Annotated in this window: 56 protein-coding genes; 31 read left to right on the forward strand and 25 right to left on the reverse strand. The window is 70.9% G+C overall.

All coding sequences use genetic code 11. The annotated features are described in order from the left end of the window. Positions 1 to 499: 499 nt before the first annotated feature. The 3 genes from VGN45_RS03865 to VGN45_RS03875 form a co-directional block, all read right to left on the reverse strand. Positions 500 to 1684: a hypothetical protein gene (locus VGN45_RS03865; protein ID WP_327459533.1), complete on the reverse strand. Its 1185-nt coding sequence runs from the start codon at positions 1682 to 1684 to the stop codon at positions 500 to 502. A 138-nt stretch (positions 1685 to 1822) separates the two neighbouring features. Next, a complete protein-coding gene (locus VGN45_RS03870; protein ID WP_327459536.1) occupies positions 1823 to 2266 on the reverse strand; it encodes a DUF2214 family protein in 444 nt (147 codons plus the stop codon). Between the two features lie 5 nt (positions 2267 to 2271). Beyond that, positions 2272 to 2700, reverse strand: a complete 429-nt coding sequence (locus tag VGN45_RS03875) for a hypothetical protein (protein WP_327459538.1) — start codon at positions 2698 to 2700, stop codon at positions 2272 to 2274. Positions 2701 to 2797: 97 nt separating this feature from the next. Here VGN45_RS03875 and crcB point away from each other — a divergent pair, with 97 nt between their 5' ends. Genes crcB through VGN45_RS03900 form a run of 5 tightly spaced genes read left to right on the forward strand, consistent with a single transcriptional unit; the run spans position 2798 to position 6227 of the window. Then, on the forward strand, positions 2798 to 3181 hold the full coding sequence (gene crcB, locus VGN45_RS03880; protein ID WP_327459540.1) for a fluoride efflux transporter CrcB: 384 nt from the start codon (positions 2798 to 2800) through the stop codon (positions 3179 to 3181). Further along, positions 3178 to 4173 (forward strand): RluA family pseudouridine synthase, encoded by a 996-nt coding sequence (locus VGN45_RS03885; protein WP_327459542.1) that lies wholly within the window; start codon positions 3178 to 3180, stop codon positions 4171 to 4173. The genes crcB and VGN45_RS03885 overlap by 4 nt, the downstream gene beginning before the upstream one ends. Continuing rightward, a complete protein-coding gene (locus tag VGN45_RS03890) occupies positions 4170 to 4853 on the forward strand; it encodes an HAD-IA family hydrolase (protein WP_327459544.1) in 684 nt (227 codons plus the stop codon). The genes VGN45_RS03885 and VGN45_RS03890 overlap by 4 nt, the downstream gene beginning before the upstream one ends. Before the next feature lie 44 nt (positions 4854 to 4897). Further along, on the forward strand, positions 4898 to 5416 hold the full coding sequence (locus VGN45_RS03895; protein WP_327459546.1) for a hypothetical protein: 519 nt from the start codon (positions 4898 to 4900) through the stop codon (positions 5414 to 5416). 52 nt (positions 5417 to 5468) lie between these two features. Further along, a complete protein-coding gene (locus VGN45_RS03900) occupies positions 5469 to 6227 on the forward strand; it encodes an ATP12 family chaperone protein (protein ID WP_327459548.1) in 759 nt (252 codons plus the stop codon). Between the two features lie 122 nt (positions 6228 to 6349). Here the strand turns inward: VGN45_RS03900 and VGN45_RS03905 are convergent, their stop codons facing one another. Further along, positions 6350 to 7297 carry an alpha/beta hydrolase gene (locus tag VGN45_RS03905; protein ID WP_327459550.1) on the reverse strand — a complete coding sequence of 316 codons (948 nt, stop codon included), beginning with the start codon at positions 7295 to 7297 and terminating at the stop codon, positions 6350 to 6352. 109 nt (positions 7298 to 7406) lie between these two features. Here VGN45_RS03905 and VGN45_RS03910 point away from each other — a divergent pair, with 109 nt between their 5' ends. Then, positions 7407 to 8495, forward strand: coding sequence for an aromatic ring-hydroxylating dioxygenase subunit alpha (locus tag VGN45_RS03910; protein ID WP_327459552.1), 1089 nt, complete (start codon positions 7407 to 7409; stop codon positions 8493 to 8495). Positions 8496 to 8538: 43 nt separating this feature from the next. Here VGN45_RS03910 and VGN45_RS03915 read toward each other — a convergent pair whose 3' ends face one another. Together VGN45_RS03915 and VGN45_RS03920 are read right to left on the reverse strand one after the other, a co-directional pair. Continuing rightward, positions 8539 to 9201, reverse strand: coding sequence for a TetR/AcrR family transcriptional regulator (locus tag VGN45_RS03915; protein ID WP_327459555.1), 663 nt, complete (start codon positions 9199 to 9201; stop codon positions 8539 to 8541). A 204-nt stretch (positions 9202 to 9405) separates the two neighbouring features. After that, positions 9406 to 11247, reverse strand: coding sequence for a cation:proton antiporter (locus VGN45_RS03920; protein WP_327459557.1), 1842 nt, complete (start codon positions 11245 to 11247; stop codon positions 9406 to 9408). A gap of 224 nt (positions 11248 to 11471) precedes the next feature. Here VGN45_RS03920 and VGN45_RS03925 point away from each other — a divergent pair, with 224 nt between their 5' ends. Further along, positions 11472 to 13619: a M13 family metallopeptidase gene (locus VGN45_RS03925; RefSeq protein WP_327459559.1), complete on the forward strand. Its 2148-nt coding sequence runs from the start codon at positions 11472 to 11474 to the stop codon at positions 13617 to 13619. Positions 13620 to 13891: 272 nt separating this feature from the next. On the opposite strand, the gene hisS is transcribed toward VGN45_RS03925, so the two are convergent. The 6 genes from hisS to fsa form a co-directional block, all read right to left on the reverse strand. Then, positions 13892 to 15385, reverse strand: a complete 1494-nt coding sequence (gene hisS / locus VGN45_RS03930; protein ID WP_327459562.1) for a histidine--tRNA ligase — start codon at positions 15383 to 15385, stop codon at positions 13892 to 13894. Positions 15386 to 15420: 35 nt separating this feature from the next. Further along, positions 15421 to 16653 (reverse strand): DUF418 domain-containing protein, encoded by a 1233-nt coding sequence (locus tag VGN45_RS03935; RefSeq protein WP_327459564.1) that lies wholly within the window; start codon positions 16651 to 16653, stop codon positions 15421 to 15423. Positions 16654 to 16732: 79 nt separating this feature from the next. Then, positions 16733 to 17656 carry an aspartyl protease family protein gene (locus tag VGN45_RS03940; RefSeq protein WP_327459566.1) on the reverse strand — a complete coding sequence of 308 codons (924 nt, stop codon included), beginning with the start codon at positions 17654 to 17656 and terminating at the stop codon, positions 16733 to 16735. Between the two features lie 54 nt (positions 17657 to 17710). After that, positions 17711 to 18625 carry a tyrosine recombinase XerC gene (locus tag VGN45_RS03945; RefSeq protein ID WP_327459568.1) on the reverse strand — a complete coding sequence of 305 codons (915 nt, stop codon included), beginning with the start codon at positions 18623 to 18625 and terminating at the stop codon, positions 17711 to 17713. Continuing rightward, complete coding sequence (locus VGN45_RS03950; RefSeq protein ID WP_327459570.1) at positions 18622 to 19326, reverse strand: DUF484 family protein; 705 nt, start codon at positions 19324 to 19326, stop codon at positions 18622 to 18624. Before VGN45_RS03950 ends, VGN45_RS03945 begins: the two co-directional genes overlap by 4 nt. Before the next feature lie 33 nt (positions 19327 to 19359). After that, positions 19360 to 20013: a fructose-6-phosphate aldolase gene (gene fsa, locus VGN45_RS03955; protein WP_327459572.1), complete on the reverse strand. Its 654-nt coding sequence runs from the start codon at positions 20011 to 20013 to the stop codon at positions 19360 to 19362. 30 nt (positions 20014 to 20043) lie between these two features. Here fsa and VGN45_RS03960 point away from each other — a divergent pair, with 30 nt between their 5' ends. Next, positions 20044 to 22203, forward strand: a complete 2160-nt coding sequence (locus VGN45_RS03960; protein WP_327459574.1) for a primosomal protein N' — start codon at positions 20044 to 20046, stop codon at positions 22201 to 22203. Here the strand turns inward: VGN45_RS03960 and VGN45_RS03965 are convergent. The 3 genes from VGN45_RS03965 to VGN45_RS03975 are packed head-to-tail and all read right to left on the reverse strand — an operon-like array spanning position 22200 to position 23936. Then, on the reverse strand, positions 22200 to 22679 hold the full coding sequence (locus VGN45_RS03965) for a CC0125/CC1285 family lipoprotein (protein ID WP_327459576.1): 480 nt from the start codon (positions 22677 to 22679) through the stop codon (positions 22200 to 22202). The genes VGN45_RS03960 and VGN45_RS03965 overlap by 4 nt on opposite strands. Before the next feature lie 26 nt (positions 22680 to 22705). After that, positions 22706 to 23452 (reverse strand): RluA family pseudouridine synthase, encoded by a 747-nt coding sequence (locus VGN45_RS03970; protein WP_327459578.1) that lies wholly within the window; start codon positions 23450 to 23452, stop codon positions 22706 to 22708. A gap of 10 nt (positions 23453 to 23462) precedes the next feature. After that, entirely contained in the window at positions 23463 to 23936 is a 474-nt protein-coding gene (locus VGN45_RS03975; protein ID WP_327459580.1) for a hypothetical protein, read from the reverse strand. A 97-nt stretch (positions 23937 to 24033) separates the two neighbouring features. Here VGN45_RS03975 and VGN45_RS03980 point away from each other — a divergent pair, with 97 nt between their 5' ends. Beyond that, positions 24034 to 24498, forward strand: coding sequence for a YaiI/YqxD family protein (locus VGN45_RS03980; protein ID WP_327459582.1), 465 nt, complete (start codon positions 24034 to 24036; stop codon positions 24496 to 24498). A gap of 255 nt (positions 24499 to 24753) precedes the next feature. Next, positions 24754 to 26841, forward strand: coding sequence for a PBP1A family penicillin-binding protein (locus tag VGN45_RS03985; RefSeq protein WP_327459584.1), 2088 nt, complete (start codon positions 24754 to 24756; stop codon positions 26839 to 26841). 37 nt (positions 26842 to 26878) lie between these two features. Here the strand turns inward: VGN45_RS03985 and VGN45_RS03990 are convergent, their stop codons facing one another. The 3 genes from VGN45_RS03990 to VGN45_RS04000 all read right to left on the reverse strand — a co-directional run bounded on the left by VGN45_RS03990 (position 26879) and on the right by VGN45_RS04000 (position 29762). After that, positions 26879 to 27607: a SprT family zinc-dependent metalloprotease gene (locus VGN45_RS03990; RefSeq protein ID WP_327459587.1), complete on the reverse strand. Its 729-nt coding sequence runs from the start codon at positions 27605 to 27607 to the stop codon at positions 26879 to 26881. Continuing rightward, a complete protein-coding gene (locus VGN45_RS03995; protein ID WP_327459589.1) occupies positions 27570 to 28853 on the reverse strand; it encodes a polyhydroxyalkanoate depolymerase in 1284 nt (427 codons plus the stop codon). The genes VGN45_RS03990 and VGN45_RS03995 overlap by 38 nt, the downstream gene beginning before the upstream one ends. Before the next feature lie 66 nt (positions 28854 to 28919). Beyond that, positions 28920 to 29762 carry a hypothetical protein gene (locus tag VGN45_RS04000; RefSeq protein WP_327459591.1) on the reverse strand — a complete coding sequence of 281 codons (843 nt, stop codon included), beginning with the start codon at positions 29760 to 29762 and terminating at the stop codon, positions 28920 to 28922. A 126-nt stretch (positions 29763 to 29888) separates the two neighbouring features. Here VGN45_RS04000 and VGN45_RS04005 point away from each other — a divergent pair, with 126 nt between their 5' ends. Beyond that, positions 29889 to 30320, forward strand: coding sequence for an HIT domain-containing protein (locus tag VGN45_RS04005; protein WP_327459593.1), 432 nt, complete (start codon positions 29889 to 29891; stop codon positions 30318 to 30320). Here VGN45_RS04005 and VGN45_RS04010 read toward each other — a convergent pair. Continuing rightward, positions 30317 to 30898: a hypothetical protein gene (locus VGN45_RS04010; protein ID WP_327459595.1), complete on the reverse strand. Its 582-nt coding sequence runs from the start codon at positions 30896 to 30898 to the stop codon at positions 30317 to 30319. The genes VGN45_RS04005 and VGN45_RS04010 overlap by 4 nt on opposite strands. 161 nt (positions 30899 to 31059) lie before the next feature. Here VGN45_RS04010 and sdhC point away from each other — a divergent pair, with 161 nt between their 5' ends. The 11 genes from sdhC (at position 31060) to VGN45_RS04065 (ending at position 39948) form a co-directional block, all read left to right on the forward strand. Further along, positions 31060 to 31521 carry a succinate dehydrogenase, cytochrome b556 subunit gene (gene sdhC / locus VGN45_RS04015; RefSeq protein WP_327459597.1) on the forward strand — a complete coding sequence of 154 codons (462 nt, stop codon included), beginning with the start codon at positions 31060 to 31062 and terminating at the stop codon, positions 31519 to 31521. Beyond that, the gene (sdhD, locus tag VGN45_RS04020; RefSeq protein ID WP_327459599.1) at positions 31518 to 31925 is read left to right on the forward strand and encodes a succinate dehydrogenase, hydrophobic membrane anchor protein; all 408 of its coding nucleotides are present in this window, start codon (positions 31518 to 31520) and stop codon (positions 31923 to 31925) included. The genes sdhC and sdhD overlap by 4 nt, the downstream gene beginning before the upstream one ends. A 7-nt stretch (positions 31926 to 31932) precedes the next feature. After that, positions 31933 to 33717: a succinate dehydrogenase flavoprotein subunit gene (sdhA, locus tag VGN45_RS04025; RefSeq protein ID WP_327459602.1), complete on the forward strand. Its 1785-nt coding sequence runs from the start codon at positions 31933 to 31935 to the stop codon at positions 33715 to 33717. After that, positions 33717 to 34520, forward strand: coding sequence for a succinate dehydrogenase iron-sulfur subunit (locus tag VGN45_RS04030; protein WP_327459604.1), 804 nt, complete (start codon positions 33717 to 33719; stop codon positions 34518 to 34520). Before sdhA ends, VGN45_RS04030 begins: the two co-directional genes overlap by 1 nt. A 1-nt stretch (position 34521) precedes the next feature. After that, the gene (locus VGN45_RS04035; protein ID WP_327459606.1) at positions 34522 to 34842 is read left to right on the forward strand and encodes a 2Fe-2S iron-sulfur cluster-binding protein; all 321 of its coding nucleotides are present in this window, start codon (positions 34522 to 34524) and stop codon (positions 34840 to 34842) included. 14 nt (positions 34843 to 34856) lie between these two features. Further along, positions 34857 to 35636, forward strand: coding sequence for a kinase (locus tag VGN45_RS04040; protein WP_327459608.1), 780 nt, complete (start codon positions 34857 to 34859; stop codon positions 35634 to 35636). Then, entirely contained in the window at positions 35633 to 35956 is a 324-nt protein-coding gene (locus tag VGN45_RS04045) for a PilZ domain-containing protein (RefSeq protein WP_327459610.1), read from the forward strand. Before VGN45_RS04040 ends, VGN45_RS04045 begins: the two co-directional genes overlap by 4 nt. A gap of 63 nt (positions 35957 to 36019) precedes the next feature. Then, the gene (locus VGN45_RS04050) at positions 36020 to 37489 is read left to right on the forward strand and encodes a DUF1800 domain-containing protein (protein ID WP_327459612.1); all 1470 of its coding nucleotides are present in this window, start codon (positions 36020 to 36022) and stop codon (positions 37487 to 37489) included. Next, positions 37486 to 38646, forward strand: a complete 1161-nt coding sequence (locus VGN45_RS04055) for a DUF1501 domain-containing protein (RefSeq protein WP_327459614.1) — start codon at positions 37486 to 37488, stop codon at positions 38644 to 38646. The genes VGN45_RS04050 and VGN45_RS04055 overlap by 4 nt, the downstream gene beginning before the upstream one ends. A gap of 41 nt (positions 38647 to 38687) precedes the next feature. Continuing rightward, positions 38688 to 39332 carry a LysE family translocator gene (locus VGN45_RS04060; RefSeq protein ID WP_327459616.1) on the forward strand — a complete coding sequence of 215 codons (645 nt, stop codon included), beginning with the start codon at positions 38688 to 38690 and terminating at the stop codon, positions 39330 to 39332. Positions 39333 to 39402: 70 nt separating this feature from the next. Beyond that, positions 39403 to 39948, forward strand: coding sequence for a CC0125/CC1285 family lipoprotein (locus tag VGN45_RS04065; protein WP_327459618.1), 546 nt, complete (start codon positions 39403 to 39405; stop codon positions 39946 to 39948). 35 nt (positions 39949 to 39983) lie between these two features. Here VGN45_RS04065 and VGN45_RS04070 read toward each other — a convergent pair whose 3' ends face one another. Beyond that, on the reverse strand, positions 39984 to 40724 hold the full coding sequence (locus VGN45_RS04070) for a DUF6065 family protein (protein ID WP_327459620.1): 741 nt from the start codon (positions 40722 to 40724) through the stop codon (positions 39984 to 39986). A 71-nt stretch (positions 40725 to 40795) separates the two neighbouring features. Between VGN45_RS04070 and VGN45_RS04075 the strand changes: the two genes are divergently transcribed. From VGN45_RS04075 to VGN45_RS04090, 4 genes are all read left to right on the forward strand, one after another. Then, on the forward strand, positions 40796 to 41323 hold the full coding sequence (locus VGN45_RS04075) for a prolyl-tRNA synthetase associated domain-containing protein (RefSeq protein WP_327459621.1): 528 nt from the start codon (positions 40796 to 40798) through the stop codon (positions 41321 to 41323). A 71-nt stretch (positions 41324 to 41394) separates the two neighbouring features. After that, complete coding sequence (gene trxA / locus VGN45_RS04080; RefSeq protein ID WP_327459622.1) at positions 41395 to 42300, forward strand: thioredoxin; 906 nt, start codon at positions 41395 to 41397, stop codon at positions 42298 to 42300. Positions 42301 to 42352: 52 nt separating this feature from the next. After that, positions 42353 to 43009 carry an LON peptidase substrate-binding domain-containing protein gene (locus tag VGN45_RS04085; RefSeq protein ID WP_327459624.1) on the forward strand — a complete coding sequence of 219 codons (657 nt, stop codon included), beginning with the start codon at positions 42353 to 42355 and terminating at the stop codon, positions 43007 to 43009. 8 nt (positions 43010 to 43017) lie between these two features. Beyond that, on the forward strand, positions 43018 to 43212 hold the full coding sequence (locus VGN45_RS04090) for a Trm112 family protein (RefSeq protein ID WP_327459626.1): 195 nt from the start codon (positions 43018 to 43020) through the stop codon (positions 43210 to 43212). A 149-nt stretch (positions 43213 to 43361) separates the two neighbouring features. Here the strand turns inward: VGN45_RS04090 and VGN45_RS04095 are convergent, their stop codons facing one another. Further along, positions 43362 to 44639, reverse strand: a complete 1278-nt coding sequence (locus VGN45_RS04095; protein ID WP_327459628.1) for a UbiH/UbiF/VisC/COQ6 family ubiquinone biosynthesis hydroxylase — start codon at positions 44637 to 44639, stop codon at positions 43362 to 43364. A gap of 131 nt (positions 44640 to 44770) precedes the next feature. On the opposite strand from VGN45_RS04095, the gene VGN45_RS04100 reads away from it, so the two are divergent. From VGN45_RS04100 to VGN45_RS04110, 3 genes are all read left to right on the forward strand, one after another. Beyond that, a complete protein-coding gene (locus VGN45_RS04100; RefSeq protein WP_327459630.1) occupies positions 44771 to 47149 on the forward strand; it encodes an FtsK/SpoIIIE family DNA translocase in 2379 nt (792 codons plus the stop codon). A gap of 222 nt (positions 47150 to 47371) precedes the next feature. Beyond that, positions 47372 to 48016: an outer membrane lipoprotein carrier protein LolA gene (locus VGN45_RS04105; RefSeq protein WP_327459632.1), complete on the forward strand. Its 645-nt coding sequence runs from the start codon at positions 47372 to 47374 to the stop codon at positions 48014 to 48016. 315 nt (positions 48017 to 48331) lie between these two features. Continuing rightward, positions 48332 to 49126 carry an exodeoxyribonuclease III gene (locus VGN45_RS04110; RefSeq protein ID WP_327459634.1) on the forward strand — a complete coding sequence of 265 codons (795 nt, stop codon included), beginning with the start codon at positions 48332 to 48334 and terminating at the stop codon, positions 49124 to 49126. Here VGN45_RS04110 and VGN45_RS04115 read toward each other — a convergent pair. Next, positions 49123 to 50532: an SLC13 family permease gene (locus tag VGN45_RS04115; protein WP_327459636.1), complete on the reverse strand. Its 1410-nt coding sequence runs from the start codon at positions 50530 to 50532 to the stop codon at positions 49123 to 49125. The two genes, VGN45_RS04110 and VGN45_RS04115, sit on opposite strands and share 4 nt — an antisense overlap. 88 nt (positions 50533 to 50620) lie before the next feature. Between VGN45_RS04115 and VGN45_RS04120 the strand changes: the two genes are divergently transcribed. Then, a complete protein-coding gene (locus VGN45_RS04120) occupies positions 50621 to 51436 on the forward strand; it encodes a hypothetical protein (protein WP_327459638.1) in 816 nt (271 codons plus the stop codon). 1 nt (position 51437) lies between these two features. On the opposite strand, the gene VGN45_RS04125 is transcribed toward VGN45_RS04120, so the two are convergent. Together VGN45_RS04125 and VGN45_RS04130 are read right to left on the reverse strand one after the other, a co-directional pair. Then, entirely contained in the window at positions 51438 to 52124 is a 687-nt protein-coding gene (locus tag VGN45_RS04125) for a response regulator transcription factor (RefSeq protein WP_327459640.1), read from the reverse strand. A 64-nt stretch (positions 52125 to 52188) separates the two neighbouring features. Beyond that, positions 52189 to 52878 carry a YggS family pyridoxal phosphate-dependent enzyme gene (locus VGN45_RS04130; protein WP_327459642.1) on the reverse strand — a complete coding sequence of 230 codons (690 nt, stop codon included), beginning with the start codon at positions 52876 to 52878 and terminating at the stop codon, positions 52189 to 52191. Here VGN45_RS04130 and VGN45_RS04135 point away from each other — a divergent pair. Further along, positions 52877 to 53512, forward strand: a complete 636-nt coding sequence (locus VGN45_RS04135) for a thiamine phosphate synthase (protein WP_327459644.1) — start codon at positions 52877 to 52879, stop codon at positions 53510 to 53512. The genes VGN45_RS04130 and VGN45_RS04135 overlap by 2 nt on opposite strands. On the opposite strand, the gene VGN45_RS04140 is transcribed toward VGN45_RS04135, so the two are convergent. After that, positions 53509 to 53907, reverse strand: a complete 399-nt coding sequence (locus VGN45_RS04140; protein ID WP_327459646.1) for an NtrZ family periplasmic regulatory protein — start codon at positions 53905 to 53907, stop codon at positions 53509 to 53511. The genes VGN45_RS04135 and VGN45_RS04140 overlap by 4 nt on opposite strands. Positions 53908 to 54033 lie beyond the last annotated feature (126 nt).

A 54033-nucleotide genomic window follows, 5' to 3' on the forward strand; every position in this document is an offset into this window, starting at 1 on the left:
TGGCCCTATCGCTCGGCCCGCGGGGCCTCGCTGCTTGAGGGCAGGAGGACCGCGGAACGCCCGTCAGGGCCGAAGCACCGGCCGCTCAGGAACATAGGAGTTCCCGACGCAGCCCCCGCTCGAACCGCTCCCGCCGCGACAAGCTCGCAAGGCCTTGCGCCCTTCCCCGCGACGGAACCCCCAAATGCTGCCGCAGCCCCGAACCGACGTCGGAAAGTCGCGGATGGAAAAGCGCACGGCGTTGTAAGGGCGGGGAAACCGCCGAGAAGTCGTCACGACTTCCCGACCCAAGTCGCCGCACCCTCTCCCGGCGGGAGAGGGCTTGAGCGTCCAAGAGCGAAGCGATTGGAAACGCGAAAGGGTGAGGGGTCACGGCCAGACAGTAGCCCCTCACCCTTTCGGCTGGCGCATCGCTGACGCTCTGCGAGCCTCAAGCCCTCTCCCGCAGGGAGAGGGAGCGCGGGGGCGGGATCGGATCGCCTTCCCCGCAAAATAGAAGCTACCGACCCCGCGTCAGGGCGCGGTATTCGACCAGGCGTTCCTTGTCGCGGCGGACCTGGTCGGCGACGGCGTTGTCGACGTCCAGTGAGGCGTAGCGGACCCAGCCTTCGACCCCCAGCTTGTCCTGCACCGCCGCCACGGGCGTGCGCCAGCGGAAGTAGGACAGCCAGCTGACGGCCAGCCCCAGAACGGCGGCCAGGATCTGAAGCCCGCGGAAGCCCGCCTCGCCCGTCTCGGGCGCCGGCTCCACCGCCAGGACGGCCAGGCCGACGATCATCACCAGCGGCGTCATGATCCGCTGGGCCCAGCGCATCCAGTAGCGTTCGCGGCGCACGCGCCACAGCTCCATCTGGACGAACTTCTCCAGGTACTCCATGCGCGCGCCGATCCACATGGTCAGGCGGGTCAGATACATGGCGCGGCGGCCCCAGCCCTTGCCGTCCATCTGGAACTGGGTCTCGGCCTGGTCGGCCATGGCGCGGGCGGAGGTGAACAGGTTCTGGAGCTCGCGCGTGCGCTGAACCACCTCGCGCGACAGCTCGTAGGAATCGTTCTCCAGCTGGAAGCGGTACTGGATGAACAGGATGGCCTGCAGCAGCCAGAAGACGCCGAAGGCCGCGACCATGGCGCCGGCGGCCAGCGCCAGACCCATGGTCTCCGTCCCCGTCCACTGCGAGAACCAGCCCGGGCCAAGGATGGCGAGCGCCGCGAAGGCGGCCATGGCCCCGGCCTGGCTGAGCCGCTTGACCGTGACGTGGACGATCAGGGCGCGGAAGACGCGGCGGCCGTAGTCGTGGATGCGGCCCCGGATGTCCTTGTCGACGGGGAAACGCTCCTCGATCTGGCGGCCGAACAGGACGTGGAAGCGGTCGGGCTTGGACTCCGTCTCCCAGAACGGAAAGATGTCCAGCGGCTGGTTGAAATACTCGTCGATGTGCGACGAGACGATGGCCTCGGCCTCCGGCGTCTGGGCGAAATACTCGCTGTCGGAGATGGGGCGCAGGATGCCGTCGCCGCCGCGCAGGGGCTCACGCCCGCCGGTCGGCGTCGGGGGCACGGCGCGGTTCGGCGCGTCCTGGGCGCCGGGCGGCGGCGGGTTTTCCGCGGCCTCCAGCCGGCGGTCGTGGCCCTGTCCGCCGTGGCCGCCGTCGAGCGGCGCGGGAGTGTGATCGTCGTGCGACATGGCGATCCGGACGTCCTGACTTCAGCCTGACGGCATTATGGCGGGTTCCGCCGTCCGCCGGACGACGTTCTCCCGTCACGGGAAGCCTTCGCCGTCAATCCGCGCCCGCGCAAGTGAAGTTTCCGCCAGATTCCGGCGTCAGACCAGCGGCCAGCGCGCCATGGCCGCCGCGGCGACGGCGAGAAGAAGCAGCAGGCCGATCTCCAGCCGCACCCAGCGGATCGCGCCCGCCCTCTGGGCCGCGTCGGGCTGGAAGGCAGGATCTGCCTTCGCCGCCCGGGCCCATTTCACGAACGCCAGGGTCGGCAGGATGGAGATCAGGCCGATCGCGGCGAACAGGCCCATCTTGGTCCAGAAGGCGGGGTTGTCGCGATAGAACTCCCAGCCGCGTACGCCCCAGATCACCCGCGCCGCGCCGACCGCGACCACCAGGACCGCGGTCAGGCCATAGCCCCCGTCCAGCCGCGCCAACCGCCGCACGTCGATCCGCTCGCCGCGCAGGATGGCCAGCTCCATCGCCAGCATGACGGCCAGGCCGAACACCAGCACGTGGTGCAGCGCCGCCAGTCCGAAATCGTGCATCTCAGTCAATTCCCTCGGCGGCGCTCGATCTCGGCCGCGTCATCGCAGTCACCGCGGAAACCTTGGACGCAACCGCGGTAGTCGTCGGCGAGTTGGCAAGCCTCGGCGTCACCCTGTTGGCACTGGTTCGCGGCGCGGGCGCGCAAGGCCCCGACGTCATCGAATTTCTGTGCGTTCAAAAGCGCCGGCGCGGCGAATGTCAGGAGCAAGCCGGACAGCGTCAGGATGATCGCGAGGTTCTTCAGAAGGCCATTTCGCCGCTTTCTGCCGACCGCCCGCTCGTGGTCCTTGAATGTCTCATAGCTCAGGGTCCCGCCGTCCGTGCGCCGTTCAAATTCGTCCTTGGCGATCTGACGACTGGTGAGCGCCGTCATCACGACCAACCCGATTCCGACCAGCAAAATCACTGGTCCGAGACCCGCCAGAACACCCATGGCCCCACCTCCCCTGCCTTCTCCATTGGGCTGGGCGCTCCCGGTGGAGTCAAGACGCCCCTTAGCGGACCCGGCTGAACCGTGTATTCGCCCGCCGATGACCCGTCTTCTTCTCGTGGCGGCCGGCGGCGCCTTGGGCTCCGTGGCGCGGTATGGCGCGGGAGCGCTGGCCCAGCGGCTGGCGCCCGGCGCGGCCTGGCCTTGGGCGACGTTCGGCGTGAACCTGGTCGGAGGCCTGCTGATGGGGCTGATGGTCGGCTGGCTGAGCGCGCGGGCCGAGGGCGGGGAGGATCTGCGCCTGTTCGCGGCGGTCGGCGTGCTGGGCGGCTTCACCACCTTCTCGGCCTTCTCGCTGGAGACGGCGCTGATGATCGAGCGCCGCGAGATCGGGCTGGCCGTGGGCTATGCGGCGGCGTCGGTGGTCCTGTCGGTGGCGGCGCTGTTCCTGGGGCTGATGATCGCGCGGCGAGCCTTCGCATGAGCCGGGAGGTCAAGACCCTGTACGTGGCGGAGGCCGAGGACGGCATCCGGCTGGATCGCTGGTTCAAGCGGCGCTGGCCGCACCTGTCGCACATCCAGATCGAGAAACTGGCGCGCAGCGGCCAGATCCGCGTCGACGGCGGGCGCATCAAGCCGCAGGACCGGCTGACGGCCGGAGCCGCCGTGCGCGTGCCGCCCATTCCCGATCCGGTCGAAAAGACGCCGGGCGACCGGCCGAAGCTGACCGACCGCGACGCCGCCTATGCCCGGTCGCTGGTGCTGTACGAGGACGAGCTGGTCATCGCCCTGAACAAGCCGCACGGGCTGGCCGTGCAGGGCGGCACCAAGACGACGAAGCACGTCGACCGCCTGCTGAGCGCTTGGGGCGAGGGGCTGGAACGGCCGCGGCTGGTGCACCGGCTGGACCGCGACACCTCGGGCGTGCTGCTGCTCGGCAAGGGCCCCGAGGCGGCCAAGCGTCTGGCCGGGGCCTTCGCCCGGCGGCAGGCGAAGAAGACCTATTGGGCTATCGTCATCGGCAATCCGAAGCCGACGGCCGGCCAGATCGACATGGCGCTGAAGAAGTCGGGCATCAACGACTTCGAGATGATGCGCCCGGCCGATCCGAAGGAGCACGGCGCCGAACCGGCCGAGACCGCCTATGCCACCCTGTCGCGCGCCGCCCACCGCGCCGCCTGGATGGCGCTGCGCCCCTTCACCGGCCGCACGCACCAGCTGCGGGCCCACATGAGCGCTGTCGGCCATCCGATCCTGGGCGACCCCAAATACGGAACGCCGGAGTCGACCGAACTGTCGGGCCCGCTGAAGCTGCAGCTGCACGCGCGCCGGATCGAGCTGGATCACCCCGGCGGCGGCAAGCTGATCGTCGAGGCGCCGCTGTCGCCCGAGATGAAGGCCGGCTTCGCGCACTTCGGCTTCTCCGAGGACGAGGCGGACGAGGATCCCTTCCACGGCGTGAAGAGGATGCGGTGAGGCCTCTCGCCGTGTTCGACGTCGACGGGACGCTGGTGGACAGCCGGGCGTCGATCCACGCCGCCTGCGGCGCGGCCGCGCGGCGGCTGGGCCTGCCGGAGCCGTCCTACGACCGCGTGCGCCAGATCGTGGGGCTGGAGCTGACGAAGGCGCTGCACGTGCTGGAGCCGCAGCTGACGCAGGCCGAACTGGCGGACTACGTCGCCGGGTTCCGGCAATGGTTCATGGACCACTATGAGGCCGGGCACGAGGAGCCTCTGTTCGACGGCGCCGTCGATCACCTGCGCCGGCTGAAACGCGACGGCTGGCGCCTCGCCATCGCGACCGGCCAGAACCGGCGCGGCGTGGCGCGCAATCTGGCGCGCGACGGCTGGGCCGACCTGTTCCTGTCGACCCACTGCGCCGAGGACGGGCCGGGCAAGCCCGACCCCGCCATGCTGGTCGCCGCCATGCGCGCCTGCGACGCCTGTCCGGCCGCCACCGTCATGATCGGCGACACGGCGCATGACCATGCCATGGCGGCGAACGCCGGCGTGCCGGCCTACGGCGTCGGCTGGGGCTTCCACACGGCGGAGGAGCAGCTGGCGGCGGGGGCCGTGCTGGTGGCGGAAAGCTTCCCGGACCTGGACGCGGCGCTGGACCGCTTTGCCGGCGCCTTCCGTCAGCCCGCGCTGGATTGACTTCGGGCCTTCCGGCCGCGCCAATCCGCGGACAGGAGAGCTCCATGATCGCCGCCATGACCCTCGCCGCCGCCCTGGCGTCCCCCGCGCCCCCACAGGCGCCCGACCCGGTTCTGGTGGCCGTCGTCCGGGGCGTGGAAGCCTGCTTCGCGCGTCAGTTCCCGGTCTTCATGCCCGACGGCTACGACGAGGCGGCGTTCCTGACCGAACACGGCTTCAGACCCGTCGACCTCGAGACCGGATCGCGCTTCTGGTACTGGGGCGACGCGAGCCGGGGCGTCGGCTTCGAGACCTTCGACGGGTGCGCCGTCCTCGTCTCCCGGTCGACGCTGACGGAGGCGCAGCTGGTCGCCAGCCTCGACGACTGGGGCCGTCAGGTGGGCTTCGCCAAGGTCGAGCAGGAGCCGGGGTATGCCCTGTTCGAGTTGAGGACGACCGGACCGACCCCATCCGCCTGTTCGGACGACGGCAAGGCGCGGGGTGGAAGCCGGCACGAGATCGAACTGACCACCGAGCAGGGCATCTGGGCCCTGGACTTCTACAAGGGCGTCTGGTGCGAATGACGCGGTCCCGGCCCCGCTCGCGATGACGTCGGACCCGGCCTATATGGCCGCCATGCAGATCCCGTCGCTCGATCCCAACGTCGCCGCCCGCAAGGGATTCCGCGAGTCCGAGGAACGGGTGAAGCGTTTCTGGAAGGCGGTGCACGTCGCGCCCGCCGAGGGCGGTTGGGCGGTCCTGCTGGACGGCCGCATGCCGAAGACGCCGTCCCATGCGCCCCTGATCGTGCCCACCGGGGCCGCGGCGCGAATGCTGTCCTATGAATGGGCCGATCAGGGCGAGTTTCTCGAGCCTGCCACCATGCCGGCCACCCGCCTGGCCTCGACCGCCATCGACCGCGTGTCCCAGGCGCGCGAGGCGGTGGCGGACGAGATCGCCGCCTACGCCGGGTCGGACCTGCTCTGCTATCTGGCCGAGGACCCCTCGTCGCTGGTCGAGCGGCAGGCGCGCGAGTGGGCGCCGTGGCGGGCCTGGGCCGCGGCCGAGCTGGGCGTGCATCTGGAGCCGGCCGAGGGGATCGTGCACCGGCCGCAGGATCCGGCGGCCGTCGCCCGCGTGCGCGAGCTGGCGCTGCGTCTGGACGACTTCGCCCTGACTGGACTGGCCATGGCCGTGCCGCTGCTGGGCAGCGCGGTCCTGGGGTTCGCCCTGCAGCGGGCCGCCGACGGCGCGGACGCCCTGTTCGACGCCTCGCGGCTGGACGAGGCCTTTCAGGAGGAGCGCTGGGGCGTCGACGCCGAGAACGCGGAGCGCACCGCCGCCCGCCGGGAGGAGGCGCGCCTGCTGGCGCGCTGGTTCGCGGCGTTGGGGTGACTTTCCCTCCCCTTCAGGGGAGGGACGGCGGCGCAGCCGCCAGGGTGGGGTCCGAACGAACATGCCCCACCCGGATCGCTGCGCGATCCTCCCTCCCCTGAAGGGGAGGGAAAGGCCTCGGCTCAGTCGATGAAGGCGTTGACGCGGGCGGCGAAGACGTCCGGCTGATCCAGCATGATGAAGTGGGCCGCCTCGTCCACGCGGGTGAAGGTCGCGCCGTTCAGGCCGGCATAGGCGCCGCGATAGATCTGGTCCGTCAACTCGGGCGTCATGCCGGGCCAGGCGAAGGTGACGTAGACCACCTCGGTGGGGGCGGTGATGTTCGCCAGCTCCGGTCGCAGGTCGGTCAGGACCAGTTCGTGATAGGCGTTGCCGGCCACGGTCTTGTCGCTGGTCACGCCGTGTTCGATCGGCCCGGCGCGCAGGCTTTCGGTGCGGACCATGGTGGCGATGGTGGCCGTCAGGTCGGCGCGCCACTTCTCGTCGCTGGACGAGATGAAGCCGGCGCGGATCATGTCGGCCATGGGGCGCAGCTGCTCCGGCGTCGCGTTCGGATTGCCGAAGGCCTGGCCCATGAACGGGATCTGGTCGACCACCATCAGCTTGCCGACCAGGTCCGGATGCCGCGCCGCCAGCATCAGGGCGATGGTGCCGCCCATGGAGTGGCCGATGACGATCGGATCCTCGATGCCCTGCTCGCGGATGTAGCGGGCCAGCTCCTCGGCCACCGGCGCGGCGACCAGCCCGGTGGCGTTGTCCTCGGCCGGGGCTCCGGCGAAGCCCTGGACGTGGATCAGGTGCAGCCGGTGCGGCCCCTCCAGCCGGTCGACCAGCGGCTGCCAGACGTCCGGATGCGAGCTGAGGCCGGGGATCAGGATGACGTTCGGCCCTTCGGTCCCCTCGACGCGGACGTGGAAGCGGCCCGACTGGAAGTCGGCGTGTCGGTGGCCCTCGTGGCTTCCCGCTTCGGTGCCCGCCGGGTGATGGGCGGCATGGCCGGCGTGTTCCTGCGCCTGCGCCGACAGGGGCAGGGCGACGAGGGCGAGGGACAGGATCAGGGCGCGGGACATGGGTCGATCTCCAGAGACGTGCGGACTTCCTAGCCCCGATACTTTGTAATGTAAAGTGCTTTTTCAAAGAGGCTGGCGAGGGCGCCCTCGCCACGGCTAGAACCCCCGCATGACCGCCGCCATCACGACCGAGACCACCAAGTTCGGCAAGGGCTTCCTGCGAGACGCCTGGTATTTCGTGGACCTGTCGCGCGAGATCCGGCCGGGCACGCAGGCGCGTCGGATGATCCTGGGCGAGCCCGTCCTGGTCGGCCGCACCCGTGCGGGCCAGGTCTTCGCCATGAGGGACGTCTGTCCCCACCGCGCCGCGCCGCTGTCGGCCGGGCGGATCGTCGATCGCGGCGAGGACGGCGGCGAGACGGTGGAGTGCCCCTATCACGGCTGGCGCTTCCGGCCCGACGGCGTCTGCGCCGCCATTCCCAGCCTGGTCGAGGGCGACGCGACCGACCCGGCGCGCATCCGCGTGCGCTCCTATCCCGTCCGTGAGAGTCAAGGGATCGTCTTCGTCTGGATGTCGGCGGACCTGCGCGGCGGGGGCGAGCCGGATCACGAACCGCCCGTCTTTCCGGGCGCCGAGGGCGAGGCGAAACTGGTCGAGGCCATGACCTTCGACAGCCACGTCGACCACGCCGTCGTCGGCCTGATGGACCCCGCGCACGGTCCCTATGTGCATCAGCAGTGGTGGTGGCGCTCAGAGCATTCGATGCACGAGAAGAAGAAGGCCTTCGCCCCCGTCGAGCACGGCTGGGCCATGGTCCGCCATGCCCCGTCGTCGAACAGCCGGGCCTACAGGATCCTGGGCGGGGCGCCGGCGACGGAAATCACCTTCCGCCTGCCGGGATACCGCTGGGAGCACATCCAGGTGGGCGAGAAACAGGTGCTGGCCCTGACCTGCCTGACGCCGCTGGACGACGACCACACGCGCATCACCCAGATCTTCTGGTCCGACCACTGGGTGTTCGGCATCGCCAAGCCGTTCCTGCGGATGGGGGTGCGCGCCTTCCTGAAGCAGGACGGCGGCATGGTGAACCTGCAGAACATGGGGCTGGCCTTCGACCCGACCCTGATCTGGATCGACGACGCGGACAGACAGGCCAAGTGGTACCAGCAGCTGAAGCGCGAATGGCAGAAAAGCCGCGCGGAGGGGCGCGGCTTTTCCAATCCCATCGAACCCGTCACGCTGAGGTGGCGGAGCTAGGAGTTCCTTCCCCGCTCGCCGGGGAAGGAAGCATGGAGCGAAATCACGCGGCGCTGAGCTGGGCCTGACGCCCGGCGGCGCCGGCGAAGATGAGGTCGATCTGGCGTTCCAGCGTGGCGGACAGCGCCTTCAGATCCTGACCGTCATAGGCGGCGCGGCGGAAGCCGGAGATGAAGGCCGTCCAGATCATGCCGCCGATCAGGTCCAGATCGGCGTCGCGGGCGATCTCGCCCCGCGACGCGGCGCCCGACAGGATTTCTCTCATCAGCGCCGTAAGCGGTTTCAGGGTGTCTCGCGCACGGCGCTCGGCGTCGGCCGGGTGGAACCAACCGCGGGCGACGACCGCCTGCACCAGAGGCAACTGGTCCAGGGTGGCGCGATAGCCGGCCGTCAGGGCCGCGTTCAGCCGCTTGCGCGCCGGGCCGTCGGTCTGGGCGGCGGCCTGCATCTCGCCCGCGACGCGGGCCAGATCTTCGGCCAGAACGGCCTCGAACAGCTCGGCCTTGTCCTGGAAGTTGGCGAACACGGCCCCGGTCGACATGCCCGCGCCCTTGGCGATGTCGCGGATGGTGGCGGGATCGTAGCCGTGCTGGGCGAACAGGTCGCGGGCCGAGGCCATGACCTTGCCGCGAGTGCGGACCTTGGCGGCCTGACGGCGGTTCATCACGGCGCCGGCGTCGGCGGAGGGGGAGGAGGCGTCACGCATGGAGGGGAGGGCTACTCGGAACTGTGTGAAGCGGAACCTGACGAACGTGGTTTCCGCCGACGAAAACCGGCGCGGGCCGGATGTTGCGAAGCTCGCTCTCATCACGGAACGATGACCAAAATGCGCCCGCGAGGCGACTTCGAAGTAATACTGTCACACAGGTTGTGGCCTTCCCACCGGCCATGGAACCGCAGGCTGAACGGCTCAGCTTGCGGGCGGCAGGCGGGGGCGGAGAGCCCGGGCGGGGCGCGTGCGGCCGGCTTCGGGGCGGGCGTCCTGGAAGGCGCGGCGGAAGACGTCGCGCCGCTCGTGGATCGAGGCGAGCACCAGGCCCATGGGCACGCCGACGTCCACCAGGGTGTTCTCCGCCAGCTGCAGGCTGGCCTCGGTCGTCTCCGGCACGGCGTCGGTGACGCCCAGCTCGTACAGGCGCACGGCGTGCCGCTCGTCGCGCGCCCGGGCGATCAGGCACAGGTCGGGGTGCGCCGCGCGGACGCTGCGGACGACCTCGTCGACTTTGCCCGGCGCGTCCATGGTCACGACGACGGCCCGGGCCTGCTCCAGGTCGCACTTGTCCAGAAACTCGCCGCGCGACGCGTCGCCCCAACTGACGTCGGCGCCCTCCGCACGGGCCTTCGAGACGAGGGAGGGGTCGCTGTCCACGGCCATGAAAGGCTGGCCATGCTCGGTCAAAAGCTCGGCCACCAGGCGACCCACGCGCCCATAGCCGACGATCAGCACCTTGCCCTCGGCCGCTCCCGGTCGGGTCGCCTCCTCCGGCAGGTCGGGCGCGGCGCGCGTGACGCGGGCCACCAGGCGGTCGGCGAACAGGGCCATCAGAGGGATGGTGAAGATGCTGATCGTGGCCGCCAGCATGACCGTGCCGGTGAAGGCGGGCGAGGCGACGCCCTCCACCATGCCCGCCCCCAGGATGACGAAGGCGAACTCTCCCGCCGGACCCAGCACCAGGGCCGTCTCCAGCGCCGTGCGGTTGCGCACCTTCCACGCCCGCGCCGAGACATAGATCAGCACGGCCTTCAGCGCCGTGATGGCCAACGCCAGGCCGAACACCATGCCGGGGCTCGCGGCGACCGCGTCCAGATCCAGGCCGATGCCCACGCCTACGAAGAAGACGCCCAGCAGCAGCCCCTTGAACGGTTCGATCGACACCTCGACCTCTCGCCGGAACTCGGTCTCGGCGAGCAGCAGCCCGGCGATCAGGGCCCCCAGGCTCATGGACAGACCGACCGCCTGCGCCGCGAGACCGGACGCCACCACGACCAGCAGGCTGGCGGCGACGAACATCTCCTGCCCCTGGCCCCGGGCGCGGGCCTTGGCCACCGAGCGGAACATGGGCCGCAGAACCAGCCGGCCGACGATCACCAGCACGGCCAGGCCCAGAGCGGCCGGGATCAGCGTCAGCAGCGCCGGCCGCAGCACCGTCGGATCGAACTCGCCCGCCGGCGTCGCGCCTTCAAGCGCGGTGGCCGCCAGAACCGTGACGGTGATCAGGATCGGTGCGACCGCCAGGTCCTGCGCCAGCAGAATGGAGAAGGTCGTGCGCCCCGCCGGGCCGGTCAGGCGTCCGCGCTCGGCCATCACCGGCATGACCACCGCCGTCGACGACAGGGCCAGCCCCATGCCCAGAACGGCGGCCGAGACCAGGGGCTGGCCCATCAGCATGAACAGGGCGACCAGTCCGGCGGTGCACGCCGCCATCTGGGTCATCCCCAGGCCGAAGACCAGCCGCCGCATGGCGCGCAGCCGCTCCCACGACAGTTCCAGCCCGATCATGAACAGCAGGAAGGCGACGCCGAGTTCGGACAGGGCGCGGATCTGGGCGGCGTCGTCGATGGTCAGCCAGGACAACCAGGGCGCGGTGGACGCCAGCCGCGCCAAACCGTCGGGGCCCAGCAGCACCCCCGCCGCCAGAAACCCGAGGATCGGGCTGATCTTCAGCCGGTTGAACAGAGGCACGACCACGCCGGCCGCGGCCAGAAAGACCACCAGATCCTTGTACTCGCCGCCGCCGTGCCCCGCCGCCATCGCCCCTCCGGTCAGAGCCTGATCGGTTGAGGTGGAATCGCTTCGCGATTCCACCGACGCCGTGAATCAGGCTCCCGCTAGCACCGCGACATCATGACCGGCCCGGCTCCGCTTGGACAGGCGCGCTCACGGCTTCATGACAATAATTTAAGGTGGCGGTCGGCCTGCCGGGCGTAGGGTCCGCGCCGAACCGTCCAGAACGACGGAACGGAGAGAGATGCCCCATGCGTAAGTCCCTGCTTCTGACGGTGGCCGCCTCGGCCGCCCTGATCGCCGGAACCCCGGCCCTGGCCCAGCAGCGCCACACGATCGACGACGGCCACGGCCACCAGTGCGTCGACGAGGCCTGCACGGTCTTCACCCTGTTCGACCCGGCCCTGTTCGAGGGCGGATCCTGGGAAGGGATCGAGGCGCCCAAGTACGGAACCTGGGGATTCGCGATCGACGGACGCGACCTGTCGGTCTCGGCCGGCGACAACTTCTTCATGCACGCCAACGGCACGGCCCTGAAGGCGATGGAGATCCCGTCGGACCGCACCTCCTACGGCTCCTTCGCCCTGCTGCGTGAGCTGTCGGACAACCGTCTTCGTTTCCTGCTGGACGAGCTGCTGGCCAATCCGAACCTGGCGGCCGGTTCCGACGAACTGAAGATGGCCGACCTCTATCGCTCCTACATGGACGTGGAGCGGATCGAGGCGCTGGACGGCCGGCCCATGCAGCCCTACCTGGCCGCCATCCGCGCCGCCGACGACCACGCCAAGATGGCCGCCTACATGGGCACGCTGCAGGGGCGCTTCGGCTCAGGCTTCTTCGGGGTCGGCATCGGCGACGACCAGAAAGACCCCAGCCGCTACACCACCTACGTCAGCCAGGCCGGCATCGGCCTGCCCAGCCGCGACTACTATCTGGACGCGGCCCGCTTCGGCGCGAAGAAGGCGCTGTACGAGGCCTACGTCGCCGACATGCTGGGCATGATCGGCTGGGAGAACCCGGCCGAGGCGGCCGCCGCCGTCGTCGCGCTCGAGACCCGGATCGCCGAGGCCCACTGGACGGTCGAGGAGAACCGCAACCGCGACAAGACCTACAATCCCTTCACTCCGACCGACCTCGCAGCCTATGCCCCCGGCTTCGACTGGGCGGCCTGGCTGGAACAGGCGGACCTGGGCGGCGTGACCACCGTGGTGGTGCGCCAGAACACCGCCATGCCCAAGATCGCCGCCATCTACGGCGAGACGCCGATCGAGGTGATCCAGGCGTGGCAGGCCTTCCACACCGTCGACGACATGGCGCCCTTCCTGTCGGCCCGCTTCTCGGACCGCCAGTGGCAGTTCCGCTCGCGCGATCTGGCCGGCCAGCCGGAGCAGCGCGCCCGCGACAAGCGCGCCGTCAGCTTCGCCGAGGGCACCATGGGCGAGGCGTTCGGCAAGCTGTACGTCGAGCGCTGGTTCCCGGCCCAATCCAAAATGATGATGGAGGAACTGGTCGCCAACCTGCGCGTGGCCCTGGCCGACCGCATCCGCCAGCTGGACTGGATGGGCGCCGAAACCAAGGAGCAGGCGCTCTACAAGCTCGACAACTTCACGGTGAAGGTCGGCTATCCCACGAAGTGGCGCGACTACTCCGCGCTGCAGGTCGACGCCGGCGATCTGGTCGGCAACGCCGAGCGGGCCGGGGAATTCCGCTGGAACTTCCAGGTCGGCCGGATGAACGGCCCGGTCGATCGCGACGAGTGGGGCATGACGCCCCAGACGGTCAACGCCTACTACAACTCGACCAAGAACGAGATCGTCTTCCCGGCCGCCATCCTGCAGCCGCCGTTCTTCGATCCGACGGCCGACCCGGCCGTGAACTACGGCGGCATCGGCGGCGTCATCGGCCACGAGATCGGCCACGGCTTCGACGACCAGGGCCGCAAGTCGGACGGCGACGGCGTGCTGCGCGACTGGTGGACGGCGCAGGACGCGTCCAACTTCACCGCCCGCGCCGACATGCTCGGGGCGCAGTACGCGACCTATGCCCCGCTGCCGGGTCACAATCTGAAGCCCAACCTGACCATGGGCGAAAACATCGGCGACCTGGCCGGCGTGACCCTGGGCATCGAGGGCTATCGCCGCTCGCTGGGCGGTCGCCCCTCGCCGGTGCTGGACGGCGTCACCGGCGACCAACGCGTCTTCTATGGCTGGGCCCAGGTCTGGCAGTCGAAATACCGCGACGACGCCATCATCAACCAGGTGGCCACCGGCCCGCACTCCCTGCCCGAGTATCGCGTGATCGGGCCGCTGCGGAACCTGGACGCCTGGTACGACGCCTTCGACGTCCAGCCGGGTTCGCGCTACTGGCTCGCCCCGGAAGACCGCGTCCGCCTCTGGTAGGGCCGCAGGGCTTCCAACGGACGGGGGCCGCCCTTCGGGGCGGCCCTTTTTCGTGACGCCGCCGGAACTGGGAGCCGGGCACGAAAAAGCCCGCCGCGGGGATCCTGCGGCGGGCCTTCTCGCTCTTGAGAGCGGACGTTTCCTCCCCGAAACGCCTCCGATGGCTGCAGGTCGCCCCGCGCCGTCGAGGTCTTCATGAAACCGCCATGATCCAGGCAAGTCAATCAATCGACGGGGGAAATCGGCCGTTTCCCTGACTGATCGTCGATAAGTCAGGAATCGACGACAAGGTTTCTCGACGTTTCTTCGATAATGCGGCGAAGCGTCGCGATCAGGTCGGTGCGCGGCACGGTGACCTGTCCTGGGCGTTCGGCCTTCCACGCGGCGTTGTCGGCCAGCGCGGCCGCCATGGCCCGGCCCGCGTCCAGATCCTTGACCGTGGCCATACCGTTCTCGATCTCGTCCCCGCCGAGGATGACGGCCGCCGGAGCGCCCCGGCGGTCGGCGTACTTCATCTGCGCCTTCAGCCCGGCCCGGCCCAGATAGACCTCGGCCGCAAGACCTGCGCGGCGGATTTCCGCGGCGCAGGCCAGGCCGTGGGTCATGCCTGCGTCGTCGAAGACGATCACCACCACCGGGCCGCGCGGCTCAGCAGGGGCCCGACCCGCCGCCCGCAGCGCGGCCGACAGGCGTGAAACGCCGAAACTGAAGCCCGTCGCCGGCACGGGCTCGCCGGTGAACCGCGCCACCAGGTCGTCGTAGCGCCCGCCCCCGCCGATGGAGCCGAACCGCACGGGCCGCCCCTTCTCGTCGGTGGTCTCCAGCAGCAGCTCGGCCTCGAACACGGCGGCGGTGTAGTATTCCAGGCCGCGCACGACGGTCGGGTCGAAGGTCACGGCGCCGGCCGGCGCGCCCAGCGCCGTCACCGAGGCGCCGATCCTCGCCAGGGACTCCAGCGCGGCTTCGCCCGCCGCGCCCAGGCCCCCGGCCGACGCCAGCCGGTCGATCCGGTCGGTCCAGCCGCCGGCCTGCTCGGCCTTCAGGAAGCCCTCGATCCGCTCGATCGCGCCCCCGCTCAGACTCGCGCCTTTCGTATAGTCGCCCGACTCGTCCAAACGCCCGGCGCCCAACAGATCACGCACCCCCTCCCAGCCCAGCCGGTCGTATTTGTCGACGGCGCGCAAGGCCGTCAGTCGCTGGCCCGCGTCGGTCACCCCGCCCTCGTCGAAGAGGCCGTCGAACAGGCGGCGGTCCGAGACGCGCAGAACGGCCTGCCCCTCGCCCAGGCCGGCGGCCGTCAGGCCCTCGCAGGCCATGGCCACGATCTCGGCGTCGCTCTCGGGCCGGTCCGAGCCGACGGTGTCGGCGTCGCACTGCATGAACTCCCGGAACCTGCCGGGCCCCGGCTTCTCGTTGCGCCATACCGGTCCGAAGGCGTAGCGGCGGAACGGCTTGGGCAGGGTCTGCCGGTGCTCGGCCGCGAATCGGGCCAGAGGCGCGGTGTGGTCGTAGCGCAGGGCCATCCACTGGTCGTCGTCGTCCTGAAGCGCGAACACGCCCGCGTTGGGACGGTCGGCGTCGGGCAGGAACTTGCCCAGGGCGTCGGCGTACTCGAACGCCGGGGTCTCCAGCGGTTCGAAGCCCCAGCGCTCATAGACCTCCGACACGCGCGCGATCAGGGCGCGTTCGGCCACGAGATCCCGGGCACGGCGGTCGGCGAAGCCGCGCGGCGCGCGCGCTTCCGGTCGGGGGGCGTCTGACGTCATGCGCGGCGCTTAAGCCAGGCGCCGCGCAAGAGCAATCAGGCGCCCCGCCGCAAGGGCACCATCCGGCCGTAGGTCAGACAGCGCCACAGCCACTCCAGCGGCCCCATGTTGAAGACGCTCAGCCACAGCGGCGACCAGATGATCTGGGCGACCCAGATCGCGCCCACGACCACCCACCACTGGGCCGGCCCGTGTTGGCCCATCAGCTTCAGGCCCCATGGCATGTAGTAGACCGTGGTCATGATCAGGGTCTGGGACAGGTAGTTGGTGAAGGCCATGCGTCCGACCGGGACGAAGATGCCCGTCACCGCCTTCAGCCCCCATTTCGACATCAGGATCAGGGCCGAGACGTAGAAGAGGGTGATCAGCGGGGCCGCGCCCGTCGCCGCGCCCGCCAGGCCGCCGGTCGGATCCTCGCCCTCCGGCGCGAAGGCCTTCTCCCAGCCCCAGAAGGCGGCGGCCGCCAGGTTCGCGCCGCCCAGGATCAGGATCGTCAGATAGACCCAGGTCGGCGACCGCCCCGTCAGGAAACCCGACTTGAACAAGCCCAGTCCCAGCATCATCAGCGGCACGGTGACGAAGATCAGGAAGGGGAAGAACAGGGCGGTTTGGAGCCACGCCTGGAGGTTCTGCGAGAGGGCGCCGACGTATCCGCTGAGATAGGCGTCGACGATCGCGGCAACCGCCTCAGGGCTCGCCTCGGGACGGCCTTGGGCCATCTTGGCCGCGAATTCCGCCGGCATGTTGGCCATGCCCCAAGAGGCCCCGCTCGCGACCAGGGCCCAAAGGACGGTGATCGAGCCGCCCACCCACAGCAGGCGGCGCGCGCTCCAGCTCCGGAAGAAAAGGAACAGGAAGCCGCAGTAGGCGTAGTGCAGCAGGATGTCGCCGTACCAGAAGGCCAGGCCATGGATCAGGCCGAAAAGGCCCAGCCACATCAGCCGGCGACGCAGAAGCGCGCCACGGTCCAGATCCGACCGCTCGCCGCCGATCAGGAAGACCGAGACCCCGAACAGCATGGTGAACAGGGTGCGCATCTTGTCGGCGAAGAAGACGTCGATGACCCACCAGCCGACCCGGTCGGCATAGGACAGGTCGATGGGCGGCGGTTCCTCCGTCATCATGACCAGGAAGGGCCAGGCGAAGACGACGGCGTTGACCGCGAGGATGCCCAGCACGGCCCAGCCGCGCAGCATGTCCAGGTTGCGGATGCGGTCCTTCTCGGCGATCGGGCCGAGGCGCGCGGGCTCGAGTGTCGTGTCGGTCATGGCTCCCCCCATGTCAGGTTGACAAGGACGCTTTACACTCGGAGCGGCGCTCCCGAAACTGAATTCGCCGTAATGCGCGTCAGGTGGCCGGCCGAAGGCCGAAGAGGCCCATGCTGCCCTGCCCGAAGTCCAGAACCACGGAGCGGAAGCGTCGCAGCAGATCCGCACCGATCAGAAGGGCGGGACCGTCCAGTCCCAGGACGTCGAAGGCGTGCAGATCGGAGAACAACAGGTCGGTGCGGCCGAGGTCGCGGGTCGAGAGCACGAGGCGTCGGGCCGATCCGATCAAGGCCTGGCGACTCTGACCGGTCACGCCGAAAACCTCGATGCGGGCGAGGCCCGGCGGCTCGACGCCGCCGCCCATGGCCCGCAGCAGGGCCATGTTGCCGATCGAGTACTGGGCTCCGGTGTCGACGAAGGCCTCGGTAGGCACCTCGTCGACCGCTGCGGCGGGCAGGATCAGCTGGCCGAACCGCCCGCGACGAGCCCGAGGAGTGCGCATCCGCGTGGCCGAGGAGAAGGTCGGACTGGACGGAAGGACGTCGCCGCCCGACGGGGTCAGCCGCACACGAAGCCCGCCGACGTCGAGGTCCAGCCGGAAACCGGACAGGACGTCCAGACCGATCAGACCGTCCGCGGCCAGAACCTCCCGAGGAAAGACGGGGCAGGTCAAGTCGTTGAAGCGCCGACCGCCGAAGGTCAGAAGCCGGATCCGGACCGTCGGGGCCAACTCGGCCGCGGTGATGCCATGCACCAGGACGGGGGGCCCGGCGGGAAGGTCGAGCGCCTGAGCCAGTTCCGCCGACACGGCGGTGCGGCCCGCGCCCGTGTCGAGCACCATGTTCCACCCGCCGCGTCCTTCGACGTCCACGGGCACGGCCATGCGGGTCAGAACGTTCGTCAGCAGTCGACTTTCGACCGAACCCGGCGTCGGCGGATCCTGAGCCCAGGCCGCGGCCGAAGCCGACGCCGCGACGGCGCCGATCAGCGTCCGGCGCGACATCTTCGCCATCAAATGCAAGCCGCGCCCTCCCCCGACGCCGTCGACGCTCACAGATTAGGCACGCGGGTGAGCGGACGCATAGGCCTCCAGAAGGCGGGCGGCGTCGACCGCCGTGTATTTCTGCGTCGTCGACAGGCCGGCGTGGCCCAACAACGTCTGGATCGACCGCAGGTCGGCCCCCGCGCCCAGCAGATGGGTGGCGAAGCTGTGCCGGAGGGCGTGCGGCGTGGTGGAGGCGGGCAATCCCAGCCGCCCACGCAGCCTCTGAACCGTCGCCTGGACGTGGCGCGGCGTCAGCGGACCGCCCCGCTTCGCCCGGAACAACGGGTGATCCGGCGCCGCCGGGAACGGGTTCAGCGCCCGCCAATCCTCCACCGCCTGCCGCACCGCCGCCAGCACCGGAACCAGCCGCGTCTTGCCCCCCTTGCCGGTGACCCGCAGCGACTCCGCCAAGGGGGCGTCGCCTTCCGTCAGCGCCAGCGCCTCGGAAATCCGCAGACCGCAACCGTACAGCAGCGTCAGGACGGCCCGGTCCCGCGCCGCCTCCCAAGGTTCCAGGTCGACGTCCGCCTCCGGCTCTTCCAGCAAGGCCAGCGCCTGCGCCTCCGCGACCGGCCGCGGCAGCGTGGGTTTGGGGCGTGGCCCGCGTACCAGCGCCAGTTGCGGACTGGCGACGGCCAGCCGCCGCTCCAGAAATCTGTGAAAGCCCCGGATCGCCGCCAGCGCCTGCGCCAGACTGCGCGCCGACAGGGGATTGTCGCCGCCGCGCCGCTCGGCCAGGTGCGCCCTCAGCTCCGCCGCCTCGACGCCCGACAGATCGCCCAGAGCCTGCGGCCCGCCGCGATGCCGCCCCAGAAACCCGATCCAGTTCCGCCCCGCATGGCCATAGGCCTCCAGCGTGCGCGGCGAGGCCCGGCGCTCGTGGGCCAGCCAGTCCAGCCAGGCCCTGAGCGCGTCGTCTGCGGTCATGCGTCGATCGCCGGCCACCGTTCCGCCATGCGCTCCACCACCCGCGCCACGAAGGCCGCCAGTTCACAGCCCATGGCCGGGTGGAATCCCTCCGGGTCGGGCGAGCCGAAGGCGACGATGCCGGCCCGCGGCGCCTGGCCCGGCGTGATCGCCGGCGCCATGCGGATCAGGGCGACGGAGGCCACCGCCTCCTCCGTCTGGCCGAACAGGTTCAGCCCGTCGAAATTCGGCCCCAGCCAGTGCAGGCCGTCCTCGCCGACCAGTGCGTCCACCCGCCCGGGCTCCAGCGCCTTCCAGCCGAACGGCACGGCGCCGGGCTTCTCCAGCCCCACCGCCGCGCCCGCCAGGCCGAACCGCCCCTGCGCCGTGGCGTCCAGCCGTCGCGCGAGGTCCGAGTTCGATCGCGCCTCCATCAGGTCCAGCGCCGCCACGTGGGTCTGCGTCTGGGCGGCGAAGTTCGCCCGCGCCACCGCTTCGATGCGCTTGCGCGCGTCGGTCTCGCGCTCGACCTCGGCCTCCAGCCGGGTCAGGGCCGCCGGGGCGAAGTCGACCACGTTCGGGCCGTGCGGGCGCAGGCCCAGCTCCTCCAGCAGCGCTCTGTCAGCGGCCAGCAGCTCGCCGTGACCCTGCAGCCAGCCGCGCACCTGCGGCCAGTGCAGGCCCGGCTGGTCGGCGAACAGGTCGAGGGATTCTGCCGTCACGCACGCGCTCCCGCCGGGAGCGCCGGCGTCAAATCACAGGATGGACTGACCGGTCTTGCCCCAGTCCGCCAGGAAGGCATCCAACCCCTTGTCGGTTAACGGGTGTTTGACCAAGGCCTTGAACGTCTCGGGCGGCAGGGTCGCCGCGTCCGCGCCGGCCAGCGCGGCCGCCGACACATGGCCCGCGTTGCGCAGGCTGGCGGCCAGGATCTCGGTCTCGAACCCGTGGATGTCGTACAGCGTCCGGATCTCCTCCAGCAGGCCGATCCCGTCGGCGCCGTGGTCTTCCAGCCGCCCCACGAACGGCGAGACGAAGGTCGCGCCCGCCTTGGCCGCCAGCAGCGCCTGCGCCGCCGAGAAGCACAGGGTGACGTTGGTCCGGATGCCCGTGTCCGCGAAGGCGCGGGCGGCGCGCAGCCCGTCGGTCGTCAGCGGCAGCTTCACCACCACGTTCGGGGCGATGGCGGCCAGCTTGTCGCCCTCGCGCACCATGGTCTCGAAATCGGTCGCCACGGCCTCGGCCGAGATCGGCCCCTCGACCAGGGCGCAGATTTCGGCGATGACCTCGGCGATGTTGCGACCGGACTTGGCGATCAGCGACGGATTGGTGGTCACGCCGTCCACCATGCCGGTGGGGACCATGTCCTTGATGACGGCGACGTCTGCGGTGTCGAGGAAGAGTTTCATGGGCGGCTCCTTAGCCGACCGGCCCCGCCCATGAAAGTCGCCTCCGTCCTCGTCCCCCTGCCGGTGGGCGAAGCCTTCGACTACGCCGTTCCCGACGATCTGGAGCTGGCGCGCGGCGATCAGGTCGCAGTGCCGCTGGGGCCCCGACTGCTGCGCGGCCTCGTTTCGGAGACGCACGAGGTCACCGGTTCGAACCGCAAGCTGAAGTCGGTCGACGCCCGGCTGGACGACCCGCCCCTGCCGGCCGGAACCATGGACTTCGTCGAGTGGGCCGCGCGCTGGACCCTGTCGCCGCCCGGCGAGATGGCGGCCATGGCGCTGAAGGGCCTGCGCGCGCCCGAGCCGAAGCCGACGGTGAAGCTGGTGCGCGATCCGACCGTCGAGCCTCAGCGCGCCACCGCCGCGCGCACCGCCGTTCTGGCCGCCGCGACCGGACCGCTGACCGCCGCTGACCTCGCCCGAGCCGCCGGCGTCTCGGCCGGCGTGATCAAGGGACTGGTCGATGAGGGCGTGCTGGCCCGCGTCGAGGCGCCCGCCGCGACGGACTTCCCCGTCCCCGAGCCAGCCCACGCCCCGTCCGACCTGAATGCGGACCAGTCCGCCGCGGCGGACGCTCTGGGAGCCGCGGTCGAGACCGGCGGCTTCCAACCCTTCCTGCTGGACGGCGTCACCGGCTCGGGCAAGACCGAGGCCTATCTGGAGGCCGCCGCCCGCGCCCTGGCCCATGACCCGACGGCCCAGGTGCTGATCCTCCTGCCCGAGATCGCGCTGACTCAAGCGTTGATCCAAAGGGTCGCGGCCCGCTTCGGCGCCGCCCCGGCGGAGTGGCATTCCGGCGTTTCCGGCCCCAGACGGCGTCAGGTGTGGCAGGGCGTCGTCTCAGGCCGCGCCCGGATCGTCGTCGGCGCCCGCTCCGCCCTGTTCTTGCCGTTCCCCAATCTGCGCCTGATCGTCGTCGATGAGGAACACGACGGCTCGTTCAAGCAGGAGGACGGCCTCGTCTATCACGGCCGCGACCTGGCCGTGGCCAGAGCCATGATCGAGGGCGCGACCGTCGTCCTCGCCTCCGCCACCCCGTCGCTGGAGACCTTGGCGAACGCCCGGGCCGGCCGGTACGGCTGGCTGCGGCTCAAGGCCCGGCACGGCGCGGCGGTGCTGCCCACGCTGGAACTTCTGGACCTGCGCGCGGACCCGCCCGAGCGCGACCGCTGGCTGTCGCCACGCCTCGTCGCCGACATGGCCGACGTCTTCGCTCGCGGCGAACAGACCCTGCTGTTCCTCAACCGGCGCGGTTACGCCCCCGTGGTCCTGTGCCGCGCCTGCGGTCACCGCCTTACCGCGCCCGACACCGACAGCTGGCTGGTGGAGCACCGCTACACCGGCCGGCTGGTCTGCCACCTGACCGGCTTCTCGATGCCCAGGCCCGCCCGCTGTCCGGAATGCGGCGCGGCCGACAGCCTGACCCCCGTCGGCCCCGGCGTGGAGCGGGTGGAGGAGGAGGTGCGGTCCCTGTTCCCGCAGGCGCGGACCGCCGTCTTCAGCTCCGACACCGCGCCCGACGCGGGCGCCGCGCGCAACCTGATCCGCCGCATGCAGGACGGCGAGATCGACGTCCTGGTGGCCACCCAGGCGGCCGCCAAGGGCCACAACTTCCCGCGCCTGACGCTGGTCGGCGTGGTCGACGCCGATCTCGGCCTGCGCGGCGGCGACCTGCGCGCGGCCGAGCGCACCTTTCAACTGTTGATGCAGGCGACCGGACGCGCCGGACGCGCCGACCGGCCCGGGCGCGCCCTGCTGCAGACCTGGACGCCCGAGCATCCGGTGCTCCAGACCCTCGTCGCAGGCGACCGAGACGCCTTCGTCGAGGCGGAGCTGGCCGAGCGCGAGGCCGCCGGCCTGCCCCCCTTCGGACGGCTGGCGGCGCTGATCCTGTCGGGCGAGAAGGCGGACGCGGTGGACAAGGCCGCGGGCCTGCTCGCCGGGTCGATCCCCAACGCCGAACGGCTCGAGGTCTACGGCCCCGCCGACGCGCCGCTGGCGCTGGTGCGCGGCCGCCGCCGCAAACGCCTGCTGGTCCGCGCCGACCGCGACGTCGACCTGCAGGGCTTCCTGCGCGCCTGGCTGGCGCGGGCGAAGCTGCCGTCCAGCGTGCGGCTGACGGTCGACGTCGACCCGTACAGCTTCCTCTAGCGGATCGTCTCCAGCACGCCGCGCGCGTCATAGACGGCGGCGCGTTCCGGCGCCGGGCCTCGCCCGGTGACGATCTCCAGCGTGGTCGTGGTCGGGGCCGGACCGCTGAAGTTGAGGCCCACGCCCACGCCGACGCCCGAGGACGAAAACCCGCCGTATCGGCCCGTGCCCGCGCCGACGGACAGGGAGGGCCGGATGCCGCCCGCGGAGTCCGGCCGCCCGTCGGTGTAGCGCTGCGTCACCTCGAACCAGTCGTCGCCGTTGGCCACCGTCAGCTCCGCCGCCCGGCGCAAGGCGAGGTCGGCCACCGGGCCGGGCGCGCCGACGCCGGAATAAGTCACGCGCCAACGGTTCGTCTCGATCCGCTGCTCGGCATAGCCCTGACCGCCCGATCCCGTCTGGGGGCCGTAAGGCGCGAGCGAGGCGCAGGCGGTGAGAGCCAGCGCGGCGGCGGACAGGGTCAGGATGCGGAACATGGCGGGTCTCCTCGGCGAAACAGCGCTCAGGTCAGGTCTTGCGTTCCCAGACCGGCGGCTTGGGTCAGGCGCAAGAAGTCCTCCGGCGGCGGGGCCGACACCGTGCGGTCTCCGCCCTCCGGATGGGGAAAGGTCAGCTTCCACGCGTGGAGCATGAGGCGCGGCGCGGGGGCCCCGGCCAGCGTCAGCGCGCCGCCGTAGCGCGCGTCCCCGACCAGGGCCCGGCCGATCGAGGCCATGTGCACCCGCAGCTGGTGCATGCGGCCGGTCAGGGGGCTGAGCTCGACCAGGGCCGCGTCGTCGGCCGCCGAAAGGGTGCGGTAGAGACTGGTGGAGGCCTGGGCGCCGGGTTCGTCGAGGGCGGCGACCCGCATATGGCTTTCGCGGCCGATCTCCGTGCGCAGGAGCGGCGTTTCGATGCGGCCGGAGCGCGGCTCGGGCGCGCCGGAGACCAGGGCGAGGTAGGTCTTCTTCAGCTTGTGCGCCTGGATCGCCTTGCCGAGGAAGCCCGCCGCCGGCTTGGTCTTCGCCGCGAGGATGACGCCGGAGGTGTCGCGGTCCAGCCGGTGCACCAGCTCGGGCCGCTTGCCGTTCGACCGGGCGAAGGCCCACAGCAGGTCGTCCAGCGTATGGGCGCGCACCCGCCCGCCCTGGCTGGACAGGCCCGCGGGCTTGTTCAGGACCAGCACGTGGGCGTCCTCCTGGAGGACGCACGACCGGACGGCGGCGATCTCTTCCGGCGTGAGCGCGGCGGGCTGGCGGGGAGCTTTCACCCCCCGGCCGTTAGCGCAGCACGCCCTTCTTGCCCATGGTCCAGGCGTACCAGGTGAAGAAGGCGCAGCCCGCGGCGATGACGCCGTTCATGACGTAGATCATCGGCGTCGCCACCTTCTGACCGTCCTGCATCATATAGCCCATCATCTCGCCCGCTCCGGCGACGACGTAGGTGTGGAAAAGGCTGAACAGGAAGGCGGCGAAGGACAGGCCGAAGACGGGAAAGGCCAGCCGACGGCGCAGCAGCAGAAGCAGCGACCCCAGCAGGGCGCCCCACACCCCGACGGCCCAGACCGCCGTCATCCAGGTCGGAAAGGCCTCATAGTAGGCCATCTGCTCGGGCGTCATGCCCATTTTCGTCAGGTACTCGGCCCCGCCGGTCATGCTCATCACATAGTCGTAGGCGCCGTAGCCGTTCCAAAGCACGGCGATCGCCCCAACCACCCACAGGTGCCACGGCGTCTTCACGGTCATGTCGGTCATCTTTCCCTCCCCAAGGTCGACCGGGAACGAGCCTGCGCCCGGAACGCGCCAATGGCAACGCTTTGGCGAATGCCGCGTGCGCCGCTAAACAGCGCCCATGACCGCGCCCCGACTGTTCATCGACGCCGACGCCTGCCCGGTGAAGGCCGAGGCCTTTCGCGTGGCCGAGCGGTGCGGTCTGCACGTCTTCGTGGTGTCCAACGGCTGGATCCAGCTGCCCCGCGCGGCCTTCATCGAACAGGTGGTGGTCGACGCCGGGCCGGACGTGGCCGACGACTGGATCGCGGAGCGTGTCGGGCCGGCCGACGTGGTGGTGACGTCCGACATCCCGCTGGCCGAGCGCTGCCTGGCGGGGGGCGCCCAGGCGATCAGGCCCAACGGCGACGCCTTCACCGCCGACTCCATCGGGTCGGCCCTGGCCGGGCGCATGGTGGGCGAGCACCTGAGGTCCATGGGCGTGGCCACGAGCGGGCCGCCGCCCTTCGGCCCGAAGGACCGATCGAACTTCCTGCAGGCGCTGGACCGCGCGGTGGCAGTGGCGCGGCGTCGCGCGGCCGGATGAACGCCCGCTCACGTTTCCGTCATCGTTTCGACGCATCGGTGCGTTCACTGTCCGGGCGAACGACGGTGTCATCCGTCGCGCCCGGCGGCTAGACCCCGATCGGCTGAGGAGGAATCGCTTCGCGATTCCGCCGATGTCGTGAATCGGGGTCCAGCATAAACCTGGGGTCTGATTCACCGCATCGTCGAAGCGCGAAGCGCTTCAACTCAGGCGGATCAGACCCTAGGGTCGATCGGGGCACTTCAGAGGGCGGCGATGGCGCGGTTCGGGTTGGACGGCTGGCGAGGTCAGGGCGGAGGCGGCGCGACGCGCACCCCGTTGCAGAAGGCCCTCTACTGGGGCGGCGTGCTGGCCGTCTGGGGGGTGATCTTCCTGGTCGCCTTCTTCGCCGTGTTCGCGCGCGGTCTGCCCGACACCTCGACGCTCTATGAAGTCGATCGCCAGCCCTCGATCACCTATCTGGACCGCAACGGCGCCCTGATCGCGGTGCGGGGCACCCAGCAGGCGCCGCCAGCCGACCTGAACGCCCTGCCGGACTATGTGCCCGCCGCCTTCATCGCCATCGAGGACCAGCGCTTCCGCTGGCACCCCGGCTTCGACCCCGTCGGCATGGTGCGGGCCATGGTCGCCAACATGCGGGCCGGCCGTGTGGTCCAGGGCGGCTCGACCATCACCCAGCAACTGGCCAAGAACCTGTTTCTGACGCCCGACCAGACCCTGCGCCGCAAGGTGCAGGAGCTGATGCTGGCGGTGTGGCTGGAGATGAAATTCTCCAAGGACGAGATCCTGGCCCTCTATCTGAACCGCGTCTATTTCGGCGCCGGCGCCTATGGCATCGAGGCGGCGTCCCAGCGCTATTTCGACAAGTCGGCCAAGGATCTGACGGTGGGCGAGGCGGCGCTGCTGGCGGGCCTGCTGAAGGCCCCGTCGCGCTACTCGCCCGTGTCCGAAAGCGAGCGCGCGGCGACCCGCGCCACCGTCGTTCTGGACGAGATGGAAGAAAGCGGCGTCATCACCGCCGATCAGCGCGCCGCCGCCGTGCTGGAGCCGGTGCGCGTGTCGCGGACGCTGGCGACCCAGCACGCCCAGTATTTCATCGACTGGCTGGACGCCGAGGTGCGCACCCTGATCGGCGACGATCCGGGCGAGGATCTGATCGTCGAGACGACGCTGGACTTGACGCTGCAGACCTCCGCCGAACGGGCCGTGCGGCGCATCCTGGAGCGCGACCGGTCCAAGGGCGTGCAGCAGGCCGCGCTGGTGGCCGTGGACGGCGACGGCCGGGTGCGCGCCATGATCGGTGGGGCCAGCTATGCCGACAGCCAGTTCAACCGGGCCGTCGACGCCCGGCGCCAGGCGGGGTCGGCGTTCAAGCCCTTCGTCTATCTGACCGCGCTGGAGGCCGGCTACACGCCCGAGACGCCGGTGGTGGACGAGCCGATCCGCATCGGCAGCTGGTCGCCGCGCAACTATTCGGGCGGATTCGCAGGACGCATGAACCTGTCCAGCGCCGTGGCCCAGTCGACCAACACGGTCGCGGTGCGCCTGGCCGACACCCTGGGCCGCGATCAGGTGGCGCGCACCGCGCGGCGCCTGGGCATCGAGAGCCGGGTGGGCCTGGAGCCGGCCATGGCGCTTGGCGCCGTCGAGGTCAGCCCGCTGGAGATGGCCCAGGCCTATGCCCCCTTCGCCAACGGCGGCAAGCGGGTGGAGGCCTATGGCATCACCCGCATCCGCACGCCCAAGGGGCGTGTGATCTATCAGCGCGGGGCCCGCGACGTGGGGGCGGTGCAGGCGATCTCCAACCCGCCGCTCTATTACATGAACCAGATGATGCGCGGCGTGATCACCGGCGGCACGGCGCGCTCGGTCGCCATCTCCGGCCGAGACCTGGCCGGCAAGACCGGCACCACCAGCGACTACAAGGACGCCTGGTTCGTCGGCTACACCGGCGGCTTCGTCACCGCCGTCTGGGTCGGCAAGGACGACAACACCGCCATGCGCGGCGTCACCGGCGGCGCGGCCCCGGCGGCGATCTGGAAAGGCTTCATGGAGGCGGCCCTTCCGCGCCTGAACGCCCCCCGGATTCCCGACGGCCCCCCCATGCCCGAGGGCTGGGTCCCGCCCGACCCCATGGGCGAGCTGATGGAGTCCATCGTCGATCCCTTCGCCGAGGGCGAGGAACTGGTCACCGGCGCCGAGGTCGAGCGCGACGCGCCCGAACCGACCGCCCCGCCCGTCGACCGCCCCGTGGTCCGCCCCACCGCGCCCCAGCCTGTCGATCCGCGACGCCCCGAGACGACGCCGCCGCCGGAGAAGAAGAGCGAGCCGCTGTTTTTCTGAGTCTTCCTTCTCCCTTTGCGGGAGAAGGATTCGTATCTCAGCCCACCGCGTGCAGGGCCGCGCCATGGTCGCGCAGCCATTTGCGGAAGGGCCGGTGGTCGCCGATCAGCCGCTGCACCACCGCCCAATAGGCCGGGCTGTGGTCGGCGTGGACCAGGTGCGCCACCTCGTGGGCGGCGAGGTAGTCCAGCACCGCCTCCGGCGCCATGACCACGCGCCAGCTGTAGCGGATGGTCCGGTTGTGCGGGCTGCACGAGCCCCAGCGGGTGCGGGAGTCGGTGATCGACAGCCGGACCGGCGCCTGACCCAGGGCCGCGCGGTGAACCTCCGTGCGCTCCGTCAGGCGACGGCGCGCCTCGGCTTTCAGGAAGTTCAGCACGCGGCGGGAGAAGGCCTCGCCCTCTCCGCCCGCGCGGATCGCCGCGCCGGCCTCGGTCTCGACCAGACGGGCGGCGGCCGCGGTCCCGGTGGCCTCCAGCCGCACGGCGCGGCCGGCCAGCAGGATCTCCTGACCGGGCGCCAGCGGCGCGGCGTCAGGCCGCGCGGCCAGCCGTTCGGCGATCCACAGGGCCCGGCTGCGGGCGAAATCCACGGCCTGGGGCAGGGTGCGCACGGACGGGGCGATCACCACCGCCTCGCCCGCCCGGCCGTCGATGCGCACCGACAGGCGACGCGCCCGGCGGTTGACCGACAGGCGCAGGGTCAGCGGCGCGCCGCCGCCCGGCCGCTCAAGCCGCAGCCGCGCGCCGTCCTGGAACTGCGTCATGGAGGGCCTGATTGCGGGCGATGAAGTCGCGCACGCGGGGATAGATGTCGTCGCGGAAACGGCGACCGTTGAAGACGCCGTAGTGGCCGACGTCGGGGTTGACGTACAGCTCGCGCCGGTCGTCGGGGATCGAGGTGCACAGGCCGTGCGCCGCCTGGGTCTGGCCGACGCCGGAGATGTCGTCCTTCTCGCCCTCGACCGTCATCAGGCCGACGTCCGCGATCGCCGTCAGATCGACGCGCCGCCCGCGATGGTCCAGGAGGCCCCGGGCCAGCAGGTGCTGCTGGAAGACGATGTCGATGGTCTGGAGATAGAACTCCTCGGTCAGGTCCAGCACCGAGAGATATTCGTCATAGAATTCCGCGTGCTTCTCGGCCGCGTCGCCGTCGCCTCGGACCAGGTTGGCGAAATAGTCCTGATGCGCGTCGCGGTGCCGATCCTCGTTCATCGACATGAAGCTGTAGAGCTGGACGAAGCCCGGATAGACCCGCCGCCCGGCCCCCGGATAGGGCAGGGGCACGGTGTGGATCATGTTCGACCGGAACCAGGTGAAGGGCTTCTGCTCGGCCAGCTGGTTGGTCGCGGTCGGCGACAGGCGCGCGTCGATCGGCGAGCCCATGAAGGTCATGGAGGCCGGGCGGTTCGGATCGCCGTCCATGGCCATGACGGCGACGGCCGCCAGCACCGGCGGCCCGGGCTGGCACACGCCGACGACGTGCGCGCCCGGCCCGACCCTGGCCAGCATGGTCCGCACGTGATCCACGTAATCGAAGAAGTCGAAGCGTCCTTCCAGCATCGGCACCTGACGGGCGTTGACCCAGTCGGTGACGTAGACGTCGCAGTCCTGGATGAAGGCCTCGACGGTGCCGCGCAGCAGGGTGGCGTAATGGCCCGACAGGGGCGCCACGATCAGCACCGCCGGAGCGTCCGCCGGCTTGCCTGCGCGGCGCAGGTCGGCGGGATTGCGGGCGAAGCGGATCAGCCGGCACCACGGCGAGGACCACACCGTCTCCTCGACCGTGCGCACGTCCACGCCGTTCACCGAAACGACGTCCAGACCCCAGGCCGGTTTGCCGTAGCGGCGCGTCAGACCCTCGAACACCTCCGCCGCGGCCGCGGCCGAGCGCGCCATGAGCGTGTCGGCGGCCGGGTTGAACGGGTGGGTCCAGAAGGTCTTGGCGGCCTGGGCCCCCAGACGGAACGGCGTCGCCCCGTAATAGGCGAGCTCGTGAAGCGTATACAGCATGCGAATCCTGAAGGCGGCCCGCCCGATGCGGCAGGGCAGCATAGAACGCCCCGCACTGCAAAAGGATTATCGGTGGACGCCCATCGGCTGGGTCGGCGTCTCCGCCAGCGAAAGCAGGGTCGGGGCGTCGGTCAGCGCCGGAAGGCCTGAGCGTCCCCTGAGGTCGTTGATCCGGCGACGACGACGCTCCGCTCGGGCGAGGCGCGCGGGATCTGACAGATCGACCCCTCCATAGACCCGCGCCACGATCACCTCCCATGCCTGGGCGGTCTTGTCGGCGAACAGCGGGCTCCAGATCGGTCCGGTCGGTTCCTCCATCTCAGGCCGTGGCTCGGGCTGGAGGAAGGTCTGGGCCAGGCGGTCGTGCGCGATCTGGAGCCCGATTCCTTCGATTTCGCTGGCCTCGGCGTCGGCCAGGATTTCGTCCCCCGTCAGGACGCCGCGCGCGATCATGTCGGCGACGTCGCCGAACTCGTTCACGGCGTTCGCCCAGGCGATGTGATGGTCCAGCAGCAGCCTGACCTGGTCCGGTCCGAGAATCGGCATCACGGTCTGCAGGGCGTTCTCGGCTCTGGCCACGTGCTCTCGGGCCGCGTCGCACAGCTTGAACAGGGCGAAGGCCAGCTCGTCGGCCTTCTTGTCCGACCGGTCTTCCATGGCGTCGAGGGCCAGAATCGCCACGCCCTGCAGGCGCGAGCCCAGCTCGAGCACCTTGAGATAACTCAGCATGATCCGCCCCAAGGCGACCCGCCGCGTCGGCCTCCAGCGCCGGTCCGTCCACTTCTCGATCACCCAGGGCAGCAGCAGGGTGAGCAGCAGCACGTCGGCCGCGAGAAACGGCAACCCTGCGACGACGTTAAGCCAGAAGTCGTCCGGGTTGGACGTCACCAGTTGAAAGAGCCAGAACATCCGTCCTCCGTCGCCAGTCGGGCACGCCTCTTGGCGCTTCCGATGGATGGCGAGCGTTCGCCGAACCGTCAAATGCCGGCCGGCCCTCCACTGGACACGGGGGTGTGGCGCGTGAAGATGTCCGGCATGCCCGACAGCCGAACGCCCGAGCCCGACTTCGCCCCAGATCCCGCCTTCACGGCCGGATCTCTCGCGGCGGCGGAATGGCCGTTGTGCCATGTGCGGTTACAGACGGACGCGCGGTTTCCCTGGCTGATCCTGCTGCCCCGGCGCGCCGGGCTGATCGAGATCGAAGACCTGACCCCGGCCGAGCGCGCTCTGTTGATCGAGGAGACGGTGCGGGCCGGGCAGGTCGTGCGGGCGCTGGGTGAGGCCCAAGGTCGCTCGGTGGAGAAGCTGAACGTCGCGGCGCTGGGCAACGTCACGCGTCAGCTGCACGTGCACGTGGTCGGGCGGCGCCGCGACGACGGTCTGTGGCCCGATCCCGTGTGGGGACGCGGTGCCGCGACGCCTCTGGTCGATCCGGCACGGGCGCTGGAGATCGTCCGGGCGGGCTAGCGGGCCAGACGCACGGCCCGTCGGCGGTCGTCCGCCCCCACGAAGGCGCCGGACCAGCCTTCCTCGGACCACGCCAGCTCAAGACGGCCGCCGCCTTCCAGCGCTAGAGCAAGCCGATCTGGATCGCGGCCCAGCGTGGAGACGCCGCCCCGGTCGGCGCCCTCCGCCTCGCGCCACGCCCCCTCGACCGGCAGGCCGACGCCGGGATCGGACAGGACGAGGCGCATCAGCGGCCGGCCGCGCTCGTCGACGACCGACCACCGGCCGTCCATCGGACCGGCCAGGGCGTCCATGCTGAGCTCGGCGGAGGCGACGCCTTGGGCGTAGGCGGTTTCGGCGGTCGCCGGTTCGGCCTCGTACTGGCCGCCGTAGGCGTCCACAGTGACCGGCGCGGCGATCGGCGCGCGGCTCGGACGCGCGGCGGCGTCGCCCTGGGCCGTCTCGCGGCCGAAGTCGGAGGGCGGTTCGAACGGCCGCACCGGCGGCGGCGCATAGGCGGGCACGGGTTCGGGCGCCGGCGGCGGGTCCTGGGCGACCAGGCCCGAGAGCGAAACGGCGGCGGCCAGCGCGGCGAACATCCTCGCAAACTGACCCGGATCGGCCGAAATCGGCAAGTCCGGGCATCGGCCACGCGCATTCTTGCCGCAGTGCGGGAGCCTTCGTTGACGCCCGCCGCGACCATGACCTAAAGCCAGTGCCGATCGGCGCGAAATCCCCGCGTCAACTGAGAATTGTTCGCATGTCGAAGCCCTCTCCGAACGGCGCGGCGGCGGAGGACCAGACGGGTCGCTTCGTCGTCCAGCCGAACGGCCGCGTCCGCCCCCTGTCCCCCCACCTGCAGGTCTGGCGCTTCCACCTGACGATGCTGGGGTCGATCCTGAACCGCGGCGCCGCCGTCGCCATGTCGGTGGGGATCCTGTTCGTCGTGGCCTGGTTGGGCGCCCTGGCGTTCGGGCCCGAGGCGCATGAGGCGTTCGCCTCCGTGATGGGATCGCCGTTCGGCCTGCTGATCTGGTTCGGCCTGACGCTGGCGGGTGCCTATCACCTGACCGCGGGCGTGCGGCACCTGATCTGGGACGCCGGCGCGGGCCTGTCTCCGAAGGCGGCGACCACCCTGACCGCCGTCAGCCTGATCGCCGCGGCCGTCATCGCCGTCGGCTTCTTCGCCGCCCTGTTCGCCGCCGGAAAGGTGACCCTGTGAGCCGCGTCGACAAGGCCTTCCGCAAGGGGGTGAAGGTGTCCGAGCGCCACGGCGCCGGCGAATGGACGGCCGAGCGGCTGTCGTCGCTGGTTCTGATCCCGCTGACGCTGTGGGGCCTGTGGAGCGCCTGGACCGTCGCGGGCGCGGGCTACGACGGCGCCGTCGCCTGGCTGGGGCGGCCGGTGAACGCGGCGATCCTGGCCGGCCTGCTGCTGATCGGCCTGTGGCACACGCGCATGGGCCTTCAGGTCGTGGTCGACGACTACATCCACCGCCCCTCCAGCCGCACCCTGCTGCTGGGCCTGATCTCTCTGGTCTGCCTGACGCTGGCGGCCGCCGGGGTCTTCTTCATCGTGCGCCTGGCCGTGGGGTCCGCCCCTCTGCCGGCCGGCTTCGGGATCTGACCGTCTGATGAGCGCCTACCAGTTCGTCGATCACGCCTATGACGTCGTCGTCGTCGGAGCCGGCGGCTCCGGGCTTCGTGCGGCCTTGGGCGCGGCGCAAGCCGGCCTGAAGGTCGCCTGCGTCACCAAGGTGTTCCCGACCCGCAGCCACACCGTCGCGGCCCAGGGCGGCATCTCCGCCAGCCTCGGCAACATGGGCGAGGACAGCTGGCAGTGGCACATGTACGACACCGTCAAGGGGTCGGACTGGCTGGGCGACCAGGACGCCATCGAGTACCTGGTCCGCGAGGCGCCCAGGGCGGTCTATGAGCTGGAGCACTGGGGCGTGCCCTTCTCGCGCACCGAGGACGGCAAGATCTATCAGCGCGCCTTCGGCGGCATGACGCGCAACTTCGGCGAAGGCCCGGTCCAGCGCACCTGCGCCGCCGCCGACCGCACCGGCCACGCCATGCTGCACACCCTGTACGGACAGTCGGTGCGGCGCGAGGTGGAGTTCTTCATCGAATACTTCGCGTTGGACCTGATCATGCAGGACGGCGCCTGCACCGGCGTGACGGCGTGGAAGCTGGACGACGGCGCCCTGCACCGATTCCGCGCCAAGCTGGTGATCCTGGCCACCGGCGGCTACGGCCGGGCCTATTTCTCGGCCACCAGCGCCCACACCTGCACCGGCGACGGCAACGCCATGGTCCTGCGCGCCGGCCTGCCGTGCCAGGACATGGAGTTCGTCCAGTTCCACCCGACCGGCATCTACGGCGCCGGCTGCCTGATCACCGAGGGCGCGCGCGGCGAGGGCGGCTACCTGACCAACTCCGAGGGCGAGCGGTTCATGGAACGCTATGCCCCCAACGCCAAGGATCTGGCCTCGCGCGACGTCGTCTCGCGCTCCATGACCATCGAGATCCGCGAGGGGCGCGGCGTGGGCCCGAACAAGGACCACATCTTCCTGCACCTGGATCACCTCGACCCGAAGATCCTGCACGAGCGCCTGCCCGGCATCTCCGAAAGCGCCAAGATCTTCGCCGGGGTGGACGTGACGAAGCAGCCGATCCCGGTGCTGCCGACGGTGCACTACAACATGGGCGGCATCCCCACGAACTATCACGGCGAGGTGCTGACCAAGCGCGACGGCAACCCCGACGCCGTGGTGCCCGGCCTGATGGCGGTGGGCGAGGCGGCCTGCGTGTCGGTGCACGGCGCCAACCGCCTGGGCTCCAACTCGCTGATCGACCTCGTCGTCTTCGGCCGCGCCGCAGGGCTGCGCGCCGGCGAGATCGTGGACAAGGGCTCCGCCGTGCCGGACGCGCCGGCGTCGGCCACCGACGGCCACCTGGCCCGTTTCGACCGCTTCCGAAACGCCGCCGGCTCGACGCCCACGGCCGAGCTGCGGATCCAGATGCAGCGCGCCATGCAGTCGGACGCGGCGGTGTTCCGCACCGGCAAGACGCTTCAGGAAGGCGTGGACAAGCTGCGCGCCATCGACGCGGCGGGCGTCGACATCAAGACGACCGACCGCGGCCTGATCTGGAACACCGACCTGGTCGAGACGCTGGAATACGACAACCTGATCGCCCAGGCCCTGGTCACCATCGAGGGCGCGCTGAACCGCAAGGAATCCCGCGGCGCCCATGCGCGGGAGGACTATCCGGACCGCGACGATCAGAACTGGATGAAGCACACCCTGGCCTGGAAGCGGCCGGGCGAGCAGGTGGTCCTGGATGACCGGCCGGTGCACGCCTACACCATGACGAACGAGATCGAGTACATCGCGCCGAAGGCCCGGGTTTACTGATGGTCCAGCTCACCCTCCCCAAGGGCTCCCAGCCCCGGACCGGCAAGGTCCACAAGGCCCCCAAGGGCGCCAAGAACGTCAAGACCTACAAGGTCTATCGCTACGACCCCGAGGTCGACGCCAATCCGCGCTGGGACGTGTTCGAGGTCTCGGCCGACGACCACGGCCCGATGCTGCTGGACGCCCTGATCCACATCAAGAACACCATCGACCCCAGCCTGACCTTCCGCCGGTCGTGCCGGGAAGGCATCTGCGGCTCGTGCTCGATGAACGTCGACGGGCGCAACGCGCTGGCCTGCACCAAGGGCTGGGACGAGTGCCGGTCCTCGACCATCGCCGTCGCCCCCCTGCCGCACCAGCCGGTGGTGAAGGACCTGGTGACCGACCTGTCGCTGTTCTACGCCCAGTACGATTCCATTCAGCCCTACCTCCAGTCCGACGCGCCGGACCCGGAGAAGGAGCGGCTGCAGAGCCCGCAGGACCGCGAGAAGCTGGACGGTCTGTACGAGTGCATCCTGTGCGCCTGCTGCTCGACCAGCTGCCCCAGCTACTGGTGGAATCAGACGGAGTATCTGGGTCCGGCCGCCCTGCTGCAGGCCTACCGCTGGATCGCCGACAGCCGCGACGACGCGACGGACAAGCGCCTCGACGACCTCGAGGACCCGTTCAAGCTCTACCGCTGCCACACGATCATGAACTGCGCGCAGGTGTGCCCCAAGGGCCTGAACCCGGCCAAGGCCATCGCCGAGACCAAGAAGCTGATGGTCTCGCCGGCGCGCAAGAAGTCGAAGGTCGAGGCCTGACTTGGCGAAGATCACCTACGTCGAGCACGACGGCCGCGAGCATGTGGTCGAGGTGAAGAACGGGCTCTCCGTGATGGAGGGCGCCATCCGCAACAATGTGCCGGGCATCGACGCGGATTGCGGCGGGGCCTGCGCCTGCGCCACCTGCCACGTCTACGTCGACGAGGGTTTTCTGGCGGAAACCGGCCGCGCCTCGCCGATGGAGGAATCCATGCTGGACTTCGCCGACAACATTCAGCCCAACAGCCGTCTGTCGTGCCAGATCCGCGTGTCGAACGAGCTGGACGGTCTGATCGTGCGCCTGCCGGAAAGCCAGCACTGAGCGCGAACCCGGACATGGTCGCCCGGGTGGGGCGACTGATCGAGGCCGGTCCGTCCGATCGGCCGGCACGCATCGCGATCGTGGGCGCGCAGGGGTCGGGCAAGACGACGCTGGCGCGCGCCGCCGCCGCCCGTTTCGGCGCCGCCCAGATCTCGATCGACGACGTCTATCTGACGCGAGCCGAGCGCGAGGCCCTGGCCCACGAGGTCCACCCGCTGTTCGTGACGCGCGGCCCGCCGGGAACGCACGACCTGAAGATGCTGACGGCGCTGATGAATCGGCTCTCGGGGGCGCGGCCGGGGGAGGAGACGCCCCTGCCCGACTTCGACAAGCGCGGCGACGACCGCGTGCCCCCGGACCGCTGGCGCGTCTTCGGGGGCCGCCCCCGCGCCATCCTGATCGACGCCTGGTGCCTCGGCGCGCGACCGGAGGACGAAGCGGCGCTGGAACCGCCGATCAACGCCCTGGAGCGGGACCGAGATTCGGACGGGGTCTGGCGGCGCGCGGTGAACGGCTTCGTCGGCGGAGCCTACGCAGACTTCGCGGCGGGGCTGGATGCCGTGCTGTTCCTGAAGGCGCCGGGCTTCGACGTGGTCTTGGACTGGCGCTGCCAGCAGGAGGCCGACCTGCTGGGCGTGACGCCCACGGACCTGCCCGTCGAGGAGCGGACCCGGCTGGCGAGCTTCATCCAGTATTTCGAGCGCGTCACCCGTCGCATGCTGACGGGCGGCGTGCAGGCCGACGTGACGGTTTCACTGGATCGAAACCGGGTTCCGGTTGAGGTCGCGGCATGACCGCCGAACGCCGCCTCGAGATCCGCCTGCCCGCCGACGGCCGCGGCCTTCTGGTCGGGCCGGGCGTGGAGCAGGCCTGCAAGCTGGTGGACCAGTCGGCGTCCGGGCTGCGGGTTAGGCTGGACCGGTCCGCCGCCCTGCCGCGCGACCTGACGATCGTCGACGTCCCCGGCGGCGTGGCCACGCCGGTGAACGTCGTCTGGCAGAAAGGCCAAGAGGCCGGACTGAAGCGGGCGGGCGACGGCGCCACACTGCGCGGCCTGGTGCCGGGGCGTCTGGTTCCGGTCCGCGACGCCTGGCGACGTGCCGGCGGCCGGTAGGGAGCCGCCGGAGCGACGGACTTCGGCGCCTCGCCGCGTCAAAGGACGAAAGGGAGCCGCCGCATGTCCCCTGAGTCCTCAGAGCTGAACGCCGCCCTCGCCCTCGGGCGTTTCGGGTACGGCGCGGGCCCGGGCGAGATCGCCCGCGTCGCCGCAGACCCCCGTGGCTGGCTCGAAGCCCAGATGACGGCAGGTGGAGCCCTGCAACCCGAGGGGGATTTTCCCGGCGCGGCCCAGCAGCTGGCCGTCTTCGAAGCCTATCGTGAAGGTTTGCGGCCCGACGGATCGGACCCGGCGGCGGACGGCAGTCCCGAGGCCCAGGCCGCCGTCGAGCGACGGCAGGAACAGAGACGGGCCCTGACGCAGCAGTCCGCCCAGGCCTTTCTGGCCCGCGCCCGGCACGCCGTGACCACCCCCGCCCCGTTCGCCGAACGGTGGGCCGCCTTCTGGGCCAACCAGGTCACCGTGTCGGCGACTAAGTTCCAGAGCGCGATCTTCATCGACTCCTACGAGCGCGAGGCCGTCCGTCCGAACGTCTTCTCCCGGTTCGAGGATCTTCTGATCGCCTGCGAGAGCCACCCGGCGATGCTGCTGTATCTCGATCAGGCGCAGTCGGTCGGTCCGGACAGTCCGGCCGGGCGACGGCGCGAGGCGGGACTGAACGAAAATCTGGCGCGTGAGATCCTGGAGCTGCACACCGTCGGAGCCGACGGCGGATACGCCCAGTCCGACGTCACCGAACTGGCGCGGGCGTTGACCGGCTGGTCGATCGACGCCGGGCAGGACGCGCGCCGGGCGCCCCGAGCCCGCATGCAGGCCGGACGCGGCAGGGCGCGCCAGGATAGGAACGAACGGGTTTCCGGCCTCTCCGACGGCTTCCTCTTCCGGGAGGTGATCCACCAGCCGGGCGAACGCCGCGTCATGGGCAGCATCTATGCCGACGCCGGCGCGGCGCAGGGAGCCGCCATCCTGCGTGATCTGGCCCGAGCGCCGCAGACCGCGCGCCGACTTTGCGCCCGCATCGCCGCCCATTTCACCGCCGACGCGCCGGATCCGGCTCTGGTCGAGGCGCTGGAGCGGGCATGGACAGGCTCGGGAGGCGACCTCGGCGTCGTGGCCCGGGCCCTGATCGCCGCGCCGCAGGCCTGGACCCCCGAGGCGGTGAAGATGAAGACGCCCTATGATTTCGTCATCTCGGCGCACCGGGCCCTCGGCGTCGCGCCGCGCCGGATCCAGGATCTGGCCCCCTCGCTCGAAGCCATGGGGCAGCCGGCCTGGCGTCCGCCCTCCCCGGAAGGCTGGCCAGATCAGGCGGCCGACTGGGCCGGGCCGGATGCGCTGGTCAAGCGTCTGGACTGGTCGCGCGAGGCGGCGGCGCGGATGGAGGCGGCCGGGATCGATCCCGTGACCCTGACCCAAAGCGCCCTGGGCCCACGCGTCGGCCCCCGCACTCTGGAGGCCGTTCGCCGCGCCGAAAGCCGCGTCGAGGGGCTGACCCTTCTGCTCATGTCTCCGGAGTTCCAGCGCCGATGACCCACCTCCACAGACGACGCCTCCTGTCCGGGGCCCTGGGCCTGAGTCTGATCGGCGCGGGCCGGGTGAAGGCCGCCGCGGCCGGGGCCCGTCCCAAGTTGATCCTGCTGATCGCGCGGGGCGCGCTGGACGGGCTCAGCCTGACGGTTCCTTGGGCCGATCCGAACCACATCCCGCTGCGCCGCGACCTCGCCGTTCCGGCTCCGGGCCAGGACGGCGGGGCGTTGGACCTGATCGAGGGGTTCGGCCTCCACCCGTCGATGCCCGGAGTCCATGCCCTGTTCCGGGCCGGTCAGGTGCGGTTCGCGCCCGCGGTGGCCATTCCGGCGCGCATCCGCTCGCATTTCGACGCCCAGGACGTTCTGGAAAGCGGGGCGGAGACGGTGCGCGGCCAGACCGACGGCTGGCTGAACCGGGCTCTGGCCGCATCGGGCGGCGTCGCTTTGACCGGCCTTGCGGTCGGCGCCCAGACGCCTCTGGTGCTGCGCGGGGCCGCGCCCGTCAGCGGCTGGGCCCCGGGACGGGAGATCGAGGGCGGGGACCGGATCGCCGCTCAGCTCATGGACCTGTATGCCGGCGACCCCCTCCTCGGCCCGAACCTCGCACGCGGGCTGGAGACCAACGCCATGGCCGAGAGCGGTCGGATCGGCCGCAACGACGTCGCCGCCCTGGGTCTGGCGGTGGCGCGGCTGATGACGGGCGAACAGGGCGCCGACGTCGTGGCGGTGTCCGTCGACGGCTGGGACACCCATGCGCGTCAGGCCCCGCAGATGACCCAGAGGCTGGCGGGACTGGACGGACTGATCGGCGGACTGAAGGACGGTCTGGGCGAAGAATGGTCCCGCACTGTGATGATCCTGGCCACGGAATTCGGGCGAACGGCGCGGGTCAACGGGACCAACGGCACCGACCACGGCACCGCGTCGTCGCTGCTTCTCATGGGCGGAGCGATCCGGGCCGGAGGCCTGATCGGCGACTGGCCCACCCTGGCCGAGGCCCGCCTTTATGAAGGCCGAGACCTGGCCCCGACGCTGGACGTGCGCGCGGTGTTCAAGGGCGTGCTGCGGGATCACATCGCCGTCGACCGCGCCGCGCTGGACACGACGGTCTTCCCGGGCGCGACGGGCGAGGCGCGACCGATCGACGGCTTGGTTTGAGCTTGCATTGACGGGGTGACGCGACCGCGTCATCGGGCGGCATGCCCACCGAGCTCGTCCTGCCCATAGACCCCGAGCGCTATGCGGCCTTCCTGGCCGTCATGGCCGTGATGGCGGTCACGCCGGGACCGGCGAACCTGTTTTCCGTCGCCAACGGCATGGCGCGGGGCAAGCGCGCGGTTCTGCTGGGCGTGGTCGGCATGAGCGCCGCGACCCTCGTCTGGTTCAGCGCGGCGGCTCTGGGACTGGGGGCCTTGGTCACGGCGTTTCCCGACGCGTTTCGCCTGATCGCCTGGGCCGGCGCCCTGTATGTCGCCTGGCTGGGCGCGAAGTCGCTGTGGGCGGCCCGCCGGCCCGCGACCGAGACGGCCGAGGCGCCGCCGATCCGGCTGGGGCGGGGGCCCCTCGTCGACGGCTTCCTGGTTCAGCTGTCCAATCCCAAGGCCGTGCTGTTCTTCACCGCCGTGCTGCCGCCCTTCATGGATCCGGCCAGGCCGGCGGCGCCCCAGTTCGCGCTGTTCGCCGCGGCCACCATCGGCATGGATTTCGTCACCATGAGCGCCTACGGCCTGGGCGGGGCCGCGCTGGCGCGGGTCATGACCCGGCCGGGCGTGCGTCGCGGGTTCGACGCGGCCGTGGGCATCCTGTTGCTGACCGCAGCGGCCCTGATCGGCCTGCGGCATTGACGCCGGGAACCCGCGCGTTCAGCCTTCGTTCAGCCGCATTGAGGGTCAATTGCGCCGGATGGAGAACCTCATGAAACTCAACGGAAAATCACTTCGTGCAGTGGGCCTGGCGACGGCCGCGGCCCTGCTGGTTTCGGCCTGCGCCACCGCCACGGCCTATGGTCCGGCCGATGCGGGCGGGCGCTATGGCTATTCCGAGCAGCGCCTGGAAAGCGACCGGTATCGCGTCACCTTCGCGGGAAACTCCGTCACGTCGCGCGAGCAGGTCGAGATGTCCCTGCTGCTGCGTGCGGCCGAACTGACGGTGCAGAGCGGCTATGACTGGTTCTCCACGGCCCAGCGCGCCACCGACCGCGACACCCGCTACGTGCCGACCGGAAGCGGCTATCTGGACCGATATGGCCCCTATTGGAGCCCCTATTGGCGCTTTTACAGCCGCGGCGCCTGGAGCCCGTTCGGCCCGCGCTGGGCGTCGGACTACGACGTGCGCCAGATCGATCGCTATGAGGCGACGGCCGAGATCGTCATGGGCCGCGGCGCCAAGCCCCAGGGCGACGCCGACGCCTTCGACGCCCGCGAAGTCATCGCCAACGTCGGCCCGCGCGTCAGGATGTGAACGAAGGAGGCGGTCGCCACGGCCGCCTCTCAGCCCTAACCCAGGCGAGGATTTCTCAGCCGGCGTTTGTTGGTGTGCGTCTCGGGCGCCGTGCCCAGATCCTCCGGAATCTCGCCCTTGAAGTAGAACCGCTGCCACGCCTCCTTGGCGGCGGCCGGGTCGCCGCCGGCCAGGCGCTTGTTGAAGTCGGTGCGCTGGCGGTTCCAGGCCTCGAACTGGCCCTGCATCACCGGATTGCTGTCCAGCGCGCGGACCACCGGATCGACCTGCTCCATCTTGCGGTGCTCGACCAGGGTGATGAAGCAGAAGGGCTCGCCCCGCTCGAACCGAACCCGGCCCGGCCGCGTGAACAGCCAATTCATGGTGAAGGGAAACGGCAGCCAGTCGGTCTCGATCAGGCCGGTCAGCGCCTGGATGCCGTCCTTGATGTGGTTGGGCGCGCCCATGCACAGCATGCCCCAGCCCGGCGGCGTCCGGAACAGATACTGGGGGTGCATGGTCACCACGCCCTGGGTGAAATGCGAGGTGACGAAATGCTCCAGCTCCGGCGTCGGCCGGTCGCCGGTGATCTTGATGTCCTCCTTCAGCGGCCCGCCGTTCCACTCGGCCGTGAAGCCATAGGGACATAGAAGCTCCCACCCCGTGGTGTTCGCCATGTTCAGCGGAAGACATTTGTATGGGTGGCGAGAGGAGAAGGCGTCCATCCAGGCGCGGGCCTGGCGCCCCGGCACCAGATCCGGCGGGCGGGCGGACATGGGGAAGCATTCGAGTTCCAAGACGCGGCTCCGATGCGCTACTGAAGCGGTCCCTCCTCCTAACCGCCCGTCCCCGCCGCCGCCAAGAGCCGATGACGCCGCCGTTCGACCGTGACCGCCTGCTGGACTGGATGACGATCCAGGGCCTGTCGCCCGTCACCCGCGACCATGCGCCGGTGTTCCGGGTCGAGGAGGGGCTGGAGCTGAAGGCGTCGATGCCCGGCGCCCACACCAAGAACCTGTTCCTGAAGGACAAGAAGGGCGCCGTCTGGCTGGTCTCGGCGCGTCAGGACACGCTCGTGGACCTTAAGCGTCTGCCGCGCGCGATCGGCGCGGATCGGCTGTCGTTCGGGCGGGAGGAGCTGTTGTGGGAGCTTCTGGGCGTGCGGCCGGGCTCGGTGACCGCCCTGGCCCTGATCAACGACCCGGATCATCGCGTGATCTTCGTGCTGGACCGCGCCCTGTGGGAGGCCGACGTCGTCAACTTCCACCCCCTGACCAATGCGGCGACCACCGCCCTGTCGCAGGAGGAGTTCCGCGCCTTTCTGAACGCTCTGGACCGGCGGCCGATCGTCGTGGATTTCTCGGACGTCGAGGCCGGGCCGCGACGTCTCGTCTGACCCTTTGCGTTTCTCCCGCCGCGTGACCATCTGCGGAGCCGACCGGCCGGACCGGAGTTGAAGAGAAGACCATGACCCTGACCGACGCCTCCCCCTCCCCAGATCTTGGCGACCTGATCAAGGACGGCTCCGACGCCGGCTTCATGGCCGACGTGGTCGAGGCGTCGAAGACCCAGCCGGTGATCGTCGACTTCTGGGCGACCTGGTGCGGCCCGTGCCGCCAGCTTACGCCCGCGCTGGAGAAGGCGGTGCGCGCGGCCAAGGGCGGCGTGAAGCTGGTCAAGATCGACGTGGACAAGAACCCCGCCTACGCCGGCCAGCTGCGGGTGCAGTCCATCCCGACCGTCTATGCCTTCAAGGACGGCCAGCCGATCGACGGCTTCCAGGGCGCCGTCCCGGAAAGCCAGATCAAGGCCTTCATCGAGCGCCTGACGGGCGAGGGCGGCGTTTCGGACGTCGAGAACCTGCTGGCGCTGGGCAATGAGTCGCTGGGTCTGGACGACATCGGCGGCGCGGCTCAGGCCTTCGCCGAGGTGCTGTCGATAGACCCCGGCAACGTGAAGGCCGTCACCGGCATGGCGCGGGTCTATCTGGCCACCGGCGACCGCGAGCAGGCGATCCAGACGCTGGCCATGGTGCCGGCCACCTCGACCGACCCCGACGTTCAGGCCGTGCGCGCTCAACTGGCCCTCAGTTCGGCCACGGCGCAGGACGACGGCGCGACGGCCGACCTGCGCGCCAGGGTGGCGGCCAGCCCTGGCGACTGGCAGGCGCGCCACGACCTGGCCCAGGCCCTGGCCGCTCAGGGCGACTTCAAGGGCGCCGTGGACGAGCTGCTGGAGATCGTGCGCGCCGACCGGGAGTGGAACGATCAGGCCGCGCGCAAGACCCTTCTGACCGTGTTCGACGCGGCCGGCGCCGGTTCCGACGTCGCCCGCGACGGCCGCCGCCGCCTGTCGTCGATCCTGTTCGCCTGATGCCCGCCCTCAAGCAGCGAGCGACCGCGTCGCGAGCGGTAGGACAACCATAATGCCCCAGGGCTTCGTCCGCGCGGAGGATCTGCCGCAGGTGATCCCGGTGTTTCCGCTGCCGGGGGCAATTCTGCTCCCGCGCGGCCAGTTGCCGCTGAACATCTTCGAGCCGCGCTATCTGAACATGATCGACGACGCCATGGGCGCCGATCGACTGATCGGCATGGTTCAGCCGTCCGGCGGCACGCCCAGCCTGCCGGCTTTGTCGGCCGTCGGCTGCGTCGGCAAGATCACCAGCTTCGCCGAAACCTCGGACGGTCGCTATCTGATCACTCTGACCGGCGTCTGCCGCTGGCGACTGACGGCCGAGCTGCCGGTCCAGACCCCGTATCGCCAGGTCCGCGCCGACTTCGCCCCGTTCGAGACCGACCTGACCCCCGCCGCCGACGATCCGACCGAGGACCGGTCCGACCTGATGGACGCCCTGCACCGCTGGCTGGAGCGGCGCGGCATGGACGTGGACTGGGACGCCGCGCGCGAGGCGCCGGCCGAGGCTTTGGTCAACAGCCTGGCCATGGCCCTGCCGTTCGAACCGGCCGAGAAGCAGGCCCTGCTGGAAGCCGTCTCCGTCCAGGACCGGTTGACGGCCCTGACCGCCGTCCTCAGCATCGACGCGGCCGATCCCGACGACGACGCCGAAACCACGAGACAGTAGCCCGACCCATGAGCGACGCCTTCGTCACCCCGCCCTCCGTCGATCCCCGTCTGCTGGAGGTGCTGGTATGTCCCGTCACGCGCGGGCGGCTGACCTATGACCGCGAGGCGCAGGAGCTGATCTCGCCGGGGGCGAAGAAGGCCTATCCCATCCGCGACGGCGTGCCGATCCTGCTGCCGGAAGAGGCGCGGGATCTGAGCTGACGCCACCTCTCCGCGCGCGGAGGCGCGTGGGGAGGAAAGGCCGCGGAGCGGCCAGGAGGGGCGGCTCCGTCATCGATGACCGTAGCGCGCGGAAGCCGGTCCCTGAGTCGCCCCCTCCGGACGCCTTCGGCGTCGTCCTCCCCAGCCGCCTACGCGGCCGGAGAGGTGACGGGTTGCAGCGCCTCGCCCCGCATCAGCTTGGGCAGATCGCCGACGGCGCCGCCGGCCTCGTGCATGAAGGCCCGGCGCAGGGGCGCGATGCGGTTCACCGCCGCCATTCCCAGGTCGCGCGCCAGCCGCACCGGCGCCACGTCGTTCGAGAACAGGCGCACGAAGGCGTCGAACCCGGCCGACAGCACGGCGACGTCGAACCGCCGCCAGCGGGCGTAGCGCTCCAGGACCAGCTCGGACCCGACGTCCTCGCCGATCGCGGCGGCGTCCGAGAGCACCTCGGCCAGAACCGCCGCGCCGCGCAGGCCCATGTTGAAGCCCTGACCGGCCACCGGGTGCACCGCATGCGCGGCGTCGCCGATCAGGGCCACGCGCGGCGCGTGCAGCCGCTCGGCCAGTTCCAGCGAGATCGGATAGACGAAGCGCGGCCCCTCGACCGTCGCCGTGCCCAGGAACGGCCCGAAGCGGCGCATCAGGTGGGAATGAAAGGCCTCGTCCGACGCAGCCCTCAGCGCCTCGGCGCGGCGCGTCGTCTCGGTCCAGACCAGACTGGCTCGACGGTCGGTCAGCGGCAGGATGGCGAAGGGCCCCCCGGGCAGGAAATGCTCGTGGGCGACGTTTCCGTGGTCGCGCTCCATCCGCACGGTCGCCACCACGCCCGACTGGCCGTAGCGCCAGCCCAGGGCGTCGATGCCCGCGGCCTTGCGCACCGTCGACCCCCGTCCCTCGGCGCCCACCACGACCGAGGCCGTCGGCACGCGTCCGTCGGCCAGCACCACCTCCGCGGCGCCGAGGCCGACCTTCACGTCGCGCACGGATGCCGGCGCCAGCACCGTCGCGCCGCTGCGGGTCAGGGCCTGCGTCAGGGCCGCGCGGATCCAGCGGTTCTCGACCATGTAGCCCAGCGGCTCGCCGCCGGCGCCGTCGGCGATCTCGTCGGCGTCGAAGCGCAGGAAGGCGGGCGAGGCGGGACGCGACGCCGCGCCGGGCCGTCGCCCGTCGGTCACCAGGATCCGGTCCATGCGGCAGGCGCGGGGCCGCAGCGCCTCGCCGACGCCCAGCGCGTCCAGCATGCGGAAGCTGGAGAAGGACAGGGCCGTGGCCCGCCCGTCGAACGTCGGCGCGGCCTGATCCGACAGCGGCGCGGCGTCGACCACGGCGACGCTCAGCCCGCCCTGCACCGCGGCCAGGGCGAAGGCCGCCCCGGCCATGCCTCCGCCGGAGACGACGACGTCGAACCTGTTCTGACCGTTCATGCTGCGCTTTTCGCCCGCCGGGGACGGCGCGTCCACCGGGCAATTCGCCCCGGCGTCGCGCGGTAAATGAGGCCTTAACCCTGGCCGCGCGAGGGTGTCGGCGAACGCCCGTCCCGGAGGATCGCCGCCCCATGTCCGCCGCCCACGCCGTCGGTCAGCAAGTCTGGACCGGAGCCCGCCTGATCTGGGGCGCGCCGGCCATGGTGCGCTTTCGCGGCGTACTGCAGGCCCTGCTGGCCGCCCTGGTCGTGTTCGCCCTGGCGTCCTGGAACCGCGACGACCCCAGCCTGAACGTCGCCAGCTCCGCCGAGCCCACCAACTGGCTGGGCGTCCAGGGCGCGGTCGTGGCCGACCTGTTCATGCAGTCGCTCGGACTGGCCGCCTATGCCGCGGCCTTTCTGCTGGTCGCCTTCGGTCTGGCCACGGCGCTGGGCGATGCGGTGCGGCAACGATTGAAGCCGACGCCCGTCAACGCCTTGCTGGCCGCAGTCGGCGTCCTGCTGCTGGCGGCCGCCCTGTCCGCCCCGATCCCCCCGCGGGCCTGGCCGCTGGTCGCCGGCCTGGGCGGCATGTGGGGCGACGCGGTCATCGGCGGCCTGTCCGGCGCCCTGTCGGCGCTGGGCGTGCCCGGCGCGCGCATCATCATGGGCCTGCTGGCCTTCGGCGGCGCCCTGCTGGCGATCGGCCGCTCGCTGGGTCTTCAGCCCTCGGATCTGGGCACGGCGCTGGCGTGGATGCAGGGCCGGTCCCGCCTGCGGCCCGCGCCGCCCGCGCCGGTCCGTCGCCCCCGTCCGCGCCCCGAACCCGAGGTCGCCGCCCGCGTCGCCGCCGCTCAAGATCTCGAAGACGGCGACGGCCCGCCCTGGACCGAGACCCCCGGCGCCCGCCCCGCCCCCGCCGTCGTGCCCGAACCGCGCGTCGCCGCGCCCAAGGCGACGAAGACGTCCAAACGCGTCGACGACGATCAGGGCAGCTTCGACTTCGTGCGCCCCGAAGGCGCCTTCGACCTGCCGCCTCTGGGCATGCTGGCCAAGCCGGCCAAGCGCGCCGCCGCCGTCGACGAGGAGGCGCTGAAGCAGAACGCCCGCATGCTGGAAGAGGTGCTGGCCGAGTTCGGGGTCAAGGGCGTGATCGATCAGATCCGCCCCGGCCCGGTGGTCACCCTGTACGAACTGGCCCCCGCGCCCGGCGTGAAGCACGGCCGCGTGGTGGCCCTGTCCGACGACATCGCCCGCAGCATGTCGGCCCGCGCCTGCCGCATCAGCGTGGTTCAGGGGCGCAATGCCATCGGCATCGAGCTGCCCAACGCGCGGCGCGAGACCGTCTATCTGCGCGACCTGCTGGCCTCCACCGAGTTCGACAAGCCGGCGCACCTGCTTCCGCTGGCGCTGGGCGAGACGATCGGCGGAGAGCCCTACGTGGCCGACTTGGCCCGCATGCCGCACCTGCTGATCGCGGGCACCACCGGCTCGGGCAAGTCGGTGGGCGTCAACGCCATGATCCTGTCGATCCTGTACCGGCACTCGCCTGCCGACTGCCGCTTCATCATGATCGACCCCAAGATGCTGGAGCTGTCGGTCTATGACGGCATCCCGCATCTGCTGGCTCCGGTCGTCACCGATCCGAAGAAGGCCGTCGTCGCGCTGAAGTGGACGGTGCGCGAGATGGAGGACCGCTATCGCCGCATGTCCAAGCTGGGCGTGCGCAACGTCGCCAGCTACAACGAGCGCGCGCGGCAAGCGCAGGCGTCGGGCGAGCATTTCGAGCGCACGGTCCAGACCGGCTTCGACGACCAGGGCCGCCCGGTCTACGAGAGCGAGAAGATCCGCCCCGAGCCCATGCCCTATCTGGTCGTGGTCATGGACGAGATGGCCGACCTGATGCTGGTCGCCGGCAAGGACGTCGAAGGGGCGGTTCAGCGCCTGGCCCAGATGGCCCGCGCCGCCGGCATTCACCTGATCATGGCCACCCAGCGACCGTCGGTCGACGTCATCACCGGCACGATCAAGGCCAACTTCCCGACCCGCATCAGCTTTCAGGTCACATCCAAGATCGACAGCCGCACCATCCTGGGCGAGCAGGGCGGCGAACAGCTGCTGGGCCAGGGCGACATGCTCTACATGGCCGGCGGCGGCCGGATCACGCGCCTGCACGGGCCGTTCGTGACGGACCAGGAGGTCGAGGCGGTGTGCAAGCACCTGCGCGCCCAGGCCGAGCCGGAGTATCTGGACCTGATCACCGACGACCCGGACGGCGACGGCGACGACGACCCCTTCGGCGGCGGCGCGGCGGGCGGCAACGCGTCCTCGGGCGACGACCTGTACGACCAGGCCGTCGCCGTGGTGACGCGCGACCGCAAGGTCTCGACCAGCTACGTCCAGCGCCGTCTGCAGATCGGCTACAACCGCGCCGCCACCCTGATCGAGCGGATGGAGAAGGAAGGCGTCATCACCGCCGCCAACCACGCCGGCAAGCGCGAGGTGCTGGCGGGCCCGCCACCGGTGGTTTGAGCCGTAAAGGAGCGCGGACCTCCAGGTCCGCGGTGCTGGCGCTCGTGCAGGTCGCGGACGTGGACGTCCGCGCTCCAAAGGCGGCGGTGAACCGCCCCGGCCGGTCGGCGTTCCTGAACGACCCTTCATTCCACCGCCGGAATATGGTCAGGCTTGCGCCCTTCGCGCGCCAGGCTCGGGCGGCATGAAGGCCGGACACACAATCCCAAAAGGGAGAAGACCATGACCGTTTCCCGTCGCGCCTTCGCGCTCGGAACCCTGGCGGCGCCATTGTTTGCGTCTTTGGCCGCGGCCCCCGCCTGGGCCCAGGCCGGCCTGTCGGCCGCCGACCGCGAGGCGCTGGGCCGGGCCCAGACCTATCTGCGCGGGCTGACCTCGGCGCAGGGGACCTTCACGGAGACCGGCGCCGGCGGCCAGCGCCGCACCGGCCGCTTCTGGCTGCAGCGTCCGGGCAAGATGCGGTTCGAATACACCAACCCGGCCGGCCTGCTGGTCGTGTCGGACGGCTCCAACGTCATGCGCTACGACCCGCGCCTGAACACATTCCAGCAGGTGCCGCTGGGCCAGACGCCGCTGTCGACCTTCCTGTCGCGCAACGTCAGCTTCGACCAGGGCGTCCGCGTCGACGACGTGACGATCCGGTCGTCGGGCGCCTTCGCCGTCACGGTCCGCGACTCGCGTCGTCCGAACGAAGGCTACGCCATCCTGGCCTTCGCCGGCTCGCCCATGCGACTGCAGGAGTGGACTGTGGTGGACGCCCAGGGCTCGCGAACGCGCACCCAGCTGACCGAGCTGCGCCCCGCCTCCGGACTCGCGGCCAGCCTGTTCCAGCTGCGCGATCCGACCCGCCGCCCGGGCCGTCGCTGACGGCTCGCCCTTCAGGGGAAATGTGACGTGCCGATCACGCACATCGTGATGCCGGTGGGAACTTGACGTTTTCTTAGTTATGTGGCATCGAAGTCACAGGGCCTAGGTCCTGCTGACTGTCGTGGAATCATCCCCCTCCCCGGCGGCGAAGAGAGAGACGAACTGAGACGCCCGGCCGATCCCCTGGCCGGGCGTTTTCTTTGTTGGGCGCTACCGCTCGGCCCGCGGGGCCTCGCCGCTTGAGCGCGAAGGGACAATCGCGAGCGGGGGGTGAGACGGCTCGCGCGGCGGCGGGGCGCCTGCTAGTTCCCGGCCATGCTTCGCGTCGTCACCTGGAACATCAACTCCGTCCGCCTGCGCATCGATCAGGTCGCCCGCTTCGTCGCCGAGGCTCAGGCAGACGTCCTGATGCTTCAGGAGATCAAGTGCACGGAGGACCAGTTCCCCCGCGCCGCTTTCGAGGAGATGGGCCTGCCGCACCTGCGGCTGGCGGGCCAGAAGGGCTGGCACGGCGTGGCCATCGCCAGCCGCCTGCCGATCGAGGACGCGCCGCGCATCGACGCATGCCGCGAAGGCCACGGCCGCTGCGTCGCCGGGCGGATCGCCGGGATCGAGTTCCAGAATTTCTACATCCCCGCCGGCGGCGACGTGGCCGACCGCGCCCTGAACCCCAAGTTCGACCACAAGCTGGACTTCTATGAGCGGCTGACCGCCGACGTGGCGCGGCGCGACCGCCAGGCGCCGCTGGTCATGGCCGGCGACTTCAACATCGCGCCGGGCGAAAACGACGTCTGGAACCACAGATACATGTCCAAGATCGTCAGCCACACGCCGGTCGAGGTCGAAACCCTGCGCCGGCTTCAGGACGCCGGGGGTTTCGCCGACGTGGTCCGCGACCAGACGCCCGAACCGACCAAGCTGGCCAGCTGGTGGAGCTATCGCGCCGTGGACTTCCGCACGACGAACCGGGGCCTGCGCCTCGACCACGTCTGGACCAGCCCCGGCCTGACGCCCGCCGTCGTGCCGGGCTCGGCCGTGATCCATGAACCGGTCCGCGCCTGGGACCGCCCCAGCGACCACGCGCCGGTGGCGGTGGATCTCGACGTCTAGAACGGGAAGAAGACCGGGACGGCGATCATCGCCACGACCCAGGTGATCAGGTTCAGCGGCAGGCCCACCCGCACGAAGTCCATGTAGCTGTAGCCGCCCATCTGGAAGACCAGCACATTGGTCTGATAGCCGAACGGCGTGGCGAAGGCCGCCGACGCCGCCATCATCACCCCGACCAGAAACGGCCGCGGGTCCACGCCCAGGCTTTCGGCCAGAGCCACCGCCACCGGCGTGATCAGCACCGCTACCGTCGCGTTCGACAGCAGCTCGGTCGCGAACAGGGTGACGCCGTAAAGCACGATCAGCGCCCCCAGCGGCCCCAGCGGCCGGATGACGTCGATCAGGGCGTTCGCGCCGGTGGCGGCCAACCCCGTGACCTCGATCGCGATGCCGATCACCACCATGCCGGCGATGAGCAGCAGGATTTCCGGACGAAGGCCGGCGTAGGCCTCCTCCGCCGTGATGACCCGGGTCAGGATCAGGGCGACGGCGCCCGCGAAGGCAGCGGCGGCGATCGGCGCCAAGCCCAGCCCGGCGGCCGCCACGACCAGCACGAACACGCCGGCCGAGATCAGCGCGCGGCGCAGGTGAAACGGCCGGTCCGCCGCGCCGAACAGCGCCACGTCGCCCAGGTGGGCGTCGCCGGACCCGTCGCGGTTCGTCCGCGCCTCGCCCAGGAACGGCAGGCCGAAGGGCAGCCGCAGGCGGCGCTTGCGCAGGCGCTCCGCCTCCTCCTCGCGCCGGGCATCCTCCACGGCGGCCAGAAAGGCGGCCTCGCGTTCGTCCACCGACACCGATTTCGCCAGCTGGCGCGCGCCCACGAAATACAGCCACACGGCCCCCGCCAAGGCGATGCACAGGCCGACGGGCGTGATCTCGAACAGGGTGAAGACCGGCTGGCCCGCATTGCGCGCCATGTCGTTGACCAAAAGATTGGTCGAGGTGCCGATCAGGGTCAGCAGACCGCCCAGCACCGAGATGTGGCTGAGCGGCATGAGGAACCGCTTGGGCGACAGCTTCAGCGACTTGGCCACGTCGCGCACGACCGGCGCGGCCAGAACCACCACCGGCGTGTTGTTCAGGAAGCCGCCCAGCCCGCCGCACATGCCCAGCACGGCCCAGATGCCCAGCGAGCCGAACCGCTTGGCCAGATCGGTCGCCTTGCGGATCATCAGCCCCAGCAGGCCCGACAGCTCGATGGCGTAGGCGATGACGAACAGCCCGGCCAGGGCGATGACCGCCGGGCTGGCGAAGGCGGACTGCACCTCGGTGGGACGCACCACGCCCAACAGCAGCAGCGCCGCGGCCCCCGTCAGGGCCACCACGTCGGCGCGGACGCGACCGTGAATCAGGACGCCGACGACGGCGACCAGCACGGCCAGTGCGGCGATCTGATCGAAGTTCATGCCCCCTCGGACGCGGTCGGCCGCGCGCGGTCAACCCGCGAAACGGTCAAGGTCGCGTCCTCAGCGCACGGCTGCTAGGCTTCGTTGCATGGCTGACGCGAAGGTGAAGACGGGCTGCGCCGTCCTGCTGGCGCTGGGACTGACCGCCTGCGGGCGCGACGAGGCCGTGGACGCCGTGCCGGCGCCGGGACCCGTCGTCGAGGCGCCGCCCTCCACCAACCCCGCCATGCCCCTGACCCGCGCCGACCTGATCGGCGGGGCGGCGGCGGCGGCCGGCGCCTATGCGATCGGAACAACGGGCGGCGAAGGCGATCCGCTGGTCGGCCGCAGCTTTTCGGTCAGCCTCCCCTTCGGCTGCGGCGGGCCGCAGGCGACGGAGGGCGGCATCGACGGTCTGGCCCGCGCCGTCCGTCAGGGCGAGGCGGGAGAGGGCGTGGCCCTGTCGCTGACGCCGGCGGACTGGACGGCCTCGGCGCTGATCACCGGCGCGGGCGCCGACTGGGAGGCGGTGGAGGGATTCTGGATCGACCGCATCTGGCTGCTGGAAGACCGTTGCCCCACCGTGCGCGCCGACCCGCTGCAGATCGGCGTCGCCTTCGCCGAACCTCCCAGCGTGGGCCTGGCCGCCGTGCATGCGGAAGGCGCCTCGCGCCTGACCCGCCGCGAAGGCCGTGCCTATCGCCACGTCGTGCGCGCCACCGACGGCGCGCCGACGCAGGTCCCGGCTCAGGGCTGGCGACTGAGGATCGAGGGTCGGATCACGAGCTTCCCCGACGGACGCGCCTTCCGCTGCCGCGCCCCCGGACCCGACGCCCGACCGACCTGCGTCGCCGCCGTCGGCATCGACCGCGTCGCCTTCGAAACGCCCGACGGCGCCGTGCTCAGTCAGTGGCGGCCGGGGTGACCTAAGGCTGCAGCCTGTACCCGCCCTGATCCGTCAGGAGCAGGCGGGCCTGGCCCGGTTCCGGCTCGATCTTCTGGCGCAGGCGATAGATGTGGGTTTCCAGCGTGTGGGTGGTGACGCCGGCGTTGTAGCCCCAGACCTCGGTCAGCAGCTCCTCGCGCGACACGGCCTTGGCGCCGGCGCGATAGAGATACTTCAGGATGTTGGTCTCCTTCTCCGTCAGCCGGACCTTCCTGCCCTTGTCGCCCATCAGCATCTTCGACGCGGGGCGGAAGTCGTAGGGGCCGATGCGGAAGACGGCGTCTTCCGACTGCTCGTGGCTGCGCAGATGGGCGCGGATCCGGGCCAGCAGCACGGCGAAGCGGAAGGGCTTGGTGATGTAGTCGTTGGCCCCGGCGTCCAGCCCCAGGATGGTGTCGCTGTCCGAGGTCTGGCCCGTCAGCATGATGATCGGCGTCGACACCCCGTCCTTGCGCAGCAGGCGGCAGGCCTCGCGGCCGTCCATGTCGGGCAGGTCGACGTCCAGCAGGATCAGGTCGGCGCGCGATTCGCGGCCCAGCTTGACGCCCTCGCCCGCCGTCGTCGCCTGAATGGGGGCGAACTCCTCATGCAGGGCCAGCTGTTCGGCCAGGGCCTCCCGCAGGTCGTCGTCGTCGTCGATGATCAGTATGGTCTTGGCGCTGGGCATGGTCTCGACAATGGCGACGCTGGGCGGGAACGCCAACCCCGAACGCCCGAAAACCCGTTCGGCTTCACCGTACGGGGCCGCGCGGACCGAACAGGGCGGAGCCCAGCCGCACATGCGTGGCCCCGAAACGGACCGCCGTCTCGAAGTCGTCGCTCATGCCCATCGACAGGACGTTCAACCCATTCCTCGCCGCGATGAGGGCCAGAAGCGCGAAATGGGGGCCCGGCGCCTCCTCGGCCGGGGGGATGCACATCAGCCCCTCGACCGGCAGGTCGGCGGCGCGGGCGCGGGCGATCAGGGCGTCGGCGTCGCGCGGCGCGACGCCCGCCTTCTGCGGCTCCTCCCCCGTGTTGACCTGAATCAGCAGCCGCGGACAGGCCCCGCGCCGCTGGGCTTCGGACGCCAGGGCGGTCAGCAGGCCGTCGCGGTCCAGCGTCTCGATCACGTCGAACTGGGCGCAGGCGGCGCCGGTCTTGTTGGACTGCAGCGGGCCGATCAGGCGCAGTTCGGCCGGGCGTCGCCGGTCGGTCCAGCGGCCCTGCGCCTCCTGAACCCGGTTTTCGCCGAAGACCGACGCCCCGGCCGCGATCGCCGCGTCGACGGTTTCCGGCGGCTGGGTCTTGGTCACGACGGTCAGGACGACCGAGCCGGGCGTGCGGCCGGCGGCGCGTTCGGCCGCAGCGATCCGCGCCCGCGCCTGGTCCAGACGCGCGGCGATGGACGCGGGCGGCGGCATGGGCGAAGAGGCGGCCATGGACGGGCGGACTTCCTGTGACGACCTGTGGCGTACCGCGCTGGACCTAAACCGCGCGGCGTCGGCGGTCGACCCCCGCGCCGCGCGCCTGCCGCCGCTGATCTTCCTGACCGATCCGGACCGCACGCCTCAGCCGTGGCGGATCGCGGCCCGTCTGCCCGCCGGAGCGGCGGTGATCCATCGCGGTTTCGGCCGGCCGGAAGCTCCTGAGGAGGCCCGACGACTGAGGGAAGCCACGCGGACGGCGGGCGTCAGGCTCCTGATCGCGGCCGACGCCGAACTGGCCGGGGCCGTCGGGGCCGACGGCGTCCATCTGCCGGAACGCGACGCGGGGCGCGCCCCCGCGCTTCGGCGGCTGCGACCGGACTGGCTGATCACCGCCGCTCTTCATCCGCCCGGCGACGGCCCCCACGGCGTCGACGCCCTGCTGATCTCTCCGGCTTTTCCGGCCGGCGGCGCCTCGGCGTCGCGGCCCGCCTTGGGCGTTCGGGCATTCAGCGACGCCGTGTCGGCCGCGAAAGTCCCGGCCTATGCCCTGGGCGGCGTGACGGCGCGCAGGGCGCGCGAGCTCACCGGATCCGGCGCGTGCGGAATCGCCGCGATCGACGCCGTCGTGCGGGCTTTCGCGGATTAGAAGCGGAAGGTCGATTCCAGCCGGACGCGAGGGGCCGCGTTGCGGTCGGACTGAGCCGGGCGGCCCGGATCGACCGGTCCTTCGACGAGGCCGGCGGAGGCGCCGACGCTGAGACGCGGATTGACCCGATAATAGGCCCCGGCGCCCACGTCGCCGACCCGGTCGGGGCGGCTGGTCGAGGGATCCAGTGAGAAGTCCACGCTCCAGCGGCCCGAACGGTCCAGACGCAGGGCGCGGCGGGATGGGGCGATCTGCGAGGCGCGGGCGGCCTCTCCCGCGCTGACGACGGGACGGGTCTGGGCCAAGACGTCGACGGGCGCCGCGAGCAGGCACGCGGCGGCGAGCGCCGCAGAAGCGACCCCCGTGACCCCGATTTTCCGCACGCGCGCGTTCATGGTCGTCTTTCTGAAAACCCAAGCCGACACTTAGGCGCCGGGGAATGGGGCGGTCAATCGAACGCGAGGCCGGGGACGTCGTTCCGGTCGCGCTTGTGTCGCCCGCGTCACGGGAAGATCGAGCGG

This window comes from Brevundimonas sp. (assembly GCF_035999125.1).
Classification (GTDB): domain Bacteria; phylum Pseudomonadota; class Alphaproteobacteria; order Caulobacterales; family Caulobacteraceae; genus Brevundimonas.

Bases quoted from the DNA above. Each gene is read 5' to 3' on its own strand.
- crcB (WP_327459540.1), top strand. From the start codon at position 2,798: ATGACCCGTCTTCTTCTCGTGGCGGCCGGCGGCGCCTTGGGCTCCGTG.
- VGN45_RS04075 (WP_327459621.1), top strand. From the start codon at position 40,796: ATGACGCCGCCGTTCGACCGTGACCGCCTGCTGGACTGGATGACGATC.
- VGN45_RS04100 (WP_327459630.1), top strand. From the start codon at position 44,771: ATGTCCGCCGCCCACGCCGTCGGTCAGCAAGTCTGGACCGGAGCCCGC.
- VGN45_RS04060 (WP_327459616.1), top strand. From the start codon at position 38,688: ATGCCCACCGAGCTCGTCCTGCCCATAGACCCCGAGCGCTATGCGGCC.
- VGN45_RS03980 (WP_327459582.1), top strand. From the start codon at position 24,034: ATGACCGCGCCCCGACTGTTCATCGACGCCGACGCCTGCCCGGTGAAG.
- VGN45_RS04030 (WP_327459604.1), top strand. From the start codon at position 33,717: ATGGTCCAGCTCACCCTCCCCAAGGGCTCCCAGCCCCGGACCGGCAAG.
- VGN45_RS04140 (WP_327459646.1), bottom strand. From the start codon at position 53,907: ATGAACGCGCGCGTGCGGAAAATCGGGGTCACGGGGGTCGCTTCTGCG.
- VGN45_RS03875 (WP_327459538.1), bottom strand. From the start codon at position 2,700: ATGGGTGTTCTGGCGGGTCTCGGACCAGTGATTTTGCTGGTCGGAATC.
- VGN45_RS04125 (WP_327459640.1), bottom strand. From the start codon at position 52,124: ATGCCCAGCGCCAAGACCATACTGATCATCGACGACGACGACGACCTG.
- VGN45_RS03915 (WP_327459555.1), bottom strand. From the start codon at position 9,201: ATGCGTGACGCCTCCTCCCCCTCCGCCGACGCCGGCGCCGTGATGAAC.
- VGN45_RS03920 (WP_327459557.1), bottom strand. From the start codon at position 11,247: ATGGCGGCGGGGCACGGCGGCGGCGAGTACAAGGATCTGGTGGTCTTT.
- VGN45_RS03935 (WP_327459564.1), bottom strand. From the start codon at position 16,653: ATGACCGACACGACACTCGAGCCCGCGCGCCTCGGCCCGATCGCCGAG.
- VGN45_RS04055 (WP_327459614.1), top strand. From the start codon at position 37,486: ATGACCCACCTCCACAGACGACGCCTCCTGTCCGGGGCCCTGGGCCTG.
- VGN45_RS04110 (WP_327459634.1), top strand. From the start codon at position 48,332: ATGCTTCGCGTCGTCACCTGGAACATCAACTCCGTCCGCCTGCGCATC.
- VGN45_RS03925 (WP_327459559.1), top strand. From the start codon at position 11,472: ATGCGTAAGTCCCTGCTTCTGACGGTGGCCGCCTCGGCCGCCCTGATC.
- VGN45_RS04120 (WP_327459638.1), top strand. From the start codon at position 50,621: ATGGCTGACGCGAAGGTGAAGACGGGCTGCGCCGTCCTGCTGGCGCTG.
- fsa (WP_327459572.1), bottom strand. From the start codon at position 20,013: ATGAAACTCTTCCTCGACACCGCAGACGTCGCCGTCATCAAGGACATG.
- VGN45_RS03960 (WP_327459574.1), top strand. From the start codon at position 20,044: ATGAAAGTCGCCTCCGTCCTCGTCCCCCTGCCGGTGGGCGAAGCCTTC.
- VGN45_RS04105 (WP_327459632.1), top strand. From the start codon at position 47,372: ATGACCGTTTCCCGTCGCGCCTTCGCGCTCGGAACCCTGGCGGCGCCA.
- VGN45_RS03985 (WP_327459584.1), top strand. From the start codon at position 24,754: ATGGCGCGGTTCGGGTTGGACGGCTGGCGAGGTCAGGGCGGAGGCGGC.
- hisS (WP_327459562.1), bottom strand. From the start codon at position 15,385: ATGACGTCAGACGCCCCCCGACCGGAAGCGCGCGCGCCGCGCGGCTTC.
- trxA (WP_327459622.1), top strand. From the start codon at position 41,395: ATGACCCTGACCGACGCCTCCCCCTCCCCAGATCTTGGCGACCTGATC.
- VGN45_RS03965 (WP_327459576.1), bottom strand. From the start codon at position 22,679: ATGTTCCGCATCCTGACCCTGTCCGCCGCCGCGCTGGCTCTCACCGCC.
- VGN45_RS03900 (WP_327459548.1), top strand. From the start codon at position 5,469: ATGCAGATCCCGTCGCTCGATCCCAACGTCGCCGCCCGCAAGGGATTC.
- VGN45_RS03885 (WP_327459542.1), top strand. From the start codon at position 3,178: ATGAGCCGGGAGGTCAAGACCCTGTACGTGGCGGAGGCCGAGGACGGC.
- VGN45_RS04095 (WP_327459628.1), bottom strand. From the start codon at position 44,639: ATGAACGGTCAGAACAGGTTCGACGTCGTCGTCTCCGGCGGAGGCATG.
- sdhC (WP_327459597.1), top strand. From the start codon at position 31,060: ATGTCGAAGCCCTCTCCGAACGGCGCGGCGGCGGAGGACCAGACGGGT.
- VGN45_RS04135 (WP_327459644.1), top strand. From the start codon at position 52,877: ATGGACGGGCGGACTTCCTGTGACGACCTGTGGCGTACCGCGCTGGAC.
- VGN45_RS03995 (WP_327459589.1), bottom strand. From the start codon at position 28,853: ATGCTGTATACGCTTCACGAGCTCGCCTATTACGGGGCGACGCCGTTC.
- VGN45_RS04045 (WP_327459610.1), top strand. From the start codon at position 35,633: ATGACCGCCGAACGCCGCCTCGAGATCCGCCTGCCCGCCGACGGCCGC.
- VGN45_RS04050 (WP_327459612.1), top strand. From the start codon at position 36,020: ATGTCCCCTGAGTCCTCAGAGCTGAACGCCGCCCTCGCCCTCGGGCGT.
- VGN45_RS04065 (WP_327459618.1), top strand. From the start codon at position 39,403: ATGAAACTCAACGGAAAATCACTTCGTGCAGTGGGCCTGGCGACGGCC.
- VGN45_RS03870 (WP_327459536.1), bottom strand. From the start codon at position 2,266: ATGCACGATTTCGGACTGGCGGCGCTGCACCACGTGCTGGTGTTCGGC.
- VGN45_RS03945 (WP_327459568.1), bottom strand. From the start codon at position 18,625: ATGACCGCAGACGACGCGCTCAGGGCCTGGCTGGACTGGCTGGCCCAC.
- VGN45_RS03865 (WP_327459533.1), bottom strand. From the start codon at position 1,684: ATGTCGCACGACGATCACACTCCCGCGCCGCTCGACGGCGGCCACGGC.
- sdhA (WP_327459602.1), top strand. From the start codon at position 31,933: ATGAGCGCCTACCAGTTCGTCGATCACGCCTATGACGTCGTCGTCGTC.
- VGN45_RS03975 (WP_327459580.1), bottom strand. From the start codon at position 23,936: ATGACCGACATGACCGTGAAGACGCCGTGGCACCTGTGGGTGGTTGGG.
- VGN45_RS04000 (WP_327459591.1), bottom strand. From the start codon at position 29,762: ATGTTCTGGCTCTTTCAACTGGTGACGTCCAACCCGGACGACTTCTGG.
- VGN45_RS04040 (WP_327459608.1), top strand. From the start codon at position 34,857: ATGGTCGCCCGGGTGGGGCGACTGATCGAGGCCGGTCCGTCCGATCGG.
- VGN45_RS03905 (WP_327459550.1), bottom strand. From the start codon at position 7,297: ATGTCCCGCGCCCTGATCCTGTCCCTCGCCCTCGTCGCCCTGCCCCTG.
- VGN45_RS03895 (WP_327459546.1), top strand. From the start codon at position 4,898: ATGATCGCCGCCATGACCCTCGCCGCCGCCCTGGCGTCCCCCGCGCCC.
- VGN45_RS03910 (WP_327459552.1), top strand. From the start codon at position 7,407: ATGACCGCCGCCATCACGACCGAGACCACCAAGTTCGGCAAGGGCTTC.
- VGN45_RS03990 (WP_327459587.1), bottom strand. From the start codon at position 27,607: ATGACGCAGTTCCAGGACGGCGCGCGGCTGCGGCTTGAGCGGCCGGGC.
- VGN45_RS04005 (WP_327459593.1), top strand. From the start codon at position 29,889: ATGCCCGACAGCCGAACGCCCGAGCCCGACTTCGCCCCAGATCCCGCC.
- VGN45_RS04090 (WP_327459626.1), top strand. From the start codon at position 43,018: ATGAGCGACGCCTTCGTCACCCCGCCCTCCGTCGATCCCCGTCTGCTG.
- VGN45_RS04010 (WP_327459595.1), bottom strand. From the start codon at position 30,898: ATGTTCGCCGCGCTGGCCGCCGCCGTTTCGCTCTCGGGCCTGGTCGCC.
- VGN45_RS03940 (WP_327459566.1), bottom strand. From the start codon at position 17,656: ATGTCGCGCCGGACGCTGATCGGCGCCGTCGCGGCGTCGGCTTCGGCC.
- VGN45_RS04130 (WP_327459642.1), bottom strand. From the start codon at position 52,878: ATGGCCGCCTCTTCGCCCATGCCGCCGCCCGCGTCCATCGCCGCGCGT.
- VGN45_RS04115 (WP_327459636.1), bottom strand. From the start codon at position 50,532: ATGAACTTCGATCAGATCGCCGCACTGGCCGTGCTGGTCGCCGTCGTC.
- VGN45_RS04085 (WP_327459624.1), top strand. From the start codon at position 42,353: ATGCCCCAGGGCTTCGTCCGCGCGGAGGATCTGCCGCAGGTGATCCCG.